General features: G+C 60.6%; 54 protein-coding genes (1 of these 54 running past the window's edge). 30 read left to right on the top strand and 24 right to left on the bottom strand.

From position 1 onward, the window contains the following. On the bottom strand, positions 1-457 hold the start of the coding sequence (locus M0654_RS17930; protein ID WP_248684257.1) for an ImuA family protein. It extends 479 nt beyond the left edge of the window; the window shows 457 of its 936 coding nt (coding positions 1-457); it begins with the start codon at positions 455-457; its stop codon lies beyond the left edge, outside the window. A 172-nt stretch (positions 458-629) separates the two neighbouring features. Between M0654_RS17930 and M0654_RS17925 the strand changes: the two genes are divergently transcribed. Further along, positions 630-1,067, top strand: coding sequence for a metallopeptidase family protein (locus M0654_RS17925; protein WP_118851083.1), 438 nt, complete (start codon positions 630-632; stop codon positions 1,065-1,067). Positions 1,068-1,081: 14 nt separating this feature from the next. Here M0654_RS17925 and M0654_RS17920 read toward each other — a convergent pair whose 3' ends face one another. Together M0654_RS17920 and M0654_RS17915 are read right to left on the bottom strand one after the other, a co-directional pair. After that, positions 1,082-1,288, bottom strand: coding sequence for a DUF1737 domain-containing protein (locus tag M0654_RS17920; RefSeq protein ID WP_118851084.1), 207 nt, complete (start codon positions 1,286-1,288; stop codon positions 1,082-1,084). After that, a complete protein-coding gene (locus M0654_RS17915) occupies positions 1,285-2,187 on the bottom strand; it encodes an HpcH/HpaI aldolase/citrate lyase family protein (RefSeq protein ID WP_248684256.1) in 903 nt (300 codons plus the stop codon). The genes M0654_RS17920 and M0654_RS17915 overlap by 4 nt, the downstream gene beginning before the upstream one ends. 107 nt (positions 2,188-2,294) lie before the next feature. Between M0654_RS17915 and M0654_RS17910 the strand changes: the two genes are divergently transcribed. The 7 genes from M0654_RS17910 to M0654_RS17880 all read left to right on the top strand — a co-directional run bounded on the left by M0654_RS17910 (position 2,295) and on the right by M0654_RS17880 (position 8,234). Then, complete coding sequence (locus M0654_RS17910) at positions 2,295-2,522, top strand: hypothetical protein (protein ID WP_248684255.1); 228 nt, start codon at positions 2,295-2,297, stop codon at positions 2,520-2,522. 123 nt (positions 2,523-2,645) lie between these two features. Beyond that, complete coding sequence (leuD, locus tag M0654_RS17905; protein ID WP_248684254.1) at positions 2,646-3,251, top strand: 3-isopropylmalate dehydratase small subunit; 606 nt, start codon at positions 2,646-2,648, stop codon at positions 3,249-3,251. A gap of 12 nt (positions 3,252-3,263) precedes the next feature. Further along, positions 3,264-3,653 carry a RidA family protein gene (locus M0654_RS17900; RefSeq protein ID WP_118851088.1) on the top strand — a complete coding sequence of 130 codons (390 nt, stop codon included), beginning with the start codon at positions 3,264-3,266 and terminating at the stop codon, positions 3,651-3,653. Between the two features lie 104 nt (positions 3,654-3,757). After that, positions 3,758-4,867 (top strand): 3-isopropylmalate dehydrogenase, encoded by a 1,110-nt coding sequence (gene leuB / locus M0654_RS17895; protein WP_118851089.1) that lies wholly within the window; start codon positions 3,758-3,760, stop codon positions 4,865-4,867. Between the two features lie 121 nt (positions 4,868-4,988). Continuing rightward, positions 4,989-5,819, top strand: coding sequence for a phosphatase PAP2 family protein (locus tag M0654_RS17890; protein ID WP_248684253.1), 831 nt, complete (start codon positions 4,989-4,991; stop codon positions 5,817-5,819). A gap of 367 nt (positions 5,820-6,186) precedes the next feature. After that, entirely contained in the window at positions 6,187-7,221 is a 1,035-nt protein-coding gene (locus M0654_RS17885) for an aspartate-semialdehyde dehydrogenase (RefSeq protein WP_248684252.1), read from the top strand. A 200-nt stretch (positions 7,222-7,421) separates the two neighbouring features. Then, on the top strand, positions 7,422-8,234 hold the full coding sequence (locus tag M0654_RS17880) for a lytic murein transglycosylase (protein WP_390920697.1): 813 nt from the start codon (positions 7,422-7,424) through the stop codon (positions 8,232-8,234). Between the two features lie 19 nt (positions 8,235-8,253). Here M0654_RS17880 and M0654_RS17875 read toward each other — a convergent pair whose 3' ends face one another. Both M0654_RS17875 and pdxY read right to left on the bottom strand, forming a co-directional pair. Beyond that, positions 8,254-8,928: a carbonic anhydrase gene (locus M0654_RS17875; protein WP_248684251.1), complete on the bottom strand. Its 675-nt coding sequence runs from the start codon at positions 8,926-8,928 to the stop codon at positions 8,254-8,256. A 78-nt stretch (positions 8,929-9,006) separates the two neighbouring features. Then, positions 9,007-9,882, bottom strand: a complete 876-nt coding sequence (pdxY, locus tag M0654_RS17870; protein ID WP_248684250.1) for a pyridoxal kinase PdxY — start codon at positions 9,880-9,882, stop codon at positions 9,007-9,009. Between the two features lie 190 nt (positions 9,883-10,072). On the opposite strand from pdxY, the gene M0654_RS17865 reads away from it, so the two are divergent. Together M0654_RS17865 and M0654_RS17860 are read left to right on the top strand one after the other, a co-directional pair. Beyond that, on the top strand, positions 10,073-14,833 hold the full coding sequence (locus M0654_RS17865) for an NAD-glutamate dehydrogenase (RefSeq protein WP_248684249.1): 4,761 nt from the start codon (positions 10,073-10,075) through the stop codon (positions 14,831-14,833). A gap of 34 nt (positions 14,834-14,867) precedes the next feature. Next, the gene (locus tag M0654_RS17860) at positions 14,868-16,253 is read left to right on the top strand and encodes an MFS transporter (protein WP_248684248.1); all 1,386 of its coding nucleotides are present in this window, start codon (positions 14,868-14,870) and stop codon (positions 16,251-16,253) included. Between the two features lie 43 nt (positions 16,254-16,296). Here M0654_RS17860 and purH read toward each other — a convergent pair whose 3' ends face one another. From purH to htpX, 4 genes are all read right to left on the bottom strand, one after another. Beyond that, complete coding sequence (gene purH, locus M0654_RS17855; RefSeq protein WP_248684247.1) at positions 16,297-17,916, bottom strand: bifunctional phosphoribosylaminoimidazolecarboxamide formyltransferase/IMP cyclohydrolase; 1,620 nt, start codon at positions 17,914-17,916, stop codon at positions 16,297-16,299. Positions 17,917-18,002: 86 nt separating this feature from the next. Then, positions 18,003-19,685 (bottom strand): heparinase II/III family protein, encoded by a 1,683-nt coding sequence (locus M0654_RS17850; protein WP_390920737.1) that lies wholly within the window; start codon positions 19,683-19,685, stop codon positions 18,003-18,005. A 98-nt stretch (positions 19,686-19,783) separates the two neighbouring features. Beyond that, positions 19,784-21,187, bottom strand: coding sequence for an RsmB/NOP family class I SAM-dependent RNA methyltransferase (locus tag M0654_RS17845; protein ID WP_390920735.1), 1,404 nt, complete (start codon positions 21,185-21,187; stop codon positions 19,784-19,786). Further along, positions 21,178-22,167: a zinc metalloprotease HtpX gene (htpX, locus tag M0654_RS17840; protein ID WP_118851690.1), complete on the bottom strand. Its 990-nt coding sequence runs from the start codon at positions 22,165-22,167 to the stop codon at positions 21,178-21,180. Before htpX ends, M0654_RS17845 begins: the two co-directional genes overlap by 10 nt. Positions 22,168-22,287: 120 nt before the next feature. Here htpX and M0654_RS17835 point away from each other — a divergent pair, with 120 nt between their 5' ends. Further along, entirely contained in the window at positions 22,288-22,506 is a 219-nt protein-coding gene (locus M0654_RS17835; RefSeq protein WP_248684245.1) for a DUF1674 domain-containing protein, read from the top strand. 52 nt (positions 22,507-22,558) lie between these two features. Beyond that, positions 22,559-23,005 (top strand): thermonuclease family protein, encoded by a 447-nt coding sequence (locus M0654_RS17830; RefSeq protein ID WP_248684244.1) that lies wholly within the window; start codon positions 22,559-22,561, stop codon positions 23,003-23,005. A gap of 36 nt (positions 23,006-23,041) precedes the next feature. On the opposite strand, the gene acs is transcribed toward M0654_RS17830, so the two are convergent. Beyond that, the gene (gene acs / locus M0654_RS17825) at positions 23,042-24,994 is read right to left on the bottom strand and encodes an acetate--CoA ligase (protein ID WP_118851100.1); all 1,953 of its coding nucleotides are present in this window, start codon (positions 24,992-24,994) and stop codon (positions 23,042-23,044) included. Positions 24,995-25,223: 229 nt separating this feature from the next. Between acs and M0654_RS17820 the strand changes: the two genes are divergently transcribed. Further along, entirely contained in the window at positions 25,224-25,934 is a 711-nt protein-coding gene (locus tag M0654_RS17820) for a DUF1013 domain-containing protein (RefSeq protein ID WP_118851101.1), read from the top strand. A 60-nt stretch (positions 25,935-25,994) separates the two neighbouring features. On the opposite strand, the gene M0654_RS17815 is transcribed toward M0654_RS17820, so the two are convergent. After that, complete coding sequence (locus tag M0654_RS17815) at positions 25,995-27,926, bottom strand: propionyl-CoA synthetase (RefSeq protein ID WP_248684243.1); 1,932 nt, start codon at positions 27,924-27,926, stop codon at positions 25,995-25,997. A gap of 93 nt (positions 27,927-28,019) precedes the next feature. Beyond that, positions 28,020-28,679, bottom strand: a complete 660-nt coding sequence (locus M0654_RS17810; protein ID WP_248684242.1) for a YggS family pyridoxal phosphate-dependent enzyme — start codon at positions 28,677-28,679, stop codon at positions 28,020-28,022. Positions 28,680-28,853: 174 nt separating this feature from the next. On the opposite strand from M0654_RS17810, the gene leuS reads away from it, so the two are divergent. From leuS to holA, 3 genes are read left to right on the top strand one after another with little or no spacing between them, the layout of a single operon-like run. Then, positions 28,854-31,484, top strand: a complete 2,631-nt coding sequence (leuS, locus tag M0654_RS17805; RefSeq protein WP_248684241.1) for a leucine--tRNA ligase — start codon at positions 28,854-28,856, stop codon at positions 31,482-31,484. After that, positions 31,474-32,028 carry a hypothetical protein gene (locus M0654_RS17800; protein ID WP_118851105.1) on the top strand — a complete coding sequence of 185 codons (555 nt, stop codon included), beginning with the start codon at positions 31,474-31,476 and terminating at the stop codon, positions 32,026-32,028. Before leuS ends, M0654_RS17800 begins: the two co-directional genes overlap by 11 nt. Further along, on the top strand, positions 32,016-33,047 hold the full coding sequence (gene holA, locus M0654_RS17795; protein ID WP_248684240.1) for a DNA polymerase III subunit delta: 1,032 nt from the start codon (positions 32,016-32,018) through the stop codon (positions 33,045-33,047). Before M0654_RS17800 ends, holA begins: the two co-directional genes overlap by 13 nt. Position 33,048: 1 nt before the next feature. Here holA and M0654_RS17790 read toward each other — a convergent pair whose 3' ends face one another. The 9 genes from M0654_RS17790 to M0654_RS17750 form a co-directional block, all read right to left on the bottom strand. Then, positions 33,049-33,930, bottom strand: coding sequence for a ParB/RepB/Spo0J family partition protein (locus tag M0654_RS17790; RefSeq protein ID WP_118851107.1), 882 nt, complete (start codon positions 33,928-33,930; stop codon positions 33,049-33,051). Positions 33,931-33,956: 26 nt separating this feature from the next. After that, entirely contained in the window at positions 33,957-34,748 is a 792-nt protein-coding gene (locus M0654_RS17785; RefSeq protein WP_248684239.1) for a ParA family protein, read from the bottom strand. A gap of 19 nt (positions 34,749-34,767) precedes the next feature. Beyond that, positions 34,768-35,379, bottom strand: coding sequence for a 16S rRNA (guanine(527)-N(7))-methyltransferase RsmG (gene rsmG, locus M0654_RS17780; protein WP_248684238.1), 612 nt, complete (start codon positions 35,377-35,379; stop codon positions 34,768-34,770). Then, positions 35,379-37,259: a tRNA uridine-5-carboxymethylaminomethyl(34) synthesis enzyme MnmG gene (mnmG, locus tag M0654_RS17775; RefSeq protein WP_248684237.1), complete on the bottom strand. Its 1,881-nt coding sequence runs from the start codon at positions 37,257-37,259 to the stop codon at positions 35,379-35,381. Before mnmG ends, rsmG begins: the two co-directional genes overlap by 1 nt. Positions 37,260-37,293: 34 nt before the next feature. Further along, positions 37,294-38,589 (bottom strand): tRNA uridine-5-carboxymethylaminomethyl(34) synthesis GTPase MnmE, encoded by a 1,296-nt coding sequence (mnmE, locus tag M0654_RS17770; RefSeq protein ID WP_248684236.1) that lies wholly within the window; start codon positions 38,587-38,589, stop codon positions 37,294-37,296. Positions 38,590-38,682: 93 nt separating this feature from the next. After that, a complete protein-coding gene (gene rho, locus M0654_RS17765) occupies positions 38,683-39,948 on the bottom strand; it encodes a transcription termination factor Rho (protein ID WP_118851112.1) in 1,266 nt (421 codons plus the stop codon). Positions 39,949-40,127: 179 nt separating this feature from the next. After that, positions 40,128-40,682, bottom strand: a complete 555-nt coding sequence (gene hemJ, locus M0654_RS17760; protein ID WP_248684235.1) for a protoporphyrinogen oxidase HemJ — start codon at positions 40,680-40,682, stop codon at positions 40,128-40,130. Continuing rightward, the gene (gene hemE, locus M0654_RS17755; RefSeq protein ID WP_248684234.1) at positions 40,670-41,704 is read right to left on the bottom strand and encodes a uroporphyrinogen decarboxylase; all 1,035 of its coding nucleotides are present in this window, start codon (positions 41,702-41,704) and stop codon (positions 40,670-40,672) included. Before hemE ends, hemJ begins: the two co-directional genes overlap by 13 nt. Before the next feature lie 81 nt (positions 41,705-41,785). Beyond that, positions 41,786-42,067 carry a hypothetical protein gene (locus tag M0654_RS17750; RefSeq protein ID WP_248684233.1) on the bottom strand — a complete coding sequence of 94 codons (282 nt, stop codon included), beginning with the start codon at positions 42,065-42,067 and terminating at the stop codon, positions 41,786-41,788. A 36-nt stretch (positions 42,068-42,103) separates the two neighbouring features. On the opposite strand from M0654_RS17750, the gene M0654_RS17745 reads away from it, so the two are divergent. From M0654_RS17745 to dnaQ, 5 genes are read left to right on the top strand one after another with little or no spacing between them, the layout of a single operon-like run. Beyond that, positions 42,104-42,925 (top strand): pyruvate, water dikinase regulatory protein, encoded by an 822-nt coding sequence (locus M0654_RS17745; protein ID WP_248684232.1) that lies wholly within the window; start codon positions 42,104-42,106, stop codon positions 42,923-42,925. A gap of 30 nt (positions 42,926-42,955) precedes the next feature. After that, positions 42,956-43,564 carry a Maf-like protein gene (locus tag M0654_RS17740; protein ID WP_313791089.1) on the top strand — a complete coding sequence of 203 codons (609 nt, stop codon included), beginning with the start codon at positions 42,956-42,958 and terminating at the stop codon, positions 43,562-43,564. Further along, the gene (locus tag M0654_RS17735) at positions 43,557-44,414 is read left to right on the top strand and encodes a shikimate dehydrogenase (protein WP_248684231.1); all 858 of its coding nucleotides are present in this window, start codon (positions 43,557-43,559) and stop codon (positions 44,412-44,414) included. Before M0654_RS17740 ends, M0654_RS17735 begins: the two co-directional genes overlap by 8 nt. After that, positions 44,414-45,019, top strand: coding sequence for a dephospho-CoA kinase (coaE, locus tag M0654_RS17730; RefSeq protein WP_248684230.1), 606 nt, complete (start codon positions 44,414-44,416; stop codon positions 45,017-45,019). Before M0654_RS17735 ends, coaE begins: the two co-directional genes overlap by 1 nt. Beyond that, on the top strand, positions 45,012-45,731 hold the full coding sequence (dnaQ, locus tag M0654_RS17725; RefSeq protein ID WP_118851119.1) for a DNA polymerase III subunit epsilon: 720 nt from the start codon (positions 45,012-45,014) through the stop codon (positions 45,729-45,731). Before coaE ends, dnaQ begins: the two co-directional genes overlap by 8 nt. A gap of 35 nt (positions 45,732-45,766) precedes the next feature. Here dnaQ and secB read toward each other — a convergent pair whose 3' ends face one another. Further along, complete coding sequence (gene secB, locus M0654_RS17720) at positions 45,767-46,243, bottom strand: protein-export chaperone SecB (protein ID WP_118851120.1); 477 nt, start codon at positions 46,241-46,243, stop codon at positions 45,767-45,769. A 75-nt stretch (positions 46,244-46,318) separates the two neighbouring features. Continuing rightward, positions 46,319-46,864, bottom strand: coding sequence for an FxsA family protein (locus M0654_RS17715; protein WP_248684229.1), 546 nt, complete (start codon positions 46,862-46,864; stop codon positions 46,319-46,321). 125 nt (positions 46,865-46,989) lie between these two features. Here M0654_RS17715 and M0654_RS17710 point away from each other — a divergent pair, with 125 nt between their 5' ends. The 5 genes from M0654_RS17710 to gyrB all read left to right on the top strand — a co-directional run bounded on the left by M0654_RS17710 (position 46,990) and on the right by gyrB (position 52,320). After that, positions 46,990-47,685, top strand: a complete 696-nt coding sequence (locus M0654_RS17710) for a Tim44/TimA family putative adaptor protein (RefSeq protein ID WP_248684228.1) — start codon at positions 46,990-46,992, stop codon at positions 47,683-47,685. Next, positions 47,682-48,800 carry a murein transglycosylase A gene (mltA, locus tag M0654_RS17705; RefSeq protein WP_248684227.1) on the top strand — a complete coding sequence of 373 codons (1,119 nt, stop codon included), beginning with the start codon at positions 47,682-47,684 and terminating at the stop codon, positions 48,798-48,800. The genes M0654_RS17710 and mltA overlap by 4 nt, the downstream gene beginning before the upstream one ends. After that, a complete protein-coding gene (locus M0654_RS17700) occupies positions 48,797-49,396 on the top strand; it encodes a Smr/MutS family protein (RefSeq protein WP_248684226.1) in 600 nt (199 codons plus the stop codon). Before mltA ends, M0654_RS17700 begins: the two co-directional genes overlap by 4 nt. Next, complete coding sequence (locus tag M0654_RS17695; RefSeq protein ID WP_248684225.1) at positions 49,393-49,758, top strand: helix-turn-helix domain-containing protein; 366 nt, start codon at positions 49,393-49,395, stop codon at positions 49,756-49,758. The genes M0654_RS17700 and M0654_RS17695 overlap by 4 nt, the downstream gene beginning before the upstream one ends. A 126-nt stretch (positions 49,759-49,884) precedes the next feature. Then, positions 49,885-52,320 (top strand): DNA topoisomerase (ATP-hydrolyzing) subunit B, encoded by a 2,436-nt coding sequence (gene gyrB, locus M0654_RS17690; RefSeq protein ID WP_118851126.1) that lies wholly within the window; start codon positions 49,885-49,887, stop codon positions 52,318-52,320. Between the two features lie 90 nt (positions 52,321-52,410). Here the strand turns inward: gyrB and M0654_RS17685 are convergent, their stop codons facing one another. Beyond that, positions 52,411-53,010 carry a nitroreductase family protein gene (locus tag M0654_RS17685; protein ID WP_248684224.1) on the bottom strand — a complete coding sequence of 200 codons (600 nt, stop codon included), beginning with the start codon at positions 53,008-53,010 and terminating at the stop codon, positions 52,411-52,413. A gap of 149 nt (positions 53,011-53,159) precedes the next feature. Here M0654_RS17685 and M0654_RS17680 point away from each other — a divergent pair, with 149 nt between their 5' ends. The 4 genes from M0654_RS17680 (at position 53,160) to M0654_RS17665 (ending at position 56,954) form a co-directional block, all read left to right on the top strand. Next, positions 53,160-54,002, top strand: a complete 843-nt coding sequence (locus M0654_RS17680; RefSeq protein ID WP_248684223.1) for a fumarylacetoacetate hydrolase family protein — start codon at positions 53,160-53,162, stop codon at positions 54,000-54,002. A 266-nt stretch (positions 54,003-54,268) separates the two neighbouring features. Then, the gene (locus M0654_RS17675) at positions 54,269-55,507 is read left to right on the top strand and encodes a polyhydroxyalkanoate depolymerase (protein ID WP_248684222.1); all 1,239 of its coding nucleotides are present in this window, start codon (positions 54,269-54,271) and stop codon (positions 55,505-55,507) included. A gap of 154 nt (positions 55,508-55,661) precedes the next feature. Next, positions 55,662-56,084 carry a DUF2852 domain-containing protein gene (locus M0654_RS17670; protein ID WP_248684221.1) on the top strand — a complete coding sequence of 141 codons (423 nt, stop codon included), beginning with the start codon at positions 55,662-55,664 and terminating at the stop codon, positions 56,082-56,084. Positions 56,085-56,192: 108 nt separating this feature from the next. Further along, positions 56,193-56,954: a M48 family metallopeptidase gene (locus tag M0654_RS17665; protein WP_248684220.1), complete on the top strand. Its 762-nt coding sequence runs from the start codon at positions 56,193-56,195 to the stop codon at positions 56,952-56,954. Positions 56,955-57,107: the final 153 nt, after the last annotated feature.

The following is a 57,107-nucleotide window of genomic DNA, read 5'->3' as shown; positions in this document are numbered from 1 at the left end:
CAGCGAGCCACAGGGCATCTTCCAGCTTGCGGGGCGAGGCATAGAGCATGTCCTTCGGCTGCAGGCCGAACCGCCTGATGCCGGGCGCATAAGGAGCCCCCGCTTCCAGCGTCGACACGACGTCGCCGATCCACAGAACCGGAGCATCGGCAAGCTCCCGCGCCTTCACGTAAGCGGCAAGCGCCAGCGTAAAACCGTTGACGGCACCGGCATCGCCCATCAACCGGGTGCGGATTTCGGTGACCCCGTTCAACGGAATGCCGCCTTCCATGGCATCATCCAGAACCGGAATGCTGAACGGAATACGCTTTTCGCCCTTTGCTTTCTGCTTTTCCGGTTGAACGGCAATCTCTGCCTGTTGCGCTGCAGCCAGCGCCGGAAGCGGTTTTCCTTCCATCTTGGCGATCTGTTCGCGCAGGGCAAAAATAGTCTCCTGCGCCGTGGCGTTGGCGGCCATGGCGTCAGCTCCATTCATCATGTTCACTTTATGTTCTTATGGATTCCAGAGGGCTCAAAAAGAGTCAACAGAGGAATCGGAAAGGAATCTTTTCCTGCATGCTATGCCGATGATTCTTCTCTCGAAAAAATTTCGGGAAGGCACTATATCGGCCTGACAAGAAGGAGAGCCCATGGCCCGCATAAACCAGACCGAAGATTGGCAGGATCGGCACGCGCCGACGATCAGCACGTTCGAGTCGCTGGCGATAGAGGCCTATGGCAATCTTCCTGAGGAATTCCGGGCACTTACAACCAACCTGACGATCGAAATCGAAGATTTTCCCGATGACGAGGTCTTCGAGGACATGGCGCTCGAAACACCGTTCGATCTTCTCGGCCTGTTTGAAGGGCGCGGCATCTCGGAACGGTTTTCCATGGAAACCGGCGAGTTGCCGAACCGCATCCGGCTTTATCGCCGGCCCATCCTCGACTACTGGGCTGAAAACGATGAGACGCTTGGCGACATCATCACCCATGTCCTGATCCACGAGATCGGCCACCATTTTGGCTTGAGCGATGATGACATGGAGCGGATCGAAGCCAGCGCCGAGGATGCTGCCCAGCGCTGACCTTCAGAAGGCGCTTATTGCTCGCCGAGTTTCATGCTCGGGTCGTATTCCTTGCCATGCACGGTCTTGGTAACGGCCTGGCCGCACTGCATCTCGCCGGTGGTGGCGTTGAAGGCATAGGTCGGCGAGCCATGCAGTTCCCAGCCCTTGGAGAGGGCCAATGAGACCTTGTGGCAGAAAGCGGAGTCGTCTGCGCCGGTGAGAAAGCGGTAGAGCTTCATGAGGTTTTCTTTCGTTCTGCGATGATATGCGCGAGGTCCAGGAGCTTTTGGGCCTCTTCCAGGTGAAGCCGCTCGACCATCTTGCCATCAAGGTTGATGACATTGAGGCTTTGCGCCTCGGGAAGAGCAAAGGCGGCAACGATCGCCTCAGCCTCCCGGACCGCATCCGGATCCGGACCGAAATGGGCGTTAGTGGCTTCGATCTGGTTCGGGTGGATCAGCATCTTTCCGGAAAAGCCCATGGCGCGGCCTTGCGCGCATTCGGCTTCGAAACCTGCCATATCCTTGAAGTCGTTGAAGACGCTGTCGATCACGTCGATGCCATAGGCGCGTCCGGCAAGAACGATCTGCATCAGCCAGGGCACGAGATAAGCGCGGCCCGTCTGCGGCAGCACGCCGGTTGCCTTGCGCAGGTCGTTGAGCCCTACCACGAAACATTTGAGCCGCTCGTCCACCCCGGCAAGCGTCGGGGCATTGATGACGCCTCTCGGCGTCTCGATCATCGCCCAGATGGCGAGCTCGTCGGGTGCCCCCGCTTCTGACAGGAGATCGGCAACTTCCTGGATCTGCGCCACGCGCTCGACCTTGGGAATGAGAACGGCATCGGGCGAAGCCTCAATGACCAGTTCCATGTCCGCATGGCCCCAGTCCGTGTCGAGCGGATTGATGCGAATGACCGTCTCACGACCCTTCACATCTTGCCGTTCAAAAAACACGCGAAGGTGATCGCGGGCTTCCGCTTTCTTCTCCGGAGCCACGGAATCCTCGAGATCGAAGATGAAACCGTCGCTGTCGAGGCCAGGAACTTTCTCCAAAGCCCTCGCGTTTGCCGCAGGAACGCTCAGGATCGAGCGCCGAAGGCGAGACAAGGCAGGTTTGTTCTGGGTTGAAGCGGGCATGCCGCTTTCTGCCAATCTTTTCGATCTGCGGCAATACCGCGCGCTATCAAAGCCCTTGCAAGCAAGGCTCGCAGGGCCCACATTCTCAGGTGAGAAAGGTATCGTCCATGCAAAACATCCGCGCATTCCTTGTCATCGTATCGGCCATCGCAGTGCTTGCCATGGCGGCTCTCCTGACGGCATCGCTGACTGTCGCGTTTGCGGGTACGCTCGCAATCCTGTCGATCGGTCGTGCGGTTTCGATGCGCCTCAAGCCGGTTCCGGTGAAGGCAAAGGTCAAGCAGGACCAGATGCGCGTCTGGAATGACGGCCGCGGGACAATCATCGACCTTTAATCAGGGCCGATGGCGCAACCGGTCGCAGACCTCCGGCGTACCGGTTGTCCCCAAACAGTCCTTCAAATTCCCGGACTTTTGCTTTAAGGCAGCTTCCACATCATCCCCATGTGGAGGCCGATCATGGAAAAGTTTACAAAGCTCACCGGCGTAGCCGCGCCGCTTCCGGTCATCAATATTGACACGGACATGATCATTCCGAAGGATTACCTCAAGACCATCAAGCGCACTGGTCTTGGCAAGGGTCTTTTCTCCGAAGCCCGTTACAACGACGACGGCACGGAAAATCCGGATTTCGTTCTCAACAAGCCCGCTTATCGCAACGCCAAGATTCTGGTCGCCGGCGATAATTTCGGCTGCGGCTCGTCGCGCGAGCACGCGCCCTGGGCGCTTCTCGACTTCGGCATCCGCTGCGTCATCTCCACCAGCTTTGCGGACATCTTCTACAACAACTGTTTCAAGAACGGCATCCTGCCGATCGTCGTCTCTCCGGAAGACCTGGAGAAGCTCATGGACGATGCCGAGCGTGGCGCCAACGCCATCCTGACGGTTGACCTAGAAGCCCAGGAAATCACCGGTCCCGACGGTGGCTCGATCCATTTCGACATCGATCCCGGCCGCCGCCACATCCTGCTCGAAGGCCTGGACGACATCGCCTCCACGCTGAAGAGCGACAGCGCCATCAGCAGCTTCGAAAACAAGACCAGCGCCCAGCGCCCCTGGCTCTGACCGGAGCCCGTCATGGTCCAGCGCATCTCATCCGGATCGCCCTTTGAAGCGCGGATCGGTTATTCGCGTGCCGTCGTCGACCGGGACATGGTCTATGTCTCGGGCACGACCGGCTACGATTATGCCACGATGCAGATGCCGGATGATGTTGCAGCCCAGACCCGCAATGCGCTGGGCACCATCGAAAAGGCATTGAAGGAGGCGGGCAGCGGCCTGCAGGATGTTGTGCGGGTGCGTTATTACCTCGTCGACATGGCCGATTACGATGCCGTGGTTGCGGTTCTTGGCGAAACGTTTGCCGACATCCGCCCCGCCGCGACGATGGTCGTGTGCGGGCTGACCACGCCGGACATGAAGATCGAAATCGAGGTGACGGCTCGTATCGGCGCCGGCGCTTCCTGAACCATCAAAAGCCTCGTCCTGCGCGGCAGGCTCGGACGAGGTATGCCAGACGCGGATGTCCCGCGGCGGGAGGATCAAGAGCCTGCTCGTGAAAAGGGATATACATGGCAAAGAACCTCTTCCTCCTCCCCGGTGATGGCATCGGCCCCGAGGCCATGGGCGAAGTCCGCAAGATCATCGCCCACATGAACGACGCGATGGGCGCCGATTTCGCACTCGATGAAGGCCTCGTCGGCGGTAGCGCCTATGACGCCCATGGCGCCGCGATCTCGGAAGAGGACATGGCCAAGGCCATGGCAGCAGACGCCGTCCTCTTTGGCGCGGTCGGCGGCCCGAAATGGGATCATGTTCCTTATGAAGTGCGCCCGGAAGCCGGCCTCCTGCGACTGCGCAAGGACATGGAGCTCTTCGCCAATCTTCGCCCCGCGATCTGCTACCCGGCACTGGCATCGGCTTCCTCGCTGAAGCCGGAACTCGTTGAAGGCCTCGACATCCTGATCGTTCGCGAACTCACCGGCGGCGTTTATTTCGGCGAGCCTAAGGAGATCATCGATCTCGGCAACGGCCAGAAGCGCGGCATCGACACCCAGGTTTACGACACCTACGAGATCGAGCGCATCGCCGGCGTCGCCTTCGAACTGGCTCGCACCCGCAAGAACGCCGTCTGCTCCATGGAAAAGCGCAACGTCATGAAGTCGGGCGTGCTTTGGAACCAGGTCGTCACGGAAACCCACAAGCGCTCCTACTCGGACGTCAAGCTTGAACACATGCTGGCCGATGCCGGCGGCATGCAGCTTGTCCGTGCGCCCAAGCAGTTCGACGTGATCGTCACCGACAACCTGTTCGGCGACATGCTGTCGGACGTCGCGGCCATGCTCACCGGCTCGCTCGGCATGCTGCCGTCGGCCTCGCTCGGCGCACCGGACGCCAAGACCGGCAAGCGCAAGGCGCTTTATGAGCCGGTGCACGGGTCGGCGCCGGATATCGCCGGCAAGGGCATTGCCAACCCGATCGCCATGATCGCCTCGTTTGCCATGTGCCTGCGCTATTCCTTCAACATGGTGAAGGAAGCCGACAACCTCGAAAAGGCGATCGCGAACGTGCTCGACCAGGGCATCCGCACAAGCGACATCATGGCCGAAGGCGCCCGTCAGGTCGGCACGACCGAGATGGGCGACGCGATCCTCAAGGAATTCGCAAGCCTCTCTGCCTGACATTTGAATCAAGGCCTCCCGACGCGGGAGGCCTTAGCCCCCTGCTGCGGTCACAACCTCTACCCAAGTTTCGGATTCTATGGGAGAAGCAGGAGCGAAATCCTGCCTTTGGAAGAGGTCGATGAAGCGCACGATCGGCAAGCTAAGACTACGGCGCGACCGTTACCGGTCGGCGCCACCTTTACCGCGCCTGTGGTCTTTTGCTTTGGTGACGATCAACCTGATCCTCATCGCCTTCCTGATCCTTGATACACCGGTGGGATCCTACGCGCCGCACACCCCTTATATCCTCAGGCGCATCGGCCGAATTGTCACCGAATTCGGCAATTCCGGCTGGGTCCTGCTCGCAAGCGCCTTGCTGTTCTTTGAAGCTTGGGCCGTGACGCGCCTGGCGCCGACATGCAAGGCCCGCGTCCAGGCCATGTATGTCACCCACATCGCCGCCTTCATGTTGATCTCGGTCTCTCTGTCGGGACTGGCTGCAAACGTGCTGAAACGGGCGATCGGTCGAGCCCGGCCAGGCATGTTTGCCGAATGGGGTGCCTTCGGTTTCCAGCCCTTCGCGCATAACTCGCGATTTGAAAGCTTCCCCTCCGGCCATGCGACAACGGTCGGCGCCATTCTCATGGTGCTTGCGCTTCTCGCACCGCGCTACCGGGTCCTGTTCGTAATCTCGGCGCTGTGGCTTGGCCTGTCGCGCGTGCTGGTGGCCATGCATTACCCGAGCGACGTGGTGGCAGGCCTCACCTTCGGCGCCTGGTGTTCGCTGCTCGTCGCCATCATGTTTGCCCGCCACGGCCTCCTGTTCCGCCAGGCGACAGACGGTTGGCCGGTGCTGCGTCGTCCGATCCCGTTCGGGCTGCGGCCCAACTGGACGGCCCTGCCGCTGCCGCCCCGCGGCGTGCCTCCCAAGCCACCGACACCCGTCGACGTCACGCGCCAGCCGGCCTGAAGCCGTTGTGACGCAAATCAAATACAACTGACCTGCGCAGTCCAACCCGCGCGGGTGACGACCCTCCTGCCATGCTTCCCTTGACTCGCGCCAAAAATCTTCTAAACAGCTTCGCGAACGGGAAAACACCCATGCGCGTCCGCGAGCACCACATCGCTGCTTTCGCATCGCCGGCCTTCCAGGCCGGTCAACGGGCATGTTTTGCCGCTTTCTCCAAAACCAAGGCCAAAACGACGACGAAAACCGTCTGACGTCTCTGGCCCGCCGCTCTCTCCCCGGCAAGGCCGGGGACCAGGAACTCCGCGCCGGCTAAAGGTGCGGCTTCCCCCTCACCAGATCGAGGAGAGACAGAAAAGAGAGCAAGATAATGGGTTTCAAGATCGCAGTCGCCGGAGCAACCGGCAATGTCGGCAGGGAAATGCTGACCATCCTCTCCGAGCGCGGCTTCCCGGCCGATGAAGTCGTGGCTTTGGCTTCCGCCCGCAGCCAGGGCACCGAAGTTTCCTTCGGCGACAAGACGCTGAAGGTTGCCAACCTGGAGAACTACGATTTCTCCGATACCGATATCTGCCTGATGTCGGCTGGCGGCGATGTGTCCAAGAAGTGGTCGCCGAAGATCGGCGCGCAGGGCTGCGTCGTGATCGACAACTCGTCCGCCTGGCGTTACGACGCCGAGGTGCCCCTCATCGTTCCGGAAGTCAACGCTGACGCGATCTCGTCCTTCTCCAAGAAGAACATCATTGCAAACCCGAACTGCTCGACCGCCCAGCTCGTCGTGGCACTGAAGCCGCTGCACGACGTGGCGAAGATCAAGCGCGTTGTGGTTTCGACCTACCAGTCCGTTTCGGGCGCCGGCAAGGAAGGCATGGACGAGCTTTTCACGCAGACGCGCGCTGTCTTCGTCGCCGATCCGGTCGAATCCAAGAAGTTCACCAAGCGCATCGCCTTCAACGTCATTCCGCACATCGATAGCTTCATGGAAGACGGCTACACGAAGGAAGAGTGGAAGGTCCTGGCCGAAACCAAGAAGATGCTTGATCCCAAGATCAAGGTCACCTGCACGGCCGTGCGCGTTCCGGTCTTCATCGGCCACTCCGAGTCCGTCAACATCGAGTTCGAAAACGAGATCACCGCTGAGCAGGCGCGTGAGATCCTGCGCGAAGCACCGGGCTGCCTCGTCATCGACAAGCACGAGAACGGCGGATATATCACCCCGGTCGAATGCGCCGGCGAAGACGCCACCTACATCTCGCGTATCCGCGAAGACGCAACCGTCGAGAACGGCCTCAACATGTGGGTCGTCTCCGACAACCTGCGCAAGGGCGCGGCTCTCAACGCCGTCCAGATCGCCGAACTGCTGGTCAACCGCGCGCTGATCAAGCCGCGCAAGGCCGCAGCCTGAGCGTATCGGATTATTAAGCATGTTGAAGTAGTAGACCTCGCCAGAAATGGCGGGGTTTACTTGTCATCGCACCGGGTTCACGAACTATTCATGAGCCCCAGGCTTGCGATTGTTTGTTTGCACCGTCATAAGGCCGCCTTCAGCACACATTCCGGGCGCTTCCGGCCGAGCGGCCCGGCATTAGAAACGGGTTTGACAGCATGAAAAAGATATTGCTGGCAGGATTGATCGCTTCGGGCTTCATGGCCGCCAATCCAGCACTGGCTGCCCTTCAATGCGGCAATGACTCTTCCGGCTTTGCCCGCTGGGTCGATGAATTCAAGCGCGTGGCACCCGCCAACGGCATCAACCCGTCGGTCGTGGAACGTGCTTTCGCCAACGTTTCCTACAACCGCGCCACGATCAGCGCTGACCGCGGCCAGAAAAGCTTCAAGCTTTCCTTCGAGGAATTCCTGAAGAAGCGCGGCGGAGCGGCGATTGTTTCGCGCGGCAAGACCATGAAGAAGAACCAGGCCCAGTTGCTGGCGTCGATCGAGCGCCGTTATGGGGTGCCGGCAGGTCCGCTGCTGGCGATCTGGGGCATGGAAACCGGCTTCGGCAACTTCATGGGCGACCAGCACACGCTCTCGGCTGTTGCAACGCTCGCTTACGACTGCCGCCGCTCTGCCTATTTCACCGAACAGCTTTACGCAGCACTTCAGCTCGTGGCCCGCGGTGATCTCAGCGTAAATGCCCGTGGCGCCGCCCATGGTGAAATCGGCCAGACGCAGTTCCTGCCGCTCAACGTCATCCGTTACGGCGCTGACGGCGACGGCGACGGCCATGTCGACATGGTCCGCTCGCGTGCCGACGCACTGGCGTCGACTGCAAACTTCCTGAAGGGCCATGGCTGGCGTCCGGGTGCTGGTTACCAGCCGGGCGAGCCGAACTTCGTCGCCATCCAGGGATGGAACGCTGCAAGCGTTTATCAGCGCGCCATCGCCTATCTCGGCGCGCAGATCGACGGGAAGTAATCAGAAAAGACTGTAAGTCTCAGGCCGAGGTCTGCTCGGCCTGAACGTCTACGCCGTTAAGCTCGGGGCGCATGAAGTCGCCCTGCTCGTCCATCACCCAAAGTTCGCCGGTCGAAATATCGAACCAGGCGCCATGGACGTCAAGCGCGCCGGTTTCGATCCCGTTGCGAACAAACGGGAACGTCTTCAGGTTGGCAATCGAGTTGCGGATGGAGACGCGCTCCAGCGCGGTCTGCCGCTCGCTTGCCGTCATCAGGTTGTTGCTCTGGATCTGTTCGGCGGCCGGCCTCACCAGCGACATCCAGCGGCCGATGAAGTCACCGGGCGAAAGCGGCTCGAGGTTCGGGTCGAGCGCCGCCTGGATGCCGCCGCAGCGGCCATGGCCCATCACCACGATATTGTCGATCTCCAGCACCTGCACGGCATATTCGATTGCCGCCGACGTACCATGGAACTGGCTGTCCGGCTCGTAGCGCGGCACCATGTTGGCGACGTTGCGGACCACGAACAGTTCGCCCGGACCACAATCGAAGATTGTTTCCGGCGCCGCGCGTGAATCGCAACACGCAATCAGCAGCGTGTGGGGCTTCTGCCCCTTTTCAGCCAGGAGCCGGTAGCGTTCGCGCTCGTCGGTGTAGCGACCGCTCATGAAGTTGCGGTAACCCGCAAGAAGCCTGTTTGGAAAATCGGTCATGGCTAAAACGCTTATCCCTCACCCAGTCGAAGATCAACGGTGCCAGTCGAAGATCAACCGTGATTCTGCGCCAGCGACCTAACGCTGCCGCTTGCTTTGCAGCGGATGCACGAGCCGGCGCATCTGTACCATCGCCATCGGCGTGGAGAGGCTGTTCGCGTCGGTTTCGAGCGTCAGTTCGTCGCCACCGCGCTTGGACGTGCGCGCCAGAATCTCGAATACGCTCGCCGTCGAGAGCTGAAGTGCCCTCTCCTCATCCATGCCCGCGAGGATCCGGCCGGTGAACAAGGCACCCAGCAAATCGCCGAGCCCGTTAGGCGGATTGTCGATCAGGCGGTGCTCGGCGAGCAGCGCATGTTTTCCGGTAAGGTAGAGGTTGCCCGTGCCTCCCGCCATCATCGGCACGGCCGAGGTCACGAGAATGCGAGGCGGACCAAGCGCCACGGCCGCATCCATGATCGCGGCATTGGTTTCGAGCGGGGCGCCCGAGAGCCAGGCGAGCTCGTAGCGATTGGGCGTGGCAATCGTTGCAAGCGGGATCAGCTCGTCACGAATGGCTTCGGCCGTCGGCTGCGGAATGTAAAGCCCCCCAAGGTCGCCCATGACGGGATCGCAGACATAAAGCAGGTCCGGGTTCTTTTCCTTCAGCGCTCGGATCAGGCGCGCCACCGCGCGCGGCTGGTCTGCATTGCCGAAATAGCCCGTCAGCACCGCCTTTACCTCACCCAGCCATGGCGCGCGAATGAGATCGTCTATAGCTTTATCGAAATCTGATTCGGGGAAAGTCAACCGAGTAGAAGGTCCATGACCGGGATGCCACGGAAGAACCACGGTCGGCATAGCCCATACGGGAAAACCAAGCGTTTCCAGGGCGAAAACGGCTGCGCGATTTCCTACCGAGCCTCGTACAACATGGCTGGAAATGACGATGATGGCCTTGCTGCTGTCTTGCATGTGTTTCGCTTCCGGCTTGGCTGGAATGTCAGCTACGTAGGGTCGTTGATCGGTTTTTCGCCTCGGCATGTCAACACGACATCAACGAGGGAAGCAAAGGTTCGCGCTCCGCCCAAGAGCGGCCACCTTGCCACCGCATAAGCAAGACTGCACAAAAGCAATACGACGATAGACCGACCGGGAGGAAAAAGTGGCGGCCAGACAGAATCCGAAGCGGGAAAAGCAGCTCGAAAAGGCACGCCAGCTTTTGGCGGGCAATGAAGGGCCAAGCCTCGACCCCGTCATCCTGTTCGGTCGCGCCAGTGACGATGACCTGGAAAACTACCCGCCGGAAATGCTGGCGCTGGCTGCCAGGCATGCCGGCAAGAGGCTTCAGGCCTGGAGTCGCATCAATCCTGACGTGACGGTCGAAACCGTCGAAGGTGTCGAGCCGAACGGCCAGCAGGTCTCGCTCCTGACGGTCGTCGACCGGAACATGCCGTTCCTGTTCGACTCCGTGATGGGCGAAGTCGCGGCAAACCACCGCGACCTGCTGATGGCGGTCCACCCGATCCTCACCCTTGAGCCCGGCAAGGAGCCGGTGCTTCGCTCGAAGGAGAAGCCGAGCAATCCGGCCCACCATGTCAGCCTGATCCAGATTCACATCGCTCTTCTGGGTGAGGAGCAGGCGAACCATCTCGTTGAGCGGATCCGCTACATTCTCGACCAGGTGCATCTGTCGATCACCGACTGGTCCTCCATGCTGGAAGTTCTCGACGGCGCACAAAAGCAGCTTTCCAGCGCCAAGGGCCGCCGCCAGACCGACCGTGATGAGGCGCTCGCCTTCCTCGACTGGCTGCGGGACGACAACTTCACCTTCCTCGGCATGCGGGAATATGTCTATTCCGGCAAGGGTGCCAACGCCACGGTCGAGCGTGGCAAGGGCCGCGGCCTCGGCATCCTCTCCGACCCGGATGTCCTGGTTTTGCGCCTCGGCAAGGATCAGGTAACAACGACGCCGGAAATCCTCGAATTCCTGGATGGTCCGGATTTCCTCATCGTTACCAAGGCGAACGTAAAATCCGTCGTCCACCGGCGCGTCTACATGGATTATGTCGGGGTCAAACGCTTCGACGAGAAAGGCAATGTCGTCGGTGAGCTGCGCATCGTCGGCCTGTTCACGGCAACGGCCTATACCCATTCCGTCCGCGAAATCCCGCTGCTGCGCGCCAAGGTTTACCGTGTCGAGAGCCATTTCGGCTTCGACCCAGACAGCCATTCCGGCCGCATGCTGCAGAACACGCTGGAATCCTACCCACGCGACGACCTCTTCCAGATCGACACCGACCTTCTTGCCCGCTTCTGCGAGCAGATCATGGAATTGAGCGAGCGCCCGCGAGTCCGCGTCCTGCCACGCATCGACCATTTCGACCGCTTCGTGTCGGTTATCGTTTATGTCCCTCGTGAGGACTACAATTCGATCGTCCGCGAGAAGATCGGCACCTATCTGGCCGACGTCTTCGATGGTCACGTCTCAGCCTATTACCCGGCTTTCCCGGAAGGCACGGCCGCGCGCGTCCACATGATCATCGGTCGGCGCGGGGGCAAGACACCGCGCATCCCGCAGCCCAAGCTTGAGGAAGCGATCCGGCTGATTGCCACGCCATGGGAGGAACGCTTCGCAGCGCTTGCTGACGCTGGCCCGCGCCTTTCTGTGACCAACGCCTTCCAGGAAGCCTTTACGCCGGAAGAAACCTTCGAGGACCTGCCGGACATCGCCGCCTGCGCGAATGGTGAAACGATCCGCATCAATTTCTACCGTCGTCCGACCGATGCCGCCGATACGATCTCGCTGAAGATCTTCCATGCCGAACGCCACCTGTCGCTGTCGCGCCGCGTGCCGCTTCTCGAAAATCTCGGTTTTCATGTCGTCAGCGAGCAGACCTTCGAGATCCATGTGGGTCCTGAGGCACGGCTTGTCGTCCTGCATGACATGGAGCTGCAGCTCGGCAACGAGCGCGCCGTCAATCTCCTGCGCGATGGGCCCCTGCTGGAGGAAGCCTTCCTTTCGGCCTTCAATGGCCTCATCGATAACGACAGCCTCAACCGCCTCGTGTTGCTCGCCGGTCTTTCTGCCCGCGAGATCACGGTGCTGCGCGCCTATTCGCGCTACCTTCGCCAGACGGGCATCGTGTATTCGCAGACCTATATCGCGGACGTCCTCAACAAGTACCCGGGCATCTCTGCCTCCATCTTCCAGCTCTTCCGCGAAGGCTTCGACCCCAAGATCGCCGATAAGGCACGTACAAAGAAGCTGACCGAGCGCCACGCCGAGATCGAAGAAGCGCTCGGCCAGGTGCCGAACCTCGATGAGGACCGCACGCTGCGCCGGTTCGTCAATGCGGTGGATGCCACGCTGCGCACCAACTACTTCCAGCACGACGAAAACGGCCAGCCGAACAGGATGCTGGCCTTCAAGCTCGACCCGAAGCTGCTCGACGGCCTGCCCGAGCCGCGGCCATTCCGCGAGATCTATGTCTATGGCACGGAGGTCGAAGGTGTACATCTTCGCTTCGGCAAGGTGGCGCGCGGTGGCCTGCGCTGGTCGGATCGCGGCGAAGACTACCGCACCGAGATCCTCGGCCTCGTGAAGGCACAGCAGGTCAAGAACGCTGTCATCGTTCCCGTTGGCGCCAAGGGCGGCTTCTTCCCTAAGATGCTGCCGGTGGGCGGCTCACGCGATGCCTTCTTCAACGCCGGCAAGGAGGCCTACAAGACCTTCATCCGCACGCTTCTTTCGATCACCGACAACATCGTCGGCACCGAGGTTGTCGGCCCGGACAACACCGTCCGCATCGATGGTGACGATCCGTATTTCGTCGTGGCGGCCGATAAGGGCACCGCAACCTTCTCCGACACCGCCAACGGGCTGGCGCAGGAAGCTGGATTCTGGCTCGATGACGCCTTCGCCTCTGGCGGTTCGGCCGGTTACGACCACAAGAAGATGGGCATCACCGCCCGCGGGGCCTGGGAGGCGGTCAAACGCCACTTCCGGGAGAAGGACATCGACATCCAGACGACGCCGTTCACGGTCGCCGGTGTGGGCGACATGTCCGGCGACGTCTTCGGCAACGGCATGCTGCTGTCGCGCAAGATCCGCCTCATCGCCGCCTTCGACCACCGCGATATCTTCATCGATCCCGATCCGGACATGGAGAAATCGTTTGCGGAGCGCGAGCGGCTGTTCAACCTGCCGCGCTCGAGCTGGCAGGATTACGACCGCTCGACCCTCTCCGACGGCGCAATGATCATCTCCCGGACGGAAAAGTCGGTGAAGCTGACGAGCCAGGCCGCTGCCGCAATCGGGCTGGAGAAGACCACCGCCACTCCGTTCGAGATCATGACAGCGATCCTGAAGGCCCCGGTCGATCTGCTCTGGTTCGGCGGCATCGGCACTTATATCAAGGCAGCATCGGAAACCGATGCGGAAGTCGGCGACCGTGCCAATGACGCGATCCGCGTCAACGGCACCGAAGTTCGCGCCAGCGTCATCGGCGAAGGCGCCAATCTCGGCGTCACCCAGAAGGGCCGCATCGCCTATTCGCTGAATGGCGGGCGCTGCAATTCCGATGCGATCGACAACTCCGCAGGGGTCAACTCCTCCGACGTCGAGGTCAACATCAAGATCGCCCTGAACCGGGCGATGCAGGACGGCCGCCTGACGCGCGAGAAGCGCAACCAGCTGCTTGCTTCGATGACCGATCAGGTCGCCCATCTGGTGTTGCGCAATAACTACCTGCAGCCGCTTTCGATCTCCCTCACGGAAAAGAAGGGCACCGGCAATCGGGAAGAACTGTCGCGCCTGATGTCGGTGCTGGAGTCCCAGGGCCGGCTGAACCGCGTGGTGGAAACGCTTCCCGATGACGCGGAACTGGCCGAACGCTACCAGTCTGGCCGGCCGCTGACCCGGCCGGAGATCGGCGTGCTCTTGTCCTATTCGAAGATCGTCCTCTTCGATGCCCTGATCGACAGCACCGTCCCGGATGATCCCTACTTCTCAGCCGTCCTGAAGGATTACTTCCCGGCCAAGATGCAGAAGGCGCATGCGGCCGATATCGAAAACCACCGATTGCACCGCGAGATCATCGCCACGACGCTTGCCAACGAAGCAATCAACCGCGGCGGACCCGGCTTCGTGCAGCAGATCAGCGACATGACCGGCGCTACCGCTGCCAATGTCGTGAAGGCTGCCTTCATTGCCCGCGACGGCTTCGACCTGCCGGCCCTCTGGTCTGCGATCGACGCACTTGATGGAAAGATCTCAGGCCAGGTCCAGAACGATCTCTACGCCGCCGTCAGCCGTGTCTTCGTTGGCGCAACCTATCTCATCCTGCAGACCCAGGCCGGTGCCGGCGCCATGGCCGAAACCATTGCCCGGCTGAAGGCGGCACTCAAAGGCATGCGCAGCGCGATCGGCACCCGGGAGATGGTGGAGAATGCCGCCCGCGCCTCCGAACTGGAAGCCCAGGGGGCTCCGGCCGAGCTTGCCCGCGAGATCCTGCTCCTGCCGACCCTGGTACTGGTTCCGGAAATCATGCTGATCGCCGAACGCACGGGCGAAACCTTGGCGCGCGCCGCTGACAGTTACTTCGCCGTCACCGAGAAGTTCCGGGTCGATCGCCTGATCAATGCCGGCGAGCGCATCACGACCTCCGAACACTATGAAAGCCTGGCGCTCTCCCGCAGCTTGCAGCAGATCGGTTCAGCACGCCGCGACATCGTCATCGCCGCCTTGTCCAGCCATCCGAAGGAAAAGAAGCCGATAGAGGCATGGCATGCGGCAGACCGCATCCGCGTCAATCGCCTCGGTGCCGAGATCGTCGCATTGAGCGACGGAAGCGACCTCACGCTGCCGAAGATCACCGTCGCCGCCGGCCTTCTCAACGATCTTGCGCACCGAACGGCGATGTAGGACAAGAGCCGCACAAGGACGGCTGGAGGGTGGGATGGTCGCTCGCGTTGAGGATGTGCCGACGACCGCAAGCCGGCGCGGCATCTGGGGCTGGATGTTGTTCGACTGGGCAGCCCAGCCCTTCTTCACCGTTGTCACCACCTTCATCTTCGGGCCCTATTTCGTGGCCCGCCTCACCGATGATCCAGTCTCCGCGCAGGCAGCGTGGAGCAACATGGCGACGATCTCCTCGATCATCATCGCCGTCTTCTCGCCGATCCTGGGCTCGATCGCCGACCAGTCGGGCCCGCGCAAACCCTGGATCGCCGCCTTTGCGGTGGTGAAGATCACCTGCCTTGCCGCCCTCTGGTTCGCCGAACCGGGCTCGCCGATCATCTGGCCGATGATCTTCATGATCCTCGCCTCGATCGCCGCCGAGTTCTCGACCGTCTTCAACGATTCCATGATGCCGCGCCTCGTGTCGAAGGATGAGGTCGGCCGGATCTCTAACGTTGCCTGGGGGCTGGGTTACCTTGGCGGCATGATCGTGCTGATCGCCGTTGTGACGCTGCTCGCCGCCAATCCGGACACCGGACGGACGCTGATCGGCATTCCGCCGCTCTTCGGGCTCGACCCCGCCCGAGGCGAGGATGCACGCATCACTGGACCGCTCGCGGCCGTATGGTTCTTCCTGTTCATCCTGCCGATGTTTTTCTTCACGCCGGATGCCAAGCAGGGCCTGCCGCTGGCCAGAGCCGTGCGCAGCGGCCTCTCCGAGCTCAAGGGCACGCTGGACGAGCTGCGCCAGCGAAGCGGCATCACCAGATTTCTCATCGCGCGCATGTTCTACCAGGATGGCGTCAACGGCGTCCTGATCCTCGGCGGCGCCTTCGCGGCCGGCATGTTCGGCTGGGCGACGATCGAAATCGGCATCTTCGGCATTCTGATCAATGTCGTGGCGATCTTCGGCTGCATCGTCGCCGGCGCCCTCGATCGCCGGATGGGCTCAAAGACGGTCGTTGTCATCAGCCTGGTGATCTTGGTCGCCGCGACGCTCGGCATCGTCTCCACCGGGCCCGGCTATACCTTCTTTGGCCTGTGGCAACTGCCCGGCGCGGATGCCGGCGGGCTGTTCGGCACTGCCGCCGAAAAGGCTTATGTCGTGTTTGGGTTGTTGATTGGACTGTCGTTTGGGCCGGTGCAGGCGTCGTCGCGATCCTATCTCGCCCGCAGCGTCGCGCTGGATGAAGCCGGGCGTTATTTTGGCATCTATGCCCTGTCCGGCCGGGCAACGAGTTTCCTCGCCACCCTCGCCTTTTCGGCCGTCACCTACGCGACCGATTCAGCCCGCCTTGGAATGTCGACCCTGCTGGTCTTCCTGGTCGGCGGGCTGCTGCTCCTGCTTGCAACACCCTATCCCGCGGATCGTCCCGCAAGATAAATCCTTCTCCCCGCACCCGGGGAGAAGCTGGCTTGAGAGGCGCTTAGTGCCGGAAGTGGCGCATGCCGGTGAAGACCATCGCCACGTCGTGTTCGTTGGCAGCGGCGATCACCTCATCATCGCGCATTGAACCACCCGGCTGGATGACCGCCGTGGCGCCCGCAGCAATGGCGGATAAGAGGCCATCCGCGAAGGGGAAGAAGGCTTCCGAAGCCACTGCCGAGCCCTTGGTGAGCGGCTGCGCCCAGCCCATGGCCTTGGCCGCTTCCTCGGCCTTCAGGCCGGCGATGCGTGCGGAATCGATGCGGCTCATCTGGCCGGCGCCGATGCCGGCCGTCTGGCCATCCTTGGCATAAACGATGGCGTTCGACTTCACATGCTTGGCGACCTTGTACGCGAACTTGAGGTCGGCGAGTTCGGTTTCGGTCGGCGCACGCTTGGTAACCACGCGAAGATCGATGTCCTCGATCATGCCGTTGTCACGGGTCTGCACCAGCAGGCCGCCGGCAACGGTCTTGGCGGTGAGGCCGCGCGAACGCGGGTCAGGCAGGCCGCCGGTCACCAGCAGGCGCAGGTTCTTCTTGGCTGCGATGATCTGCTGCGCCTCAGGCGAGACGTCCGGCGCGATGATGACTTCGGTGAAAAGCTTGACGATCTCTTCGGCCGTTTCGGCATCCAGCAACTGGTTGAGCGCGATGATCCCGCCGAAGGCCGAGGTGGAGTCGCAGGCCAGCGCCCGCAGATAGGCGTCCTTCAGCGTCGGCCCGACAGCCACGCCGCAAGGGTTGGCATGCTTGATGATGGCGCAGGTCGGACCGCTGGTTTCCGGCGCAAACTCGCCGATCAGCTCAAAGGCGCCATCCGTGTCGTTGATGTTGTTGTAGGAAAGCTGCTTTCCCTGCAGGAGCCTTGCCGTCGCAACGCCCGGACGGTTTTCACCCGTCACGTAGAAGCCGGCGCTCTGGTGGGGGTTCTCGCCGTAGCGCATTTCTTCCTTCAGGATACCACCGATGGTGCGGTAGCGCGGGATCTCAATGTCGAGCGCCTCGGCAAACCAGTTGGAGATCGCCGTGTCGTAAGCGGCCGTGCGGGCGTAAGCCTTGGCGGCAAGCTTCTGGCGGAAGGCATACGCCGTCTGGCCGTCGTTGGAACGCAGCGCTTCGATGAGCGACGGATAATCGGAAGGATCGGTGACGATCGTCACGTAGGCATGATTCTTGGCTGACGCGCGGATCATCGCCGGCCCGCCGATGTCGATGTTCTCGACGGTCGTCGGATAATCTCCGCCCGCTGCACGCACTTCCTCGAACGGATAGAGGTTGATGACGGCAAGATCGATGCCTTCGATGCCGTGCTCCTTCATCGCCGCAACATGTTCGGCATCATCACGGATCGACAGCAGGCCGCCATGCACGTTCGGATGCAGCGTCTTGACGCGCCCGTCCATGATTTCCGGGAAACCGGTCACCTCCGAAACGTCGGTTACCGCAAGGCCCGCCGCCGCAACCGCTTTGTGGGTGCCGCCGGTCGACAGCAGCTTTACGCCCTGCTCGATCAGCGCCTGCGCCAGTTCGATGATGCCGGTCTTGTCCGAAACGGAAAGCAGGGCGGTGCGAACTTTCACATGGTCGGGAGCGGGGATTTTTTTGGAAGCGACAGCCATTGCTCTCTCCTGAAAGGCACGGGGCAATATCCGTGCGCGAGCTACGATGGGGCCGGTTACCATAGCTTGGGGAAAGAGGAAACGCCCTATTCGCCGCGGCGCAGCATCCAGCGGATGTCGGTGGTCTCCGGAAGCGTCAGCTCGATCACCAGTTGCTGGCTCGGCCGCACGCCGGAAACATCCGCAAAGAAGATATCCTCGTCGATCATCACATGCAGCCCGGGCGCGGTGAAGATCCAGGTCTCGCCGTCCGGCGCGCGCATGCGAACGCTCTCGTTGTCCTGGCGGGAAAGAGCGATTGCCGGATGGATATGAAAGCGCGCCGCCACACTCAGGATCTCGTCACGCGTCGGTTTTCCTTCCGGCACGATAAGCCGGTCATGTCCCTTGATCTTGTTGCCCTTGGCAGCCAGCCCGATCTCGCGTTGATGGAGATATCCGAACTCGTTCAGGTAACCGTCGTGGCTTGCCCGCAGCCAGTCGTTACCGTGTGGATCCTCCCATCGCTCGACCTGCACGTCCGACACGCCGCCAATGATCAACGGGCCCGTGAGACGTGACTTGGAGAAACGGCTCGACGAGGTTTCGTTCAGCGTGACGGTGGAATGCGCTGCCGTGGAGCGAGCCGCTTCGCGGTAGCTGCGCGAGCCATATTTCGGCGTGCCGGAATTGATGATGAAGCGGTGCCGGCCGGACGACATCTCGAACGACAGGCAGCCGGCATTGGCGCCACGTGACAGGTCGCTCGAGGAGGGGTGCCCGGTATCGACGATGATCGTCGTTCCTTCGGTCGACAGGCGCTGGTAGTTCATGTGCGGCAGCGCCTTGAACGGCTTGCCCGCCGTCTCGTCGTAACGCAGCACGGAGATGAGCTCGCTGGCTGGCGTCCCCGTCGCACCATTGAACAGGGCAAGATCGCCGCCCTGGTGACGGAAGAAACGCAGCGCAGGATACATGCGGTCGATTGCTGGTATCAGCTTCTGCGGCAGGTCGTGGCCGAGATTGATATAGGTCTGGCGCAACGGCAGCAGGTCGATCAGCAGGTCGAGGATGGCGCGCGGGTTGCGCGAAACGTGGCCGCCATCGGCAAGGATCTGCCGCTCCAGTTCGCGGTCCAGCCGGTTGCCCTCGCGGCGAATATAGGCGGCCCGCGTCGGCATGGAGATCGATGCCATCGCAAGTGCGATGCGCATGCGCAGCCGTGCTTCTCCGGCCGGCGTGCACCCGATCAGCTTTCTCAAGTAGCGAACCTGGTAAGCGAGGCTCTTCATGAAGCGGCGATAGAAGCCGGCCTCGGCCCCCTGCAGGATGACGGTGGAATGCGACAGCCAAGCGATCACCCGCTCGGCAAGCACGTTGGCCTCCCAGGCGACACCCCGGCGGCGTTTCCCATGCCTGGCGATCCATTCGCCGACCAGTTGGCGGGCGTGTGCACAGGCCGCTTCCGTCTTGTTGGCACGGATATGCCTCAGCCATGCGAAGGAATGCAGCCGTTCGGCAAAGGCATGCGATGGCAAGTCGACGGTAAATGGCGAATGGCCAAGGGTTTCAAGTACGCGTCCGGCCAGCAGGTAGCGCCCTTCGAGCATCTCTTCGGCCACGAAGGGATCAAGCGCCCTCAGGTCCGTCGGAGCAACGATCAGCCGGTCGGGCACCTGGAGCATGGACGAAGTAACGGCCAGCCGAAATCCGACGCTGCGCCGACAAAGGCGCCGTCCGATCTCCCGCAGGCCGGAAGAGAACATCCTCCGGCGGTCGGCGAGCCGCATCATCAATCTGAATCACTCCACGATGGCTCGGCCGCAGGCCAAGACCGGAATCAATTTTAGCTAAAGCGAAATGGTGCGCTCTTATGGTGAATAAAAGCTTACGAAGCGACCCGGATAACGCTGGCGAGGAAGCCGTCCATGCCACCGGCAAACCGCTCGTCACCCGGCAGCATGGCAGGCGTTGTGCGGAATTCCCCAAGCTTGGTGATGGCCGTCTCAAGGCCCGGCCAGTCTTTCGCTTCCACCGGCACGCGCTGCAGGTGCGGGTTGTCGGCAAGCACCCGTTCGACCAGGTCTTCACCTTCGGCCGGGTCAAGCGAGCAGTTGGAAAACACCACCACGCCGCCCGGCTTCACCAGCGTTACCGCGTGTCGGAGCATCCGCTCCTGGAGCACGGCAAGCTTGCCGATATCTTCCGGGCCCTTCGTCCAGAGCACATCCGGATGCCGGCGCGTTGTTCCGGTCGAAGAACAGGGCGCATCAAGCAGCACGCCGTCGAGAAGCGTGTCCGGCTTGTAGTTGAAGAGGTCGCCACCAATCAGTTCGGCCTGCATGCCGAGGCGCGCGAGATTTTCCTTCAGGCGCGCAAGACGGTTGGGCGACTGCTCCACCGCGGTGACTTCGGCACCCGCTGCGATCAACTGTGCGGTCTTGCCGCCGGGCGCAGCACAAAGATCCGCGATCCGCTTGCCCTTCAGGTCGCCGAACAACTTGGCGGGAATGGACGCGGCTGCGTCCTGCACCCACCATTCGCCTTCGCCATAACCTTCCAGACCCGAGACAGCACCTTCGAAAGCCGCAAGGCGCACGCTGCCGGTCGGCAGCACCTTTCCGTCCAGCTTCTCTGCCCAGCCCTGTGGGTCCGACTTGACGGTGAGGTCGATCGCAGGCGGCACCAGCTGGGCCTCGGCAATCCGCGCTGCTTCATCTACGCCATAGGCAGCCGTCAAACGCTTGGAATACCAGGCCGGTACCGGAGAAACAGCGGCCGTCGCTGCCAGCACCTCATCCTTCTCGCGCACCAGCCGGCGCAGCACGGCGTTCACCAGCTTGGCAAAACGCCGGTTGCGCGGATCACGGTTCGCCTGTTCGACCGCCAGGTCGACAACCGCATGCGACGGCACGTCGAGATGAAGGATCTGTGCCGCTGCGACGACGAGCACATGATGCAACGCCCTTGCGCCTTCCGGCAGCGGCGAATCGATCAGCGACGCAATCGCGGCCTCAAGCCGCGGAAGGTGGCGAAGCGCGGTCGTCAGGATCGCCCGGGTCAGCGCCCGATCCGCGTCACTCAGCGCCTTGTAGGCAGGGTTGCCGTGGGTGAGGTCCAGCATGCCGTCGAGGGAAATCTTCCGCTCGACAACGGCGGCGAGCAGCTTGGCAGCCGTCGCCCGCACTTCAAGGCCGGGCTTGAGCGCCGGCCGGTCTGGTCGAGCACCCTCGGTCTTCTTTTTCGGCTTGAAGTTGGACGAGGTGTTGTTTTTCTTTTCGTTCAAGACCAGGGCCCTTTGCGCGGTTCATCCCGACCGCGGCCCCAGGGTGAGTTGTCACCCGTATTTGGTACGGAACGCGCAGTGCGCTGCGGTCTAGCAGCACGACGGCTTCCCGTCGACCCACCGCCTCCAAAGCCGCTGGAGAAGCCGCCAGCCATCTGCTGGAGCGCCGCGATACGGTTTTCCGTGTTGGGATGGGTCGAGAACAGGTTGTCCATGCGCTCGCCTGAAAGCGGATTGATGATGAACATATGCGCCGTGGCCGGGTTACGCTCCGCCTCGTAGTTCGGGATCACCTGAGCCGAGCCGGCAATCTTGGCAAGCGCCGAGGCAAGCCAGAGCGGGTTGCCGCAAATCTCCGCGCCACGACGGTCGGCCGAATACTCGCGCGTGCGGCTGATCGCCATCTGCACCAGCATCGCGGCAAGCGGCGCCACGATCATCGCCACAAGCACACCGATGAAACCGAGCGGATTGCCGTTGTTCTCGCGGTTGCCGCCGAAGAAGAAGGCGAAGTTGCCGAGCATCGAGATGGCACCGGCAAGCGTCGCCGTGATCGTCATGGTCAGCGTGTCGCGGTTCTGGATGTGCGCCAGCTCATGCGCCATCACCCCCGCCACTTCCTCATGGCTCAAGCGCTGCAAGAGCCCGGTCGACGCGGCCACCGCGGCGTTCTGAGGGTTGCGGCCGGTCGCGAATGCGTTCGGCTGCGGGTTATCGTAGATATAGACCTTCGGCATCGGCAGGCCGGCATTGGCAGCCAGGTCGCGAATCATGTTGTAGAATTCCGGCGCCGTGCGCGCATCGACCTCCTGCGCATGATAGGCCGACAACACCATCTTGTCGGAATTCCAGTAGGAAAACAGGTTCATGCCCGCCGCAATCAGCAGCGCGATCATCATGCCGCCCCTGCCGCCGATCAGGAAGCCAACGCCCATGAACAGGGCCGTCATGAAGGCCAGAAGCATGGCGGTGCGCATTACATTCATCGTCATCTCTCCTTTGCCGGTCTTCAAGAAATTTGTCAGGGGTTTTCTGAAGGTCGGGAACGTCCTAAATATGTGGTCTGATCCATCATCCTTTTCAATAAACTTCCAGTGATCTTGACCATGCAGAACGCAGACAACGATAACCGCGCCACGGCTCAAGACCCGGTTGCAGAGCCCAAGGTCCTGTCGCCGGCTGCGCAGCGTGCGCTGAAGGAAGCGGAAGAACGTCGGCAGGCCGAAGCCAAGACCGCCATGCCGGAAGAATTTGGCGGACGCGGCGGTGCAGATCCGGCCCGCTTCGGCGATTGGGAAATCAACGGCCGCGCCATCGATTTCTGAGAAGGCATAAATTCCTATTGACGCAATCTCATGTTTGGAATTTATTCCTTGCATGACTCGCGCCCTGCTGCTCGCACTCTTCCTTGTTGGCGCTGCCTCCGCCCCTGCCTTGGCGCGGGAAGAAGTGGCAGGTCCCGTCGCCGCCGAGATCCTGCGGGTGATCGACGGTGATACTTTGCTGGTCGAAGCGCGACCCTGGCCTCAGCAGAAGATGGAAGTCTATGTCCGCATCCGCGGCATCGACGCGTGGGAGATCAAGTCGAAGTGCGCCCGGTTTCGCGAGGCCGGCATGAACGCCCGCCAGGCGCTGGAGATCCTTGCCTCAGCCTCACCTCAGGTCCAGCTCACCCATATCTCCGGCGACAAGTATTTCGGGCGGATCGTCGCCGACGTCATTCTCTCGGATGGGCGCAGCGCCGCCGAAGGCCTTCTGCGCGCCGGCTTGGTCAACGCCTATGACGGCGGGCGCAAACCGCGCGAAGCCTGCCCCATCAACTGAAAAGGCCACCCGGTTTCCCCGGATGGCCTCGCTGGCTTAGCTGGTCTTGTTCTGCCGGTTGGCGATCAGGTCATCCACCACCGCCGGATCGGCAAGCGTGGAGGTGTCGCCGAGAGAGCCAAAATCGTCCTCGGCGATCTTGCGCAGGATACGCCGCATGATCTTGCCGGAGCGGGTCTTCGGCAGGCCCGGCGCGAACTGGATCTTGTCCGGTGCAGCGATCGGTCCGATCTCCTGGCGTACATGCTTGATCAGTTCCTGGCGCAGCGCGTCGTCGCCTTCATGGCCGGACATCAGCGTGACATAGCAATAGATGCCCTGCCCCTTGATATTGTGCGGGTATCCGACAACCGCGGCTTCCGAGACCAGGTTGTGCGAAACCAGCGCCGACTCCACTTCGGCCGTGCCAAGCCGGTGGCCGGAGACGTTCAGCACGTCGTCGACGCGACCGGTGATCCAGTAATAGCCGTCTTCATCGCGGCGGCAGCCGTCACCGGTGAAATACTTGCCCTTGTAGGTGGAGAAGTAGGTCTGGATGAAGCGCTCGTGGTCACCGTAGACGGTGCGCATCTGGCCCGGCCAGGAGTCGGCAATGCAGAGATTCCCGTCTGCCGCACCCTCCAAAATCTTGCCCTCGGCATCAACCAGCTCCGGCTTGACGCCGAAGAAGGGCTTGGTGGCCGATCCTGGCTTCAGGTCGGTCGCGCCCGGCAGCGGCGTGATGAGATGGCCGCCGGTTTCCGTCTGCCACCAGGTATCGACGATCGGGCAACGGGCGTCACCCACCACGTTGTAATACCATTCCCAGGCTTCCGGGTTGATCGGTTCGCCGACCGTGCCGAGAAGCCGAAGGCTGGCACGCGAGGATCGCTTCACGAACTCGTCCCCGGCACCCATCAGCGAACGGATCGCTGTCGGCGCTGTGTAGAAGATGTTGACCTTGTGCTTGTCGATGATTTCCCAGAACCTGCCCTGGTCCGGGAAGTTCGGCACGCCTTCGAACATCAGCGTCGTGGCGCAGTTCGCCAACGGTCCATAGACGATATAGGAATGGCCCGTCACCCAGCCGACATCCGCCGTACACCAGTAGATATCTCCGTCATGGTAATCGAAGGTGTATTCGTGCGTCATGGCGGCAAACACGAGATAGCCACCTGTCGTATGCAGAACGCCCTTAGGCTTGCCGGTCGAGCCGGAGGTGTAGAGAATGAACAGCGGGTCTTCCGCCTTCATCTTCACCGGCTCGCAATGCGGTTTCACCGTTGCGATTTCCTCGTGGTACCAGAGGTCGCGGCCGGTGGCCCAGTTGGTCTTGCCGCCGGTGCGGCGAACCACCAGCACCTTGTTGACGATGACATGCTGGCGCGCCGCGATATGGATCGCCTTGTCGGTATTTTCCTTCAGCGGCACCGGCTTGCCGCCGCGCACGCCTTCATCGCAGGTGATCACGAAGGTCGACTGGCAGTCGACGATACGCCCGCCAAGCGCTTCGGGCGAAAAACCGCCGAACACGACCGAATGCACGGCGCCGATGCGGGCGCAGGCGAGCATCGCGTATGTGGCTTCCGGGATCATCGGCATGTAGATCGTGACGCGGTCGCCCTTCTTCACGCCATGCTTCTTCAAGACGTTGGCGAGACGGCAGACCTGCTCATAGAGCTGGTTATAGGTGATCTTCTTGTCGATATACGGATTGTCGCCTTCCCAGATGATCGCGGTGCGCTCGCCATGGGTCTTCAGGTGACGGTCGATGCAGTTATACGAAACGTTGAGAAGACCGTCCTCGAACCATTTGATCGAGACCTTGCCCTTGAACGAGGTGTTCTTGACCTTGGTGTAAGGCCTGAACCAATCGATGCGCTTGCCGTGCTTGCCCCAGAACTTGTCCGGATCCTCGATGCTCTCCTCGTACCATTTCTCGTACTTGTCCTTGTCGATCAGGGCTTTGGCACGAGCGGACTTGAGAACCGGATACACTTTTTCGGACATTAACTCCTCCTTGTGACAAGCAACTGGCGACTCCACCCGTCAGCAGCTTATCGCCCATACAACAGGAGGAACAAGGTCCACAATTAGACGAAGGGGCAATTTGAGACGCCGACACAACGGAAGATTTACATTCTGTGTCATTTCGATTATACGGCGGTGAATTCCCGGAAATTGTGGTTGATACCCACGGCCCGCGACACCGGCGCGGACGGACAGAGGAACTATACCCATGGCCCAACAATTGCTGATGCCGAAAGCCACCGCCGTCTGGCTTGTCGATAACACCGCACTTTCGTTCGACCAGATCGCGCAGTTCTGCAAGCTTCACCCGCTTGAGGTGAAGGCAATCGCTGATGGCGAAGCGGCCCAGGGCATCAAGGGCCTCGACCCGATTGCCACCGGCCAGCTTTCCCGCGATGAGATCCAGCGCGGCGAAAAGGACGTCAACTACAAGCTCAAGCTGCTTGAGCCGAAGGTGCGCGTGCCGGAAACCAAGCGCCGTGGCCCGCGCTACACGCCGGTTTCCAAGCGCCAGGACCGCCCGAACGCCATTCTCTGGCTGGTTCGCAACCATCCGGAACTGAAGGACGCGCAGATCTCGCGTCTCGTCGGCACCACCAAGTCGACGATCGAGCAGATCCGCGAGCGCACCCACTGGAATTCCACCAACCTGACGCCGATGGACCCCGTGACGCTTGGCCTCTGCAGCCAGATCGATCTCGATCTCGAAGTGGAGAAGGCATCCAAGGGCCGTCCGCTGCCGACCGCTGCCGAACTCGGCGCATCGTTGCAGCCGGCAACCGAGACCGAAAACCTCGACTTCAGCTACCGCAGCCCGCGTGAAGAAGAAAAAGAAATCGATGCCGATGCCGTCTTCGCGAAGCTCTCTTCGCTCAAGTCGACCCGCCGCGACGAGGATGAAGACGAAGATCGCTTCTGAGCACCGTCTCCAGGATCATACGAAAGCCGCGGGATCAGCTGATCCCGTGGCTTTTTTGTTTCAGGCGCTCTGCTTCAGGCTGCCGCCGTCCTTCGCATAACCGTTTTCCTTCAGGATCGTCGTGATCTCGTCGAGCACCGTCGGATCCTCGATGGTTGCCGGCATCTTCCACGGCATGTTGTCGGCGATCTTCTGCATCGTGCCACGCAGGATCTTGCCTGACCGCGTCTTCGGCAGCTTGTGCACCACCATCACGGTCTTGAAGGCCGCCACAGGTCCGATCTCGCTCCGGACCATGTTCGTCACTTCCTTGGCGATATCAGCTGTTTCCCGTGAAACATGGTTCTTCAGCACCAGGAAACCGCATGGAATCTGCCCCTTGGTGGCATCGTGGACGCCGATGACCGCACATTCGGCAACATCGGGGTGTTTGGCGCAGACTTCCTCCATGGAGCCGGTGGAAAGCCGGTGCCCCGCGCAGTTGATGATGTCATCGGTGCGCGCCATCACGAAGAGATACCCCTCTTCGTCGATCACGCCAGCATCCGCTGTCTTGTAATAGCCGGGAAACTCTTTCAGGCAGGCGTCGCGGAAGCGATCATCCGCGTTCCAGAAGCTGACCAGGCAGCCGGGAGGCAGCGGCAGCTTGATGACGATGTTGCCAAGCATGCCGCGCGGCACCGGCTTGCCCTCGTCATCCAGCACGTCGAGCGCATAGCCTGGCATCGGCTGTGTCGGCGAACCATGCTTGACCGGCATGAGACCAAGTCCAACGGTGTTCGCGACGATCGGCCACCCGGTCTCTGTCTGCCACCAGTGGTCGATCACCGGCACCCTCAGCTTCTCCTCGGCCCAGCGCAACGTCTCAGAGTCTGCCCGTTCACCGGCGAGGAACAGCGCCCGCATGCCGCTGAGGTCGTAATGCTGGATGAGCTCGCCATCCGGATCATCACGGCGAATCGCCCGGAAGGCGGTTGGTGCCGTGAACAGCACCTTCACGTCATGGTCGCGGACGACGCGCCAGAAGGTACCGGCATCGGGCGTGCCTACCGGCTTGCCTTCGAAGATGACGCTGGTATTGCCCGTCAGCAGCGGCGCGTAGACGATATAGGAATGGCCGACGACCCAGCCGATGTCGGAAGCGGTCCAGAACACCTCGCCCGGCTTCATGCCGAAGATGTTGAACATGCTCCACTGCAGCGCCACCATGTGCCCGCCATTGTCGCGCACGACCCCCTTGGGCTGGCCAGTGGTGCCGGATGTGTAGAGGATGTAGAGGGGATCGGTCGCCTTGACCGGCACGCAATCGACCTGCCGGCCTCGCGCCTTGGAAACGGTTTGAGCAAAATCGAGCTCGCCTCGTTCGGCGCTGAGTTCCGCCCGGAGCTGCGGTCGCTGCAGGACAAGGCAGTTCTTCGGCTTGAGGCGCGCCATCTCCACCGCCTGGTCGAGAAGCGGCTTGTAGGCAACCACCCGCCCCGGCTCGAGGCCGCAGCTCGCGCTGATCACCAGTTTCGCTTCCGAATCGTTTAGGCGGGCGGCGAGCTCCTGCGCGGAAAACCCGCCAAAGACGACGGAATGCACCGCACCAATGCGAGCGCAGGCCAGCATGGAAAACACTGCCTCGGGAACCATCGGCATGTAGATGACGACGCGGTCGCCCTTTTGGATGCCGAGATCAAGCAGGGTGGCAGCAATTGCCTGAACCTCGATCAGCGTCTCTGCATAGGTGAAGGTACGGGTCTCACCCGTCATGGCGCTGTCGTGGATGAAGGCGCGCTGGTTGCCGCGTCCGGCGGCCACGTGCCTGTCGAGACAGTTATAACAGGTATTGGTTTCGCCCCCGACGAACCAGCGCCCATAAACGCCTTGCTCGGGATCGAAGATCTTCTCCGGCTGCTTGAACCAGTCGATTGCTTCGGCGGCTTTCCCCCAGAACCCTTCCGGATCCTGCTGCCAGCCACCGTATACCTCGAAATAGCGGCTCTGCATCTGCTCCTCCCGTTACACTGCGCTGCCTAGATGCAGCTAATCTAAAGTGTCGGGAAGGTTGGGGGAAGCCCGACCAAGGGCTAGTAGCTCGTGTCAGCGCGACCCGAAGATAGCCGAACCGACGCGCACACTGGTTGCGCCGAACTCAACAGCTGTTTCAAAGTCACCCGACATGCCCATTGAAAGCTTCTCCACGCCACACTCTTTGGCGAGCTTCTGCAGCAGCGCGAAATGTGGTCCAGGGTTCTCTTCGGCCGGGGGGATGCACATCAGCCCTTCGATCGCGAGCCCCAGGTCGTTGCGGCAAAACTCCACGAACTGCACTGTTTCCTTGGGATCAATCCCGGCCTTCTGCGGCTCGAGCCCGGTGTTCACCTGCACGTAGAGCTTCGGCGCCCTGCCCTGCTTCTTGATCTCCTCACAAAGTGCCCGGGCGATCTTCTCGCGGTCCACCGTTTCGATGACGTCGAACAACGCCACGGCGTCGGCTGCCTTGTTGGACTGCAACGGGCCGATCAGGTGCAGTTCGATATCCGGCGTCTCAGCCTTCAGCTCCGGCCACTTGCTTTGGCTTTCCTGCACGCGGTTTTCGCCGAACACGCGCTGGCCGGCGGCAATGACCGGGCGGATGGCATCGGCATCGAAGGTCTTCGACACCGCCACAAGACTCACCGAACCTGCCGGACGCTTTGCGTATCTCTCCGCCTTTGCGATCCGCGACCTGACATCCTGTAGCCGTTCTTCGACGCTCATGATCAACCGCCTTCCACTATTTCTTGCAAGCTGCGGGCTTAGCGCTCATATAGGCTGGTGCCAAGGGTCTTTGCCTTGAACCTGCCGCTCTCCCGCCCTCAAAACTTGACGCTTGCAGGGTTTCGTGGTGAAGGTCACCCAACTTTTTCCTGCTTTTCCCGGAATTTCATCGAAATGGCGACTGAACGTTATAACCCGCGCGATGCCGAACCTCGTTGGCAGCAGAAGTGGAACGAGGCGAAGGTTTTCGAAACCGACAACAGCGACCCGCGCGAGAAGTACTACGTCCTCGAGATGTTCCCGTATCCGTCGGGCCGCATCCACATGGGCCATGTGCGCAACTACGCGATGGGTGACGTCGTCGCCCGTTATAAGCGCGCCCGCGGTTATAACGTGCTGCATCCCATGGGCTGGGACGCTTTCGGCATGCCGGCCGAAAACGCCGCACGCGATAACAAGACTCACCCGAAGTCCTGGACCTACCAGAACATCAAATCGATGAAGAAGCAGCTGAAGGCCATGGGTCTTTCGCTGGACTGGTCCCGCGAGTTCGCAACGTGCGATGTCGAATATTACCAGCGCCAGCAGCACCTCTTCCTGGACATGATGGAAAAGGGCCTGGTCTACCGCAAGCAGTCGAAGGTCAACTGGGACCCGGTCGACCAGACGGTTCTGGCCAACGAACAGGTTATTGACGGTCGCGGCTGGCGCTCTGGTGCGCTGGTTGAACAGCGCGAACTGGTGCAGTGGTTCTTCAAGATCACTGAATTCAGCCAGGATCTCTTGGACGCGCTGGATGATCTCGACCAGTGGCCGGAAAAAGTGCGGCTGATGCAGAAGAACTGGATCGGTCGCTCCGAGGGTCTGACGATCCGCTGGGAAGTCGTGCCATCCACCGCGCCGGCCGGCGAAAGCGAGATTACCGTTTATACCACGCGTCCGGACACGTTGTTCGGCGCCTCCTTCGTGGCGATTGCCGCCGATCACCCGATTGCCAAGGCAGCCGCGGCGAAGAATCCGGCTATCGAAGAGTTCGCCGAAGAATGCCGCCGCCAGGGCACCTCGCTTGCCGCGCTTGAAACGGCTGAAAAGAAGGGCATCGACACCGGCATTCGGGTCAAGCATCCGCTGGATCCCTCGTGGGAACTGCCGGTTTATGTCGCAAACTTCGTGCTGATGGACTACGGCACGGGGGCCATCTTCGGCTGCCCGTCTGGCGACCAGCGCGACCTGGACTTCGCACGCAAATATGGCCTGCCGGTCGTACCGGTTGTGATGCCGGCCGATGGTGATGCGGCAAGTTTCACGGTGGGGGACACCGCCTATACCGACGACGGCGTGATGATCAACTCGCGCTTTCTGGACGGCAAGAGCACCGACGAAGCCTTCCAGATCGTCGCCGACAAGCTGTCTGGGACCATGCTCGGCAACATGCCGCAGGGCGAGCGCAAGGTGAACTTCCGCCTGCGTGACTGGGGTATCTCGCGCCAGCGTTACTGGGGTTGCCCGATCCCGGTCATCCATTGCGATGACTGCGGTGTCGTGCCGGTGCCGAAGAAGGACCTGCCGGTTCAGCTGCCGGACGATGTCACGTTCGACCTGCCCGGCAACCCGCTCGACCGCCACCCGACCTGGCGCCATGTGGCCTGCCCGCAATGCGGCAAGGATGCCCGTCGCGAAACCGACACCATGGACACCTTTGTCGATTCGAGCTGGTACTTCACCCGCTTCACGGCGCCGTGGCAGGACGATCCGACGGATCCGGCCGCTGCCAACCATTGGCTGCCGGTGGACCAGTATATTGGCGGCATCGAGCACGCGATCCTGCACCTGCTCTACTCGCGTTTCTTCACCCGCGCGATGCGCGAAACCGGCCACGTGGACGTCAAGGAGCCGTTCAAGGGCCTCTTCACGCAGGGCATGGTGGTTCACGAGACCTACCGCCGCGGTGTAGGGCAGGCGGGTGAGTGGGTTTCTCCGGCCGACATCAAGATCGAGGAGATCGACGGCAAGCGCCGCGCGACGATGTTGAATACCGGCGAGGAAGTCACCATCGGTTCGATCGAGAAGATGTCCAAGTCGAAGAAGAACGTGGTCGACCCCGACGACATCATCGCCTCCTATGGCGCTGATACGGCTCGCTTCTTCGTGCTGTCGGATTCGCCGCCGGATCGTGACGTGATCTGGTCGGAAGCTGGCGTTGAAGGGGCGCATCGCTTCACGCAGCGCCTGTGGCGCCTGATTTCGGAAGCCGCCGCCAACCTGAAGACGGTTGAGCGCAAGCCGGCTAAGGAAGGCGAGGGGCTTGCCATCTCGCAGCTGGCCCACAAGACGCTGAAGGCCGTCCAGGCCGACCTGGACAAGCTTGCCTTCAACAAGGCCGTGGCGCGCATCTATGAACTGGTGAACGCGCTTGCTGCTCCGCTTACGGACGTTGCTGCAGGCAAGGGTGACGAGGCCTACCGCGCCGCTGTTCGTGACGCAGCGGAGATCCTCATCCAGATCGTGGCACCAATGACGCCGCATCTGGCCGAGGAGTGCTGGGCGGCGCTTGGCAACCAGAACATGCTCGCGCATGCCGCATGGCCGCAGTTCGATGAGGCGCTGACGGTTGAAAACGATGTAACGGTGCCTGTGCAGATCAACGGCAAGAAGCGTGCTGAATTGACAATCGCACGCGACGCGGATCAAACTGCCGTCGAAGCGGCGGTTCTCGCGCTGGATGCGGTGAAGGCGGTTCTTGAAGGCCGCGCGCCGAAGAAGATCATCGTCGTCCCACAGAGGATCGTGAATATTGTCGTCTGACCGTTCGTTCCGCCGCCTCGGGCTCGCCGCTGGTCTTGCCGTTCTGACGCTTCTGGGCGGCTGCCAGGTTCGGCCGCTTTATTCCGAATCAGCCGGCACTGGCGAGCGCCTTGCTGCGGTGAGCTTCGCGGCGCCGAAGGGCAGGGTGGAGCAGGTGGTTCGTAACCACCTCGTTTTCCTCAGCACCGGTGGCTCAGGCCCGGCCGAACGACCAGCCTATAACGTCACACTGGATGTGACGAGCACCGCCTCGAGCATCATTGACGACGAGGATGAAGATAACGTCTCGCCGAGCGGCATTCCGGTACCCGGGCGTGTCCAGGTGTCGGGCACCTATACCCTTACCCGGATCAGCGACGGTCAGGTCCTGAAGTCCGCGAAGCGCGAAGTCGTGGCGCAGATGGACGTCTCCGGTCAGGGTTTTGCGAAGGTTCGCGCCATTCGTGACGCAGAAAACCGAGCCGCGCGGGAACTGGCGGAATTCATTCGCGCGGAGATCGCCATCGTGCTGGCACGCGAGTCCCAGGCGGCATGGTCGAAATAAAGTCCCACGAGTTCGACCGCTTCGCCGAGCGGAGCAGCGATCTCTACCGGATTTTCGTGATCTACGGACCCGACCGTGGGCTCGTCTCCGAACGCGCGAAAGTCATTGCTGGCAAGACGGGTGTCTCACAGGACGACCCGTTTGCGATGCTGAAGCTTGATGTTTCCGATCTTCAGGGTGATCCCGGACGGTTGCTTGACGAGGTGAACTCGCTGGGGCTGTTCGGCGGGTCGAAGCTCGTTTGGCTGCGGGGCGCGGCAAATGAAAAGCCGTTGCTGGACGCTATCCAGGTGCTGGCATCCGGCCCACCACCTGCAAACATCCTCATCATTGAGGCCGGCGACCTGAAGAAGGGCAGTGGCCTACGCAAGATTGCCGAGCCCGCCAAGGGTATCGCCGTCATTCCCTGTTACGCTGATGACATCCGCTCGCTCAACGCCCTGATCGATACGGAACTGGCGGGGGAGGGGCTTCGCATCAGCGCCGATGGGCGCGAACGGCTGCTTGAATTGCTTGGGGGCGACCGAGTCGCCTCGCGCAACGAGATCCGCAAGCTGGCTCTCTATTGCCGCGGAGCCGGGGTGATTGAGGAACAGCATGTCGATGAGATCATCGGTGATGCCAGCGCCATCTCAGCAGACGAGGCCGTTGACGCAGTGCTGACCGGTGATCTTGCCGCGCTTCACCGCACGATGCAAAAGATTTCGACATCCAAGACGCCGCTCTTCCTGGTGCTCCAGTCCTGCCTCAAGCAGTTCCAGCTTCTCGACCTGATGAAGTCCGAGATGGAGGAAAAGAAGCTGCCGCCAGCCCAGGTGATGATGACGCTCGGCCGGCATATCCACTTCAAGCGCAAGCCGCTGGTGGAGAAGGCGTTGCGAACCTGGAATCCGACCGCATTGGCGCGCGAGACCGAGCGTCTGCAGCACGCAATCCTTTCAAGCCGCCAGAAGCAGAGCCTGGAAGCGAGCGTGGTTTTTCATGCCCTTCTGGCCGTCGCGGTGCAGTCGGGCCGATAGGTTACCGGCGCTCCAGCAACCGGCAAACCTCTTCTAATTGTTCCAGGCTGCGGTAACCGATTCGGATGTGACCGCCACCATTCTTGTGGTTGATGCGGACATCCAGGCCCAGCGCGTCAGACAGCGTACGCTCCAGCGCCAGCGTATCGGAATCCTTTTCCTCCTTGCGCGAGGCGGAAGCGGGCTCGGATTGAGCCTTGATGTCGTTCTGGGCTAGCCGCTCGGCATCACGCACCGACATTCCCTTGGCAACGATGGTGCGCGCCAGCGCTGCGGGGTCGGAGGTAGTGATGAGCGCGCGGGCATGACCCGCTGAGAGACTGCCTGCCGCGACCATATCCCGCACGGGCTCTGGCAGCTTCAGCAGACGCAGGCTGTTTGCCACATGGCTACGGCTCTTGCCGATGATCTCGCCCAAATCGTTCTGCGTGTATCCGTGCTCCGCTATCAACTGCTCGTAGCCGAGCGCTTCTTCGAGCGGGTTGAGATCAGCACGCTGGACGTTCTCGACTATGGCGATCTCAAGCGCCGTGCGATCATCCACATCGCGAACGATAACCGGGATCTCGACCAGTCCAGCCAACTGCGCCGCACGCCAGCGACGTTCACCGGCGATGATTTCATACTGGTCGCCGCCCTTGTTGCGGACCACGACCGGCTGCACAATCCCATGCTGGCGGATCGAGCTTGCCAGGTCCTGCAGGTCGCTTTCCACGAAGTTGCGGCGCGGGTTGCGGGGGTTGCGCGAGATATGCTCGATCGGCACCATCCGGTCAGGATTGACGGTCGGCGCCGGAGCATTCGCCGGCACCGGCTGGTCCATCTCGCCGATCAGCGCGGCAAGACCACGCCCAAGCCGTCGCTTCGATAGATCATCACTCATTGCTCAACCCTGTGTTTAGAAGCGCATCAGGCGGCTTTACGCCGACGCTCTCTTTGAATGACTTCCGATGCCAGCTGAAGATATGCCTGGCTACCGGCGCATTTGAGATCATACAAGATCGCTGGTTTACCATGAGACGGCGCCTCGGAAACCCGGACATTGCGCGGGATCAGCGTATGGTAAACCTTCTCCCCCAGATAGGTGCGTACATCGCTGACGACCTGTTGGGCGAGGTTGTTGCGGGCGTCGAACATGGTCAGGACGATGCCCTGGATATCGAGCGACGGGTTCACCGTCCGACGGACTTGGTCCACCGTCTCCAAAAGCTGGCTCAGGCCTTCAAGCGCAAAGAACTCGCATTGCAGCGGCACAAGCACGGAATGGGCCGCTGCCATGGCGTTCATTGTCAACAGGTTGAACGACGGCGGACAATCGACAAGAATGTAGGAATAAGCGCGCGCCTCTTGGCTTTGCAGCGCGCGCCGGAGCTTGAATGCACGGTCGCTATCTTGCGCGATCTCCATCTCGAAACCGAGCAGGTCCATTGTCGACGGCACGATCGACAGGTTCGGAACCGCCGTCGCCTGCACAGTTTCCGGAATGGAGTTGAATCCCATCAACAGGTCGTAGGACGAGAGCTTTCGATCCCGGCGTTCGATACCCAACCCTGTGCTCGCATTGCCCTGTGGGTCCAGGTCAATGATCAGCACCTGCTCGCCAATGGCGGCAAGGGCGGTCGCCAGATTGATCGCTGTTGTGGTTTTACCAACGCCGCCCTTTTGATTGGCGATCGTAATGATCCGGTTCTTGTCGAACATGCTGCACCTTAGTTCAAGGTTACCTGCGTGTCAGGTTAGTGACCTCAAGGATCACCGAGTCCTGCTCAACCGCACTTCGGTGTTCTACCAGATCAAAAGTCCATCGACCATGCGCTTTTCGGATCTCGCTCGCGTAATCCCGCCCTTTATGGAAAAAGGCTTTGGTCGGACTCCCTTTCATCCAAGGTTCCGAAAGCTCCAAAAGCATGTCCAGGTCCGCCAGAGCTCGTGCGGAAATCGCGTCCGCAGTGGGAATGATGGCGTGTGCAGCATCGATCCGCATGGGATGAACCGAGCCGCGGGCGCCGGTTTGATTCAGCGCAACCCGCAGAAAAGCACACTTCTTTTGATTGCTCTCCACCAAATTTACCCATCCATCTCCGAGTTCCGCAAGAAGAATCGCGGTGATGACACCAGGAAAGCCGCCGCCAGAGCCAAGATCGACCCACTGCTGTGGCTGGGGTGACAGCTGGAAGATCTGCGCACTGTCAGCGATGTGGCGGTTCCAGAGTTCGTCCAGCGTGGACGGCGCCACGAGGTTGATCGTGCGGGCCCATTTAGAAAAAAGCGCCGCAAAATGCTCGAGCCTCTGTTGCGTTTCACGTGAAACACTTCTTCCGTTTAACTGCATCAGGAGACTCGTTTAAGGCGACTATCCGCGCTTTCCCGCTTTTTAAGAAGTGCAAGGATGAGGGCGAGGGCCGCCGGCGTCATTCCATCCACACGAGCGGCTTGGGCGAGGTTTACCGGTGCAGCCTTTCCAAGCTTGAGCTTCAACTCGTTGGACAGGCCGGGCAGCGCTGAGAAGTCAAAATCGCCCGGGATGATGCGCGCTTCATCCTTACGCGTCGCCGATATGTCTGCGGCCTGCCGCTCCATATAAACTGCGTAAGACGCCTCAATCTCCAGCGCCTCGGCAACCTTTGGAGCCAAGTTGCCCAGCTCAGGCCATACCTTGGATAAACCGGAAAGAGATTGCTCCGGATAAGACAGTAGCTCATATGCCGAGCGACGCTGGCCGTCCTGGTTGATCTTGATGCCGTGCAGCTTGGCTTTGTTCGGCGTCAGTGTCATAGTCCGAAGCAATTCGCGGCCTTGTTCAAGATCACGTTGATACCTTTGAAAACGCAGTTCACGTTCAGGTCCGACACAACCGAGCTCGATACCAGCGCCCGTCAAACGGATATCGGCGTTATCCGCCCGGAGCGAAAGCCTGTACTCGGCGCGCGAGGTGAACATTCGGTATGGTTCCGTAACCCCTTTAGAGGTGAGGTCATCAATCATGACGCCGATATAGGAGTCTGCACGTCCAAAGACGTAAGCCTCTGCGCCACTTGCTCGACGAGCCGCATTCAAGCCGGCAACAAGCCCTTGCGCGGCTGCTTCTTCATAACCGGTTGTTCCGTTGATTTGGCCCGCGAGAAACAAGCCGTTGATCTTTTTCACTTCCAGCGCCGCCGTTAGCTCGCGCGGATCAACGTGGTCATACTCGATCGCGTAACCAGGCTGCGAGATTTCGACACATTCCAACCCAGGAATGGTCCGAATGAAAGCTTCCTGAACTGCGGCGGGCAGCGATGTCGAAATGCCATTTGGATAAACAGTCGGATCATCCAGACCTTCCGGCTCGAGGAAAACTTGATGCCCGTCGCGCTCGCCGAAACGTACGATCTTGTCCTCGATCGACGGACAGTAACGCGGACCGACGCCCTCAATCTGCCCGGAGTACATCGCCGACAGATGGATATTGTCCGAGATGATCTTGTGCGTCGCATCCGTGGTGCGCGTAACTCCACACTCGATCTGCGGTGTCGTGATTCGGTCAGTCATAAAGGAAAACGGAACCGGATCTTCATCCGCAGCCTGGCTTCCGATGCTCTGCCAGTCAATCGTCCGTCCGTCAAGACGTGCCGGCGTGCCTGTTTTCAAGCGACCCAGTTTCAATCCGAAGCGCGACAGGGTGTCGGACAGACCCATTGATGGCGCTTCGCCCACGCGGCCAGCCGGAATTTTTTCGCTACCGAGATGGATTAACCCACGCAGAAAAGTGCCGGTCGTCAGGACAACCGTTCCGCATGCGAATCGACGGCCGTCCTTCATGACCACTCCGGCGACGCGATCATTCTCGATGTCGAGATCAAAGGCATCGCCCTCAATGACATCAAGGTTCGGATGCTGTTCAATCTCACGCTGCATCGCCAGACGGTAAAGCTTTCGGTCCGCCTGCGTGCGTGGTCCGCGAACAGCTGGACCCTTCTTCCGGTTCAGTAGACGAAATTGGATACCGGCAGTATCAGCGACACGTCCCATCAACCCATCGAGCGCATCGACTTCACGAACAAGATGCCCTTTCCCCAATCCACCGATGGCAGGATTGCAGGACATGACGCCGATAGTTGCGCGCTTATGGGTAACGAGAGCCGTTCTGGCGCCGAGACGTGCGGCGGCGCTCGCTGCCTCGCATCCAGCATGGCCACCACCGATCACGATAACATCGTAACTCATCTTCATTCCTGTTCGATGAAACACAAAGGTTTCACGTGAATCACTTCCCGATGCAGAACTGAGAGAATATGACGCCGAGAAGTTCCTCGACATCAACGCGGCCCGTAATGCGTCCAAGGGATGTCGCAGCACCCCGCAAATTTTCTGCCCGGACGTCGAGTTCTGTGCCGTTTAGCGCGTCCTGAATAAAATGGGAAGCCTCTTTGAGGTAGTGGACGTGACGCTGACGACCGGGGACCAGACCGCCGGACCAGGTTTGTTTCACCTTCGTGGCGATGAGATCGCGGAGTTTGTCCAGACCATCCCCGGTCTTCGTGGAGATACAGAGGTCATAGGCCGTCCGATGAACATGCTGATCCAGTTTGGTTCCCACCTTCAACACTTCAGCATCGCCAGTCACTGCAAACTGTTGCGGGTCCGAATCAATCTCCTGAAGAAGCAGAACAAGATCTGCTTGTTCGAGCGTATCCTTCGCACGCCGCACACCTTCACGTTCCACGACGTCATCTGTTTCCCGGATACCGGCCGTGTCAAAGAAACGCACGAGATAGCCATCGATATCAAGATCAACGTGCAGCACATCACGCGTCGTGCCTGCGATGTCCGTAACAATCGCAACATCGCGCTTGGCCAAGGCGTTGAGCAGGCTGGACTTTCCAGCGTTTGGTGGGCCAACGATCGCCACCTTGTAACCGTCGCGGATGATCTCACCCGCCTTCGCTTCCGCCAGATGTTGTTCAACCTCTAGATAAAGATCCCCGACCTCAGCCCAGACCTGATCCGATACCGAGCCTGGTACATCTTCCTCATCTGCAAAATCGAGTTCGGCCTCGATCAACGCCCGCGCTTTCGTCAGCCGCTGCGCCCATTCCATGTATAACGCTGACTGTCCACCAAAACTCTGCTCGACCGCCAAGCGCCGCTGCATTTCGGTCTCGGAGGCTACGAGATCTGCCAGCGCCTCGGCTTCCACCAGATCGCGCTTACCGTTCTCGAAGGCCCGCCGGGTGAACTCTCCAGCTTCCGCAAGCCGCAGACCCGGCAGTGCCTCCAGCGCACGATAAACAGCGGCGACAACCGCGCGGCTGCCATGCAGATGAAGTTCGACGCAGTCTTCGCCGGTAAAGGAGGCAGGGGCCTGGAAAACCAGAACGAGCGCCTGGTCGATCATCTGGCCTTGAGCATCCCGCACCGTCCTCAGCACCGCCTTACGCTGCTCCGGCAGAGGGCCGACGAGTGCCGCTGCAGCATCGAGTGCTTTAGGACCACTGATTCGCAATACCGCGACGCCGGCTGGAAGCGCTCCGCTGGACAAGGCGTAGATCGTATCAGTCATGGCGTGTCCCTTCGATCTCCATTTACACAGGTCCAACAAACAAAAAAACGCCCGGTCTTGCCGAGCGTTCTTCATCTGGAATCCGGCTAAGGATCAAGTGTTCATCGAGTCGAAGAAGTCGCCGTTCGTCTTGGTCTGCTTCAACTTGTCGATGAGGAACTCGATTGCATCCGTGGTGCCCATCGGCGCCAGGATACGACGCAGCACGAAGATCTTCTGGAGATCCTGTCGCGGAACAAGCAGGTCTTCCTTGCGCGTGCCGGACTTAAGAATGTCCATGGCCGGGAAGATACGCTTGTCGGCAACCTTGCGGTCGAGCACGATTTCCGAGTTACCCGTACCCTTGAATTCTTCAAAGATAACTTCGTCCATGCGGCTGCCGGTATCGATGAGCGCGGTCGCGATGATCGTCAGCGAACCACCTTCTTCGATGTTGCGGGCGGCGCCGAAGAAACGCTTCGGGCGCTGCAGGGCGTTGGCATCCACACCACCGGTCAGAACCTTGCCGGAGGAGGGCACAACCGTATTGTAGGCGCGTCCTAGGCGCGTGATCGAGTCGAGCAGGATCACGACATCGCGCCCATGTTCAACCAGGCGCTTTGCCTTTTCGATCACCATTTCGGCGACCTGCACGTGACGAACGGCCGGTTCATCGAAGGTGGAGGAGACGACTTCACCGCGCACCGAGCGCTGCATGTCGGTGACTTCTTCCGGACGCTCATCGATCAGAAGAACGATCAGGTAACATTCCGGATGATTTGCGGTAATCGAATGGGCAATGTTCTGCAGCAGAACGGTTTTACCCGTCCGTGGCGGCGCGACGATCAGGCCACGCTGGCCTTTGCCGAGCGGCGCCACGAGATCGATGACACGCGGCGAAAGATCGCGGGAGGTCGGAACCTCGAGCTCCATCTTGAAGCGCTCATTCGGATAAAGCGGCGTCAGGTTGTCGAAATGAACCTTGTGGCGGATTTTTTCCGGGTCATCGAAATTGATCGTGTTGACCTTGAGAAGCGCAAAATAACGTTCGCCTTCCTTCGGGCCGCGGATCGGGCCTTCCACCGTGTCGCCGGTCTTCAGCGAGAAGCGGCGGATCTGCGAGGGCGAAATGTAGATGTCGTCCGGGCCCGGCAGGTAGTTGGCATTGGCCGAACGAAGGAAGCCGAAGCCGTCCTGCAGTACTTCCACAACGCCTTCACCGATGATCTCCACATCCTGGCTCGCCAGAACCTTGAGGATCGCGAACATCAGCTCTTGCTTGCGCATCGTGCTGGCGTTCTCGACCTCCAGCGATTCCGCGAAGGTCAGCAAATCGGTTGGAGATTTGCTTTTGAGTTCTTGAAGCTTCATTTCAGCCATGAAGGGGACCACACAAGTATTTCGGGGAGATGTAGGCGTGAGGGTGAAATTCGCTACCGCGGAAGATGATCCGGGACGAGGGAAAATACACGCATGCCACGAGATGAGGTGGAGGCAAAATAGCGACTCACTTGGGACACCGCAAGAGGCAAATGCAGGTCAAACGACAAGAAACGGCGTTAGAACGGCTTCACGATCACCAGAATGACGATCAGGATCATCAAAAGCGTCGGCATTTCGTTCATCAGGCGCCAGTAGCGGGCAGTCTTGCGCGGACCATCGGCGGCAAAGCTGCGCACCGCCTTGCTGAACAGCATGTGCACGCCGGTCAGCAACACCACGAGCAGGATCTTGGCGTGCAGCCATCCCCCCTGGAAATTATAGGCTTCCGAGGCGAGGTAAAGGCCGAGCAGCCAAGTGATCATCATCGCCGGGTTCATGATGATCTTCAGCAGTCGCTGCTCCATCATCTTGAAGGTTTCCGACTGGGCCGAACCGGGCTCGGCATCGGTGTGGTAGATGAACAGCCGCGGCATGTAGAGCATCCCCGCCATCCAGGAGATCACGGCGATCACGTGAAACGCCTTGATGTAGAGCAGGAAATTGTCCGGCTGCGCGAGATAGACGCAAAGCAGGATCGTCAGGAACACGCCGAGCGCCACGAAGGCTCTCAGCGCCGATTTGCGGCCGGCAACGGGTCCGGCCTGCTTGTTTTCCGGCTTCACGCCTTCCATCCGCGCACCCGTTCGATCAGCCGCGTCACGTTATCCGGATCCGCTTCCGGCGTAATGCCATGACCGAGGTTGAAGATCAGCGGTCCTTGGCCCAACACCTGCAAGATCGCGTCTATCCCATCATCCAGCGCTTTGCCGCCAGCGACGACGCGCATCGGATCGAGATTACCCTGAACCGGCCCATCCTTCTGCAGTTCCTGCGCAAACGAAAGCGGCACGGACCAGTCGAGCCCGATCGCATCCGCGCCTGTTTTCTGGCGGTAGGTCTTCAGGTTCAGCCCCGCGCCCTTCGCAAAAGCGATGACCTTGGCGCCCGGCCGCGCCTGGCGCACGATCTCGATCATCCGCGCCACCGGCTTTGCGGCAAAAGCATCGAACTCCGTTTCACCCAGCACGCCGGCCCAGGAATCGAAGATCTGCACGGCATCGGCACCGGCATCGATCTGAGCAATCAGGTACTGCGCCGAAACTTCTGCCAGGAACGACAGGAGCTTTTCAAAAGCTTCCGGATGCCGATAGGCGAAAAGCCGCGCCGGCGCCTGGTCGCTCGTGCCGTGACCGGCGATCATATAGGTCGCAACCGTCCAGGGAGCGCCACAGAAGCCTAAGAGCGTCGTTTCCTGGGGCAGCGTCGCCCGAAGCCGCCGAACCGTCTCCAGCACCGGCTGCAGGTGCGGCAGCACGCCATCGGCCTTCAACGCCAGGATCTCGCTGACATCGATCGGATCCATCTGCGGACCCTCTCCCTGCACGAACCGGACATTACGCTTCAAGGCATCGGGAATGACGAGGATGTCGGAAAACAGGATGGCCGCATCAAAGCCATAACGCCGGATCGGCTGCAGCGTCACCTCGACGGCAAACTCGGGGGTGTAGCAGAGATCCAGGAAACCACCGGCCCTGGCACGCGTTTCCCGGTACTCGGGCAGATAACGTCCCGCCTGCCTCATGAGCCAGATCGGTGGTGGCGAGACTGTCTTGCCTTCAAGGACGCTCAGGATCCTCCGGGGGGTGCCGGTCAATGGGTTCTCCCTAAACAAAGAAATGATTTTAAAAGAGTTTCTATTTCTTAGAGTCGGTGGGTAGCAAGGATTAAAGTCAAATCACAGGCACGCACCGAAACCGCTCGATATCCGGCAGATGCGCAGATCCAAATGTCGCCCTTTGCCGCATCTGTGGATCATCCCGATTCTGCGAGCCAAATCAGCCACATCTTCCTCCTCAGGATCGGCATTCGTCTGTGGATATTGGGTGGACGGTGATTTTCTTGTAGTGGTTATCCCCAGAGCCCACAACACGCTTGGAATCCTGTCCGGCTGATCACCGAATGTGGAAAACCCGGCAGTTTTCCCGACCCCCTCCGGCCGCAGCACCCAGGTCGTCATTCTCTCCCCAGTTATCAACAAAGGACCAAAAACAGCGTGGAGAACAAAAGAAACTTCTTCCATCTGCACCTGATATCTGACTCAACGGGCGAGACTCTCATTTCCGCTGGCCGCGCCGCGGCCGTACAGTTCCAAGCCTCGCTGCCGGTCGAACACGTCTATCCCCTGATCCGAAATCGCAAGCAGTTGCTGGCTGTGCTGGAAGCCGTGGATCGGGAGCCCGGTATTGTGCTCTACACGATCGTAGACCAGGATCTCGCAAGCCTTATCGATGAACGTTGCCGCGAGATGGGGCTGCCGAGCGTCAATGTTCTTGAGCCGGTGCTGACAGTTTTCCAGACCTATCTTGGCGCCTTGTCGCGCCGCCGGGTCGGCGCCCAGCACGCGCTCAATGCCGAATACTTCAAACGCATCGAAGCCCTGAACTTCACCATGGATCATGATGACGGGCAGATGCCGGAAGATTATGATGACGCCGATGTCGTGCTGATCGGCATCAGCCGCACCTCGAAAACACCGACGAGCATCTACCTTGCCAACCGCGGCATCAAGACCGCTAATATCCCAATCGTGCCGGGCGTCGACCTGCCGGAAAGCCTCTACCGCGCCACCCATCCGCTCATCGTCGGTCTGGTGGCAACGACAGATCGCATCAGCCAGGTGCGCGAGCATCGCGAGCTTGGCGTGACACAAGGGTTTGACCGACGCCATTACACCGATCGTGCCACCATCCATGAAGAGCTTAAATACGCCCGCGCGCTCTGCGCCCGCCATAACTGGCCGATCATCGACGTTACACGTCGATCGATCGAGGAGACGGCGGCGGCGATCGTTGCACTGCGCCCGAAGCTGCGTTAAGCCGATTCACCTGCTTTGGAGCTTTTCCTCGTGTCCGTTTCTGCTGAACAAGTCCCCCTCGTTCTCGCGTCATCAAGTCCGTTTCGCCGCATGCTGATGCAGAATGCCGGACTGACGTTTGAGGCCCGGGCGGCAGACATCGACGAGCGCCGTATCGAGGCGGGGTTGGAAGGCGCAGCGCCCGATGAGGTGGCACTGACACTCGCTGCTGCAAAGGCGATGGAAGTCAGCAACCATTTTCCAGATGCGATCGTCATTGGCTCGGACCAGACCATGTCGCTTGGCAAGCGTGTCTATCACAAGCCGAAGAGCCGTCAGGAGGCGAAGGAAAACCTCCTTTCTCTCTCCGGTAAAACGCATCGGCTGAACAGCGCGATCGCGTTGGCGCGTGGTGGCGATGTCCTTTGGGAGCATGTGTCGCATGCCGATCTCACGGTGCGCGCCCTCAGCGAGGACTATGTAGATCATTATCTCGATCGCGTTGGTGAAGCGGTTTTCAGCAGCGTCGGCGCCTACCAATTGGAGGGCGAGGGCATCCAGCTCTTCTCCCGGATCGATGGCGACTATTTCACCATTCTTGGCCTGCCCATGCTGCCTCTGCTGGAAAAGCTTCGCCAGTTAGGAGCCATCCGTGGCTGATTCACGTGAAACATTTGTGGTTAATGCTTTCGTAACGGGCTGGCCCGTCAAGCACTCACGCTCGCCTTTGATCCACGGTCACTGGCTGAAACAGCTCGGCATTGCCGGCAGCTATAGGGCAGAACCGGTTGCCGAGGATGCATTCGCTGCCTTCATCCAGAGCCTGAAGGACGGCAGCTCCAGTTATCGCGGCGGCAATGTTACCATCCCGCATAAGGAACGCGCCTGCGCGCTGGCGGATCGCCCGGATGAGCTGGCCGAAGAGCTTGGTGCCGCCAATACACTCTGGATGGAGGAAGGTCGTCTCCATGCGACCAATACTGATGGACATGGTTTTACCGCCAACCTCGATCATCAACATGCCGGTTGGGACAAGGCCGATCGCGCTGTGGTCTTCGGGGCAGGCGGCGCCAGCCGAGCCGTTGTGCAGTCGTTGCGTGATCGCGGCTTGAGCGAAATCTATGTCGTCAACCGCACCGTCTCGCGGGCCCAGGAACTGGCAGATCGTTTTGGCGCAAAGGTGACGGCGCATCCGACGGAAGCACTTGCCGAAGTCATGACCGGCGCTGGCCTTTTCGTGAACACGACCTCGCTTGGGATGGACGGCAGCGAAGCACCACGGATCGATTTCACCCGCCTGGCCACTGGCGCGGTTGTCACCGACATTGTTTATGTCCCCCTGAAAACGCCGCTTCTCCTCCAGGCTGAACAGCAGGGTTTTGCGACTGTCGATGGCCTCGGCATGTTGCTGCATCAGGCAACGCCCGGTTTTGAAAAATGGTTTGGCCGCCGTCCGACCGTGGACGATGCGCTGCGCAACCTCGTCATCGCCGACATGGACAAGCACTGATGATCGTGATCGGCCTCACCGGCTCCATCGGCATGGGCAAGTCGACCACGGCCAAAATGTTCTCCGAGGAAGGCATACCGGTCAATGATGCCGATGCCGTAGTGCATGATCTTTATCGCACCGATGCGGTTGAGCCTGTAGCCAAGGCTTTCCCCGGCACTGTCCGAGATGGCGTCATTGACCGCGGGGAGCTGTCACGGCAACTCGCAGCCGCGCCTGAAAGGTTTCGCGAACTCGAGGCAATTGTTCATCCGCTGGTTCGAGAGCGCGAAAAGCAGTTTCTCGAGCATCATCGAAAGCAGGGCCATGACCTGGTGCTTCTCGATATCCCGCTGCTTTTCGAGGTGAAGGGCGAGGATCGCGTCGATGTGATCGTCGTCGTGACCTGTGATCCACAGATACAACGGGCGCGGGTGCTTGCACGGCCCGGCATGACGGGCGAGAAGTTGGACATGATTCTTTCCCGGCAGATCGCGGATGCGGAAAAGCGCCGGCGCGCCGACTTCATCATCGATACCGGCCTTGGACTTGAGGCAGCACGGGAAAGGGTACGGCAGGTCATTGCCGCAATCAGGTCCGGAACCATGGGCGACAATCATGCGTGAGATCATCTTCGATACGGAAACGACGGGTCTTGAAACCAAGCTCGACCGCATCATCGAGATCGGCGGCGTCGAGCTCATCAACAACTTCCCGACCGGCAGGACGCTGCATCTCTACATCAACCCGGGCGATCGCAAGGTTCACCCGGATGCGCTTGCCGTGCACGGCATTACCGATGAGTTCCTGAAGGACAAGCCGAGCTTCGCCGACGTCGTCCAGGAGATCATCGACTTCTTCGATGGCGCCAAGTGGATCGCTCACAACGCGACCTTCGACATGGGCTTCATCAACGCCGAGTTCGAACGCCTCGGGCTGCCGCCGGTGCAGTCGGACCGCGTCGTCGATACGCTCGCCATGGCGCGCCGCAAGCATCCGATGGGGCCGAACTCGCTCGATGCCTTGTGCCGTCGTTACGGCATCGACAATGCGCATCGCACCAAGCACGGCGCGCTCCTCGACTCCGAACTCCTTGCCGAAGTCTATATCGAGATGACGGGCGGTCGCCAGGCAGCCTTCGGCCTGACCGATAACGATCGTTCATCGACCGTCATTTCCGTTGAGGAAACGGTGGTGACGATCAGCGGTCGTCCGCGTCCTCTCGCCCCGCGCCTCACACAGGCTGAACTCGAAGCCCACGCCGCGATGGTGGCGACGATGAAGGGCAAATCCCTCTGGCTTCGTTATGACGAGGCACAACAAAAAAGCCCGGCATGACCGGGCTTTTTTGTTTCTGATCGGAAAGGTCAGAGTTAGCTGTTGAGAGCCTGGACCTTGGCGCGGGCCTGTTCTTCGGCCATGCGCTGGGTGAACATCTGCGCGAAATCGATCGGGTCGATCATCAGCGGCGGGAAGCCGCCGTTGCGCGTCACGTCAGCCACGATCTGGCGCGCGAACGGGAACAGCAGGCGCGGGCATTCGATGAACAGCACCGGCAGCATATGTTCCTGAGGGAAACCTGCAATCCGGAAGACGCCGCCGTAAACCAGCTCGGCCGCGAATACGATCTTCTCGCCTTCGGTCGCCTTGGCTTCGAGCGTCAGGACAACGTCGAAATCCGTATCCGAAAGCGGATTGGCGTTGACGTTCACGTTGATGTTGATCGAAGGCGCCTTGTCACGCGACTGAAGTGAGCGAGGCGCACCGGGGTTCTCGAAGGAGAGATCCTTGGTGTACTGCGCCAGGATATTGATCGACGGCGCTACCGCCTGTGTCTGTTCGTCTGCCATGAAGATTTCCTCGAACCTTGGAGTTGCTTGGCCTCTAACACTGACGAGCAGGAAGATTCAAGGCTTAATGGCTTTTCAGGATTTGTTGTTTCCGTTGGGGCCGATCCACGGCGAAGATGGATTGCCGCGATTGCCCGGCTCTTCCCGATGAAAATCCTCCTCGTCGAGATCGACGACGTGACCGCCCGGATTGCCCGGACGGACGGGGCCTCCCGGCTGTCTTGTGTGGCTTTCGTAACGATACGTCTGGCTACTGCCTGACCGCACCACCACGACGCGGCGGCCGACAAGCTTCCAGATCGCGCGTCGGATGGAGGGAATGAACAGCGCGATCCCGACGATGTCGGTCAGGAAGCCGGGAAGCAGCAGCAGGATGCCGGCCACTACAATCATTGCGCCATCGACAAGCGCCAGGCCCGGCACGCGTCCTTCGCGGCTTTCGGTCGAGATCTTCTGAAGGATATGCATGCCCTGGCTTCGCAGCAGGATCGTACCCAGCACCGCCGTGCCAATCACCAGCCCAAGCGTCCACCACAAGCCGAACGTGCGACCCACCAGAACAAATCCGGCAATCTCGGCAAGTGGCCAGAGCAGAAGAAGCGGAAGAAAGAAGAGGCGCATGATCTATTCCCTGCTTGATCGAGCCCGGCGACCGTTGCGCTGACGCCTTCGCTATTTGAATGATGAACGGATGCGGACTATATGAGAAGCTGCAACAAAAAATTAAACGGCAATTGCGGGTTAAGATGGGTTCCAACGACTTGATAACGCTTTTTTTCCTCGTCGCCGCAGTGCTGATCTTCCTGCAATTGCGCAGCGTGCTCGGACGGCGGACCGGTAACGAAAAGCCACCGTTTGATCCCTTCAGCCCGCGCGACGTCATGAAGAACCCTGCAGACGACGGCAAGGTGGTGACGCTTCCGCGCCGCGATGTGCAGGACGACGAGCAGCGTTATGCCGACATCGATGCGGTGGCCAAGCCTGATACGCAGCTCAACACAGCCCTTCGCGATCTCCTGAAGTCGGACCCGTCGTTCAGCCCCAAGGAATTCCTGAACGGCGCCAAGATGGCCTATGAGATGATCGTCATGGCTTTTGCCGATGGCGACCGTAAGACGCTGAAGGGCCTGCTTTCCAAGGAAGTCTTTGAAGGTTTCGATGCAGCGATCACCGAACGCGAAGCCCGCGGCGAAGTCGTAAAATCCACCTTCGTTGGCATCGACAAGGCAGATATCACCCATGCGCTGGTCAAGGGCTCGGAAGCCCAGGTAACGGTGCGCATCGTCAGCCAGTTGATCTCGGCCACCTTCGACAAGGCCGGCGCGATTATCGACGGTGACCAGGAAACGGTGGCCGAGGTTATCGATATCTGGACCTTTGCCCGTGATACGCGCTCGCGCGATCCGAACTGGAAGCTGATCGCCACCGAATCCGAGCAATGACCGAGGCGGCGCCGCAATACCGGCTTCAACGCAAGGAGTTTGCAGATCTTCCGGGCTGGCAGGATGATGATCCGTCAGCCCTTTTCCATGGCATGCGCGCCTGCCTTCGCCAGATCCGCGATGTGAAGCCGTACAAGACGGGCGCTCTCGGTCTGACGGCTGCCGAACTGGCCGACTTTATCGAGAAAGCCCCGGCAGGTGATCTTGACGCCGCCACGGCGCGCGAATTCTTCGAAGCCCACGCCACGCCTTTCCTTGTCGATCGCACCGATGGCAACCAAGGTTTTGTCACGGCCTTTTATGAGCCGGAGATCGAGGTCTCCCCCACGCGTGACGAAGTCTGGAAGTATCCGTTCTACCGCCGACCGCCGGACTTGGTGGACCTGGACGACCGGAACCGCCCGCCCGGCCTCGACCCCTCCTACATGTTCGGCAGGAAAACCGCCGACGGCATCACGACCTACGCGGATCGCCGCGAGATTGATGAAGGGTTCCTGGAGGGGCAGGGGCTCGAAATCGCCTATGCGCGCTCCAAGGTGGATGTGTTCTTCGTGCATGTGCAGGGCGCGGCCCGGCTGCGGTATCCCGATGGAGCTATCCGCCGCATCACCTACGCCGCCAAGGCGGGGCATCCCTTCTCGGCCATCGGCAAGCTGTTGATCGATCGTGGCGAGCTCGATCCCGCTACCGTTTCCATGCAAACCATCCGCGCATGGCTTGCTTCGAATCCGGCTAAGGTTGATGAAGTCCTCTGGCATAACCGCTCCTATATCTTCTTTCGCGATGCCGAGGTTACGGACCCCGCGCTCGGGCCAATCGCTGCCGCCAAGGTACCGCTGATCCCGGGACGGTCGCTTGCCGTTGACCGGCAGATCCACACCTTCGGGTTTCCCTTCTTCATCCATTCGGAAACATTGACGCATCTCGATAACGGCAAGCCCTTCGCGCGGCTGATGCTCGCGCTCGACACCGGTTCGGCGATTGTCGGGCCTGCGCGGGGCGACATCTTTACCGGGTCTGGTGACGCTGCCGGTGAACGTGCTGGAACAGTCCGCAACGCTGCCGACTTCTACATCCTGATCCCGAACACGGCAGCGGGCAGGTACGGCGCATGAAGGGTGGCCGAAAGTTAGATCCCGAAGAACGGATACTCTGGGGAAAGGTCGCAAAGTCGACCCGCGCCATCCCTGGGCGGATGAAGGAAATCCTGGAGTTCGAAAAACAGGAAGAAGAGCGGTTGGCGGCCGAAGAAGCGGCGCAGAAGGCAGCCAGGGAAGCCTTGAAGCAGAAGCCGCCACCGCGCCTGATCACGCAGGTCGTGGAGCCGCAGGCTCCGCCGCCAGCCTATCGCCCGCCTGTGCAACATCACCCCTTGGAAAAGCCGGTCAAGAAGAAGCTCGCCAAAGGCCGCCTGCCGATCGAGGCGCGGCTTGACCTGCACGGGCTTTACCAGGACGAGGCGCATGATCTGCTCCTGGATTTCCTGCTGCGTGCGCATGAGCGCGGTCTTCGCCATGTGCTGGTCATCACTGGCAAGGGCAGTTCGATGGGCAGCGAAGGCGCCTTGCGCCGCGCCGTGCCCCTGTGGTTTTCGAAGGCCGAGTTCCGTTTCCTCATTTCATCCTATGAATGGGCGGCGCGCCATCATGGCGGGGAGGGCGCGATGTATGTCCGCCTCGCTCGAAGCCGTATGGGCGGAGGTCTGGAATGACGCCCTTCGGCCACGCGCTTCGCGAGCTGCGCCGGCGCAAGGGGATCACCCAGCGGCAGCTGGCAGATGCAATCGGTGTCACACCGGCCTATCTCTCGGCGCTCGAGCACGGCAAGCGCGGCCGCCCGACGTTCGAACTGCTGCAGCGCATCGCCGGCTACTTCAACGTCATCTGGGATGATGCCGATGAGCTTTTCGAACTCGCCCATTCCTCTCATCCCAAGGTGGTGCTCGATACGTCCGGTCTTCCGCCCGCTTATACGGCCTTTGCCAACCGTCTTGGCAGGGTGATTCGCACTTTGCCACCGCATGTGATAGAAGAACTCGACACGCTTCTGGAGAAAGCCTCCACTCCGACCTGATTTGGGCTTGCATCCACCGCTTTTGCAGGGCTCAAGCTTTAGAATCGGCCTCGGTTTACCTATATATTCGAGGACGAATGGCTGGTGATTCGCTCAACCGGCTCTTGAACGAATTGGAAGATACTGATGACCGATACACCCGTCAGCGAGAATGGCGCGAGTGCCGAATATGGTGCAGACTCGATCAAGGTTCTGAAGGGTCTGGACGCCGTCCGCAAACGCCCCGGCATGTATATCGGCGACACTGACGATGGCTCCGGCCTTCATCACATGGTCTACGAAGTCGTCGACAACGCGATCGATGAAGCGCTGGCTGGCCATGCTGACTTGGTGACGGTTACCCTCAACGCGGACGGCTCGGTTAGTGTTACCGACAACGGTCGCGGCATTCCGACCGATATCCATACCGGCGAGGGCGTATCGGCCGCCGAAGTCATCATGACCCAGCTGCATGCCGGCGGTAAGTTCGATCAGAACTCTTACAAGGTCTCCGGTGGTCTGCATGGCGTCGGCGTCTCGGTTGTCAACGCGCTCTCCGTCTGGCTGAAGCTGCGCATCCGCCGCAATGGCAAGGTTCACCAGATCTCGTTCACCCACGGCGTGGCCGATGCCCCGCTGGAAGTGGTCGGCGAATATGAAGGCCGCTCTGGTACGGAAGTCACCTTCCTCGCCAGCCCCGAAACCTTCACGATGACCGAGTATGACTACAACACGCTCGAGCATCGCCTGCGCGAACTGGCGTTCCTCAATTCCGGCGTTCGAATCCGGCTAACGGACAAGCGCAAGCCCGACATACGCGAAGAAGAAATGCTCTACGACGGCGGTCTGGAAGCCTTTGTGCGTTATCTCGATCGCTCCAAGAAGCCGCTCGTTGACAAGCCCGTCGCGATCCGTGGCGAAAAGGACGGGATCACCGTCGAAGTCGCGATGTGGTGGAACGACAGCTACCACGAGAACGTGCTCTGCTTCACCAACAACATCCCGCAGCGCGACGGCGGCACGCATATGGCCGGCTTCCGTGGCGCTCTGACGCGCCAGGTCACCTCCTATGCCGACACCTCCGGCATCACCAAGAAGGAAAAGGTGACGCTGCAGGGCGAAGACTGCCGCGAAGGCCTCACCGCCGTTCTCTCCGTCAAGGTTCCAGATCCGAAGTTCTCGTCGCAGACCAAGGACAAGCTCGTGTCCTCTGAAGTGCGTCCGGTCGTGGAAAGCCTCGTCAACGAAGCGCTGAGCACCTGGTTCGAGGAACACCCGACGGAAGCCAAGATCCTCGTCGGCAAGGTTGTAGAAGCCGCCGTAGCCCGCGAAGCGGCCCGCAAGGCGCGTGAACTGACCCGCCGCAAGGGTGTGCTCGACATCGCCTCGCTCCCGGGCAAGTTGGCCGACTGCTCCGAACGTGACCCGGCCAAGTCTGAACTCTTCCTTGTGGAGGGTGACTCGGCTGGCGGATCGGCCAAGCAGGGCCGTTCGCGTGAAAATCAGGCCATTCTTCCGCTGCGCGGCAAGATCCTCAACGTGGAGCGCGCCCGCTTCGACAAGATGCTGTCCAGCCAGGAAATCGGCACGCTGATCACCGCGCTCGGCACCTCGATCGGCAAGGACGAGTTCAACGCAGACAAGCTGCGCTATCACAAGATCATCATCATGACGGATGCTGACGTCGACGGCGCCCACATCCGCACCCTGCTGCTCACCTTCTTCTTCCGCCAGATGCCGGAACTGATCGAGCGCGGCCATATCTATATCGCCCAGCCGCCGCTTTATAAGGTCAGCCGCGGCAAGTCGGTGCAGTACCTCAAGAACGAGGCGGCGCTGGAAGAATACCTGATCAGCATGGGTCTTGAGGAAGCGACGCTAACCGTCGGTTCCGGCGAAACCCGCGCCGGTCAGGACATGCGCGAAGTCATCCATGACGCGCTGCGCCTGCGCTCGCTGCTCGATGGCCTGCATTCGCGCTACAATCGCTCGATCATCGAACAGGCGGCGATCGCTGGCGCGCTCAACCCGGAACTCACCGACAATCCCGAGCGCGCCCAGCAGACGGCAGACGAAGTCGCTCGTCGCCTGGATATGATCGCCGAAGAGACCGAACGCGGCTGGACCGGCCATGTCACCGGCGAAGGTGGCCTCCGTTTTGAGCGCATGGTTCGCGGCGTCAAGGAAGTCGCATTTATCGACGTCGCGCTGATAGGTTCTGCTGATGCCCGCTACATCGACCAGATGGCAGGCCGGCTGCAGGAAATCTACCGCACGCCGCCAGTCCTCAGCCGCAAGGAAGGCGACATCGAAGTCTCGGGTCCGCGCGCACTGCTTGACGCGATCTTTGCCTCCGGCCGCAAGGGTCTCTCCATGCAGCGTTATAAGGGCCTTGGCGAAATGAACGCCGAGCAGCTCTGGGAAACGACGCTTGATCCGAATGTTCGTTCGCTGCTGCAGGTGAAGGTCAATGATGCAACCGATGCCGATGGTCTCTTCTCGCGCCTCATGGGCGATGAAGTTGAGCCGCGTCGCGAGTTCATTCAGGACAACGCGCTGAGCGTCGCCAACCTCGACATTTAATTCGTAAGGGCGGCCGCAGTGCCGCCCTTTCCGTTTCACGTGAATCTCCTGTGGACAGGATTCACGTGAAACACTTTGGTAAGACGTTCGTCAGGCCTCGCTGGTGAAACGGCCTTCGAAAGCGATCTCCGCCACCGGCTTTCGGCCGTTCGGCCTCTCCCGCTCCGCCAGGTCCTCCGGCAACAGGCTTCGGTCACCGATCTTGCCGATCGCCGCTGCCGCTTCTACCCGGTAGCCGTCCGGGATCCCGAGCAGTTCGACCGCCTTCTCCTTGTCGAAGCCTTCCATTCCATGCGCATGGTAGCCGAGCTTCATCGCCTGGCAGATGACGGAGAACCACGCAGCACCCGTGTCGTAGGAATGAGTATAGGCGGTGCGGCGCTCGCCCGTACTCGTCAGCCGGTAAGTCTTGGAGATGACGAAGAGCAGCGCGCCCGCATTCTTAGCCCAGCGCTGGTTACCCTCAGTCAGGATCCCAAGCAGCACATCGAAAGCCGGTGTGCCCCGCAAACCGTAGACAAAGCGCCAGGGCTGGTTGTTGCCGGAGGAGGGCGCCCAATGCGCCGCATCCAGGATCGTCAGCATCGTTTCGCGACTGACCGGCTCCCCGGTGAAAGCGCGCGGCGACCAGCGGTCGAGAAAGAAGGCATCGATCGGAAATTCTGAAACGCGCGTGTTGCTGCTGGTCATGCCGGTCCTCGCTCACTAGTGCTGCAAGGAAAAGGATAAGCCCGGCGTACCGCTTGGCAAGAGATGCGGGTTGCGCGACAGGCTTTGACGCGCGACAAGGGGGGGAGCATGTCCCATTCGATTTTTCGACGCAAGTGGAGGAACATCCTGTGAAATTGATGCGTGTAGGTCCAGCTGGACAGGAAAAGCCGGCAGCACTCGATAGTGACGGCAAGGTGCGCGACCTGTCGGGCCATGTGCCCGATATCGCCGGTGCGGCGATTTCGCCCGAAAACCTTGCCAAGCTGGCGGCATTGGATCTGAAGAGCCTGCCGGAACTGCAGGTTGACCGCATCGGCCCCTGCGTTGCCGGCACCGGCAAGTTCATCTGCATCGGCCTCAACTATTCTGATCACGCTGCCGAAACCGGCGCGACCGTTCCGCCGGAGCCGATCATCTTCATGAAGGCCACCTCGGCCATCGTCGGCCCCAATGATAATGTCGTCATTCCGCGCGACTCCGAAAAGACCGATTGGGAAGTCGAACTCGGCGTCGTCATCGGCAAGACTGCAAAATATGTCTCGGAAGACGAAGCGATGGATTACGTCGCCGGTTATTGCCTCACCAATGATGTGTCCGAGCGCGCCTATCAGTCAGAACGCGCCGGGCAGTGGACCAAGGGCAAGTCCTGCGACACTTTTGGCCCGATCGGCCCCTGGCTCGTCACCAAGGATGAAGTCGCCGATCCGCAAAACCTTGCCATGTGGCTCACCGTCAATGGCGAGAAGATGCAGAACGGCTCGACCAAGACCATGGTCTACGGCGTCCGTCACCTCGTTTCCTACCTCAGCCAGTTCATGTCGCTGCATCCGGGCGACATCATTTCCACCGGAACGCCCCCCGGGGTCGGCCTTGGCATGAAGCCGCAGCGCTTCCTCAAGCCCGGCGATGTCGTCGAACTTGGTATCGAAGGCCTCGGCACACAGAAGCAGACTTTCGTCGCCGATCGATAAGATGAACACTCACCTGCCGGTAGCGGACGCCATCGGCAGGTCCTGCATCTCATCTTGCCCGGATGCGTGATGCGGAACCTTAAGCTCTGCATGCGATTGTAGAACTGACCGGTAGCTCTGGTTCAGTCCCGGAGGCAATGCCGCCTCTGCTTCAATTTGCACTGCACAATAAAATGATGTTAGCCTCACCGTCGCCCGCTGCTGAACCGGTAGGTACGACCTCACCGTTCAATCCATTCCAAGAACTGGCAAAGGGTGGCACATCCATGTTCTACCAGCTTTACGAGATGAACCATGCAGCCGTCGCGCCTTTTCGGGCAGCGGCAGATGCCATGAAGTTCTTCTACAAGAACCCCCTCAATCCGCTGTCGCAGACCGAGTTCGGCCGCAGCATCTCCGCGTCGCTGGAGCTTTTCGAACGCGTCACCCGGCGTTACGGCAAGCCCGAATTCGGTCTCCCGCAAACCGTTGTTGATGGCCAGCCCGTTGCCGTTACGGAAGAAATCATCTGGGCAAAACCCTTCTGCAATCTCCTGCACTTCCGCCGCGACCTGCCGGCCTCGCGCCCGGCGGACGAAAGGATCCTCATCGTCGCGCCGATGTCCGGCCACTACGCGACGCTCCTGCGCGGCACGGTGGAAGCGCTTCTTCCACATGCCGATGTCTACATCACCGACTGGATCGACGCCCGCATGGTGCCGGTGGGGGAGGGCAGCTTCGACCTCGATGACTATATCGACTACCTCATCGAGATGTTGGCTGTGCTCGGCCCCGGCGCGCATGTGGTGGGCGTCTGCCAGCCTTCGGTTCCGGTCCTCGCGGCCGTTGCCGTCATGGAAAACACCAAGGATCCAGCACTTCCCGCGACCATGACGCTCATGGGCGGGCCGATTGATACCCGCATCAATCCGACCGCCGTCAACCAGCTGGCACAGGAACACCCGCTGGAATGGTTCCGCGACAACGTCATCATGACAGTGCCGTGGCCGCAGCCGGGCGTCATGCGCCGTGTCTACCCTGGCTTCCTGCAGCTTTCTGGTTTCATGTCGATGAACCTTGACCGCCACCTCACGGCGCACCAGGAATTCTTCCAACACCTCGTCAAGAACGACGGCGAGTCGGCAGAAAGGCACCGCGACTTCTATGACGAATATCTCGCCGTCATGGATCTCACGGAAGAGTTCTACCTCCAGACCGTGGACACCGTCTTCATCAAGCACGCGCTGCCGAAGGGCGAGATGATGCACCGTGAGACACGGGTCGACACAACCGCGATCCGCAACGTCGCACTGCTCACCATCGAAGGCGAAAACGACGACATCTCCGGCCTCGGCCAGACCAAGGCAGCGCACACCATCTGCACCAACATCCCGGATGAAAAGCGCATGCACTACATGCAACCGGATGTCGGGCATTATGGCGTGTTCAACGGTTCGCGCTTCCGCCGCGAAATCGCGCCGCGCATCATCGAGTTCACCCGCCGGCATGGCGTGAGCAGGACGTAAGCCGGCGCGTACCATCCAAGGCCTGAAACCCTCTCCTATTTCAGCATCTTCTTGAATTTAATGTTCCGCCGTCTTGAACGCAGATCGTCGGCTCACCAAATCGAAAATAGTCGGGCTGGCATGAGGCCTTCCCGCTCTAGAACGAGGGTGACCTATGAATCAGTCTGCATTGATCCGTCCGGAATGGACGCCGGCCACCATTGCGCTCATGGTGCTTGGTTTCGTGGTATTCTGGCCTCTGGGCCTCGCCATGCTCGCCTACATCATGTTCGGCGACAGGCTCAACGGCTTCAAGCGCGATGCCAACAACAAGGCCGACCGCTGGTTTGCCGGCTGCCGCCGCGCAACCTCCCGCTACAACACGCATTTTGCCACCGGCAACGTGGCTTTCGATGACTGGCGCAAGGCCGAGCTCGATCGCCTCGAAGAAGAGCGCCGCAAGCTGGACGAAATGCGCGAGGAATTCGACAACTACGTGCGCGAGCTTCGCCGCGCCAAGGACCAGGACGAGTTCGACCGCTTCATGCGTGATCGCAAGAGCCGTCCCAGCGGCCAGAACCCGGTCGTTGACGTCTGACGGAAGTCGGATTCACGTGAAACAGGCGGAGTTTCTTCGCCAAGCCATCCCCGCCGGCGTTCTCGAACGCCGGCTTTTTTCTGCCCGTGAATCAGCTAAAACACATCCATGTTCGCGCTTCTCAAAAAACCGGTCCGTGCCAAGTCGAAACCGCCTGAAACGGTAAAGCGCACCCTGGACATCGGCAGCCGCACGATGCCGCTGACGATCCGTGAAAACCGCCGCGCCATGCGCATCACGCTGCGTATCGAACCCGGCGGACGGGCACTTGCCCTGACCGTGCCGGCTGGTCTGCGCAAGCGCGAGATCGATGACTTCCTTGACCGACACCAGGGTTGGCTGCTCACCAAGCTCGCCAAATTCTCCAGCGACAATACCTTGAGCGATGGTGGCTTCATACCGCTGCGCGGCGTCGCGCACCGGATCGAGCACACCGGAAACCTGCGCGGCCTGACTGAAGCGGTCTTGGTCGATGGCCAGCCGGTGCTGAAGGTCAGCGGCATGACGGACCACATGGGCCGGCGCCTCTCGGCCTTCCTGAAGAAGGAGGCCCGCCAGGATCTCGAGGCACTGGTGGCACGACATGCCGCTTCGATCCGCAAGCCGGTGAAGTCGCTCAGCATGAAGGATACCCGCAGCCGTTGGGGCTCCTGCTCCTGGGATGGCAATCTCAGCTTTTCCTGGCGCATCGTCATGGCGCCACCGCTGGTTATTGACTATCTCGCGGCTCATGAAGTGGCGCATCTCAAGGAAATGAACCACGGCCCGCAGTTCTGGGCACTCTGCGGTGAGCTCTGCCCACGCATGGACGAGGCCCGCAAGTGGCTGAAGCAGAACGGCTCGCAGTTGCACGCGATCGACTTCGGGTAGCGAGACTTTTGGACGGCTCGCCGGCAGAAAGAGGGGCATCTGCCCAGCAAACATGACTATCCGACCCGTGGAAAATTTCGCATCCTGCCTCCAGCAACCTCAACCACTTAACGGAAAAACACCCCCCGTTTATCCACGCTCTTCCGCCTGCCT

Source organism: Neorhizobium turbinariae (genome assembly GCF_023223505.1).
Classification (GTDB): Bacteria; Pseudomonadota; Alphaproteobacteria; order Rhizobiales; family Rhizobiaceae; genus Neorhizobium; species Neorhizobium turbinariae.
This window is presented reverse-complemented; position numbering and strand designations above follow the sequence as displayed.

Excerpts from the sequence above, each read along its gene's own strand:
- hemJ (WP_248684235.1), bottom strand. The coding sequence starts at position 40,682 with ATGGAAGGCGTGAAGCCGGAAAACAAGCAGGCCGGACCCGTTGCCGGC.
- leuS (WP_248684241.1), top strand. The coding sequence starts at position 28,854 with ATGGCGACTGAACGTTATAACCCGCGCGATGCCGAACCTCGTTGGCAG.
- M0654_RS17790 (WP_118851107.1), bottom strand. The coding sequence starts at position 33,930 with ATGAGTGATGATCTATCGAAGCGACGGCTTGGGCGTGGTCTTGCCGCG.
- secB (WP_118851120.1), bottom strand. The coding sequence starts at position 46,243 with ATGGCAGACGAACAGACACAGGCGGTAGCGCCGTCGATCAATATCCTG.
- M0654_RS17880 (WP_390920697.1), top strand. The coding sequence starts at position 7,422 with ATGAAAAAGATATTGCTGGCAGGATTGATCGCTTCGGGCTTCATGGCC.
- rsmG (WP_248684238.1), bottom strand. The coding sequence starts at position 35,379 with ATGCAGTTAAACGGAAGAAGTGTTTCACGTGAAACGCAACAGAGGCTC.
- M0654_RS17835 (WP_248684245.1), top strand. The coding sequence starts at position 22,288 with ATGCAGAACGCAGACAACGATAACCGCGCCACGGCTCAAGACCCGGTT.
- M0654_RS17685 (WP_248684224.1), bottom strand. The coding sequence starts at position 53,010 with ATGACCAGCAGCAACACGCGCGTTTCAGAATTTCCGATCGATGCCTTC.
- M0654_RS17815 (WP_248684243.1), bottom strand. The coding sequence starts at position 27,926 with ATGCAGAGCCGCTATTTCGAGGTATACGGTGGCTGGCAGCAGGATCCG.
- M0654_RS17715 (WP_248684229.1), bottom strand. The coding sequence starts at position 46,864 with ATGCGCCTCTTCTTTCTTCCGCTTCTTCTGCTCTGGCCACTTGCCGAG.
- mltA (WP_248684227.1), top strand. The coding sequence starts at position 47,682 with ATGACCGAGGCGGCGCCGCAATACCGGCTTCAACGCAAGGAGTTTGCA.
- pdxY (WP_248684250.1), bottom strand. The coding sequence starts at position 9,882 with ATGCAAGACAGCAGCAAGGCCATCATCGTCATTTCCAGCCATGTTGTA.
- M0654_RS17910 (WP_248684255.1), top strand. The coding sequence starts at position 2,295 with ATGCAAAACATCCGCGCATTCCTTGTCATCGTATCGGCCATCGCAGTG.
- M0654_RS17665 (WP_248684220.1), top strand. The coding sequence starts at position 56,193 with ATGTTCGCGCTTCTCAAAAAACCGGTCCGTGCCAAGTCGAAACCGCCT.
- rho (WP_118851112.1), bottom strand. The coding sequence starts at position 39,948 with ATGGCTGAAATGAAGCTTCAAGAACTCAAAAGCAAATCTCCAACCGAT.
- M0654_RS17925 (WP_118851083.1), top strand. The coding sequence starts at position 630 with ATGGCCCGCATAAACCAGACCGAAGATTGGCAGGATCGGCACGCGCCG.
- M0654_RS17785 (WP_248684239.1), bottom strand. The coding sequence starts at position 34,748 with ATGTTCGACAAGAACCGGATCATTACGATCGCCAATCAAAAGGGCGGC.
- leuD (WP_248684254.1), top strand. The coding sequence starts at position 2,646 with ATGGAAAAGTTTACAAAGCTCACCGGCGTAGCCGCGCCGCTTCCGGTC.
- holA (WP_248684240.1), top strand. The coding sequence starts at position 32,016 with ATGGTCGAAATAAAGTCCCACGAGTTCGACCGCTTCGCCGAGCGGAGC.
- M0654_RS17915 (WP_248684256.1), bottom strand. The coding sequence starts at position 2,187 with ATGCCCGCTTCAACCCAGAACAAACCTGCCTTGTCTCGCCTTCGGCGC.
- mnmE (WP_248684236.1), bottom strand. The coding sequence starts at position 38,589 with ATGACTGATACGATCTACGCCTTGTCCAGCGGAGCGCTTCCAGCCGGC.
- htpX (WP_118851690.1), bottom strand. The coding sequence starts at position 22,167 with ATGAATGTAATGCGCACCGCCATGCTTCTGGCCTTCATGACGGCCCTG.
- gyrB (WP_118851126.1), top strand. The coding sequence starts at position 49,885 with ATGACCGATACACCCGTCAGCGAGAATGGCGCGAGTGCCGAATATGGT.
- M0654_RS17875 (WP_248684251.1), bottom strand. The coding sequence starts at position 8,928 with ATGACCGATTTTCCAAACAGGCTTCTTGCGGGTTACCGCAACTTCATG.
- M0654_RS17830 (WP_248684244.1), top strand. The coding sequence starts at position 22,559 with ATGACTCGCGCCCTGCTGCTCGCACTCTTCCTTGTTGGCGCTGCCTCC.
- coaE (WP_248684230.1), top strand. The coding sequence starts at position 44,414 with ATGATCGTGATCGGCCTCACCGGCTCCATCGGCATGGGCAAGTCGACC.
- M0654_RS17920 (WP_118851084.1), bottom strand. The coding sequence starts at position 1,288 with ATGAAGCTCTACCGCTTTCTCACCGGCGCAGACGACTCCGCTTTCTGC.
- acs (WP_118851100.1), bottom strand. The coding sequence starts at position 24,994 with ATGTCCGAAAAAGTGTATCCGGTTCTCAAGTCCGCTCGTGCCAAAGCC.
- mnmG (WP_248684237.1), bottom strand. The coding sequence starts at position 37,259 with ATGAAGATGAGTTACGATGTTATCGTGATCGGTGGTGGCCATGCTGGA.
- M0654_RS17890 (WP_248684253.1), top strand. The coding sequence starts at position 4,989 with ATGAAGCGCACGATCGGCAAGCTAAGACTACGGCGCGACCGTTACCGG.
- M0654_RS17710 (WP_248684228.1), top strand. The coding sequence starts at position 46,990 with ATGGGTTCCAACGACTTGATAACGCTTTTTTTCCTCGTCGCCGCAGTG.
- leuB (WP_118851089.1), top strand. The coding sequence starts at position 3,758 with ATGGCAAAGAACCTCTTCCTCCTCCCCGGTGATGGCATCGGCCCCGAG.
- M0654_RS17670 (WP_248684221.1), top strand. The coding sequence starts at position 55,662 with ATGAATCAGTCTGCATTGATCCGTCCGGAATGGACGCCGGCCACCATT.
- M0654_RS17750 (WP_248684233.1), bottom strand. The coding sequence starts at position 42,067 with ATGACGACCTGGGTGCTGCGGCCGGAGGGGGTCGGGAAAACTGCCGGG.
- M0654_RS17900 (WP_118851088.1), top strand. The coding sequence starts at position 3,264 with ATGGTCCAGCGCATCTCATCCGGATCGCCCTTTGAAGCGCGGATCGGT.
- M0654_RS17700 (WP_248684226.1), top strand. The coding sequence starts at position 48,797 with ATGAAGGGTGGCCGAAAGTTAGATCCCGAAGAACGGATACTCTGGGGA.
- M0654_RS17695 (WP_248684225.1), top strand. The coding sequence starts at position 49,393 with ATGACGCCCTTCGGCCACGCGCTTCGCGAGCTGCGCCGGCGCAAGGGG.
- M0654_RS17850 (WP_390920737.1), bottom strand. The coding sequence starts at position 19,685 with ATGCGGCTCGCCGACCGCCGGAGGATGTTCTCTTCCGGCCTGCGGGAG.
- M0654_RS17810 (WP_248684242.1), bottom strand. The coding sequence starts at position 28,679 with ATGAGCGTCGAAGAACGGCTACAGGATGTCAGGTCGCGGATCGCAAAG.
- M0654_RS17885 (WP_248684252.1), top strand. The coding sequence starts at position 6,187 with ATGGGTTTCAAGATCGCAGTCGCCGGAGCAACCGGCAATGTCGGCAGG.
- dnaQ (WP_118851119.1), top strand. The coding sequence starts at position 45,012 with ATGCGTGAGATCATCTTCGATACGGAAACGACGGGTCTTGAAACCAAG.
- M0654_RS17675 (WP_248684222.1), top strand. The coding sequence starts at position 54,269 with ATGTTCTACCAGCTTTACGAGATGAACCATGCAGCCGTCGCGCCTTTT.
- M0654_RS17860 (WP_248684248.1), top strand. The coding sequence starts at position 14,868 with ATGGTCGCTCGCGTTGAGGATGTGCCGACGACCGCAAGCCGGCGCGGC.
- M0654_RS17820 (WP_118851101.1), top strand. The coding sequence starts at position 25,224 with ATGGCCCAACAATTGCTGATGCCGAAAGCCACCGCCGTCTGGCTTGTC.
- purH (WP_248684247.1), bottom strand. The coding sequence starts at position 17,916 with ATGGCTGTCGCTTCCAAAAAAATCCCCGCTCCCGACCATGTGAAAGTT.